Origin of the sequence: Nonomuraea sp. NPDC050328 (assembly GCF_044459405.1) — a bacterium.
Lineage (GTDB): Bacteria > Actinomycetota > Actinomycetes > Streptosporangiales > Streptosporangiaceae > Nonomuraea.
Genome location: NZ_JBITIW010000006.1, coordinates 390978 through 445775, shown reverse-complemented (window position 1 = coordinate 445775; position 54798 = coordinate 390978). Strand labels below are relative to the sequence as shown.

The following is a 54798-nucleotide window of genomic DNA, read 5'->3' as shown; positions in this document are numbered from 1 at the left end:
CGGCGCCTGCTCCATGGCGGTCGGCGAGTACACCTCCGTCGCCTCCCAGACCGAGCTGACCAAGGCCGAGATCGAGAACGAGAAGGCCGAACTGGCCCGCAACCCCGAAGGCGAGCTGGCCGAGCTGACCGCCCTCTACCGCGGGCGCGGCCTCGACGCCGAGACCTCGGAGAAGGTCGCCCGCCAGCTCACCGCCGAGCCCGAGGTCGCCTGGCGGGTGCACGTGCGCGAGGAGCTCGGGGTCGACCCCGACGACCTGCCCTCGCCCTACCTCGCCGCGGGCTCCTCCTTCGCCGCCTTCGCGGCCGGCGCCGCCGTACCCGTGCTGCCCTTCGCGCTCGGCGCCACCGGCCTGCTGGTCGCCGCCCTGGCCAGCGTGCTGGGCCTGCTGCTGGCCGGCGGCATCGTCGCCCGGCTGACCGCGCGGCCGTGGTGGGCCGGGGCGTTGCGCCAGCTCGTGCTCGGCGCCTTCGCCGCCGCGGTCACCTACGGCATCGGCAGCGCGGTGGGAGCGAGCCTGGGATAGGTATTTTTACCTGGAACGAGGCCCGTTCCCCGGCCGATGATCTGGTGTGCTTCTCGGCAACCGGCCCGTCTTCGCGAGCACCGACCTGGACGAGGTCCGCGACGAGGTGGGCAAGATCTTCTGCCCGCACCGCCTGGACCTCACCGGCCAGGCCGACCTGCTCGCGGCGCACTTCAACTCCGTCCAGCTCGGCTCGGTCCGCGTCAGCTACCTCGACTACGGGGCCGACGTGCACATCGAGCCGGGCGACCTGGAGACCTTCTACCTGGTCATGATCCCGCTCGCCGGGCGCAGCCTGATCCGCGCGGGCGACCAGGAGATCGTCTCCACCCCCGCGCTGGCCTCGCTGCCCTCGCCCACCCGGCACCTGGACATGCGCTGGGCGGCCGGCTGCCCGCAGCTCATCGTCAAGTTCGAGCGGCACGCCGTCGAACGCTCGATGGAGCAGCTTCTCGGCGAGCCGCTGGACCGGCCGGTCGTCTTCGACCTCGGCGTGGACCTGACGACCGGCTGGGCCCGGGCCTGGCGGGGCATGGCCGACCTCATCGTGCGCGAGGCCGAGCACGACGACGGGCTGCTGTCGCAGCCGCTGGCCGTCTCGCACCTGGAGAACGCGCTGCTCACCTCGCTGCTGACCGGCCAGCCCTCCACCTACCTCGACCGGCTCACCGCGCCCCGGCCGCCCGCGCTGCCCAAGGTGGTGCGCCGGGCGGTGGAGTTCGTGGAAGGTCACGCGCACCTGCCGCTCAGCACCGACGACATCGCCCGCGCGGTCGCGGTCAGCAGCCGCTCGCTGCAGGAGGGCTTCCGCGCCCACCTCGGCCTCACCCCGATGGCCCACCTCCGGCGCGTACGGCTGGCGCGCGTGCACGAGGAACTGGCGACGGGCGACCCGGCCCGGCTCACGGTGACCACCGTCGCGGCCCGCTGGGGCTTCCTGCACCAGGGCCGCTTCGCCGCCCTCTACCGCGAGGCCTACGGCCGGCCGCCGTCGGAGACCCTGCGCCAGGGCGTCCCGGTCTGAGCCCGCGGCCGGACTCCGCGTCTGGTGGATGAGACCCGCGCTCAGTGGATGGCCCGGCCCGGTGGCCGGGCCGTACCTTCGAGTGCAGGCGCCGCCACCCACCCTCTCACCAGCAAGGAGACCCACCCATGCGTAGCATCCTCGTCGTCGGCGCCGGTCAGGCCGGCCTCCACCTGGCCCTCGGACTGCTCCAGAAGGGCTACGACGTCACCGTCGTCGGCAACCGCACCGCCGAGGGCATCCGCGACGGCCGCGTCATGTCCGGCCAGGCCATGTTCGGCACCGCCCAGGCCTGCGAGCAGGCCCTCGGCCTCGACTGGTGGACCGGCGAGTGCCCGCCGATCGACGGCATCGAGCTGTCGGTGCCCGCACCGGACGGGCGGAGCCGGGCCCTGCACTGGTCGGCCCGCCTGCACGCCCCGGCCCGCTCGGTCGACCAGCGGATCAAGATGCCGGCCTGGATGGCGGAGGTGGAACGGCTCGGCGGCAAGTTCCTGCTGCACGACGCCTCCCCCGCCGACCTGGAGCGGTACGCCGAGCGCCACGACCTCGTGCTGGTCGCGGCCGGGAAGGGGCAGATCGCCTCGCTCTTCGAGCGTGACGCGGCCCGCTCGCCGTACCAGGCGCCGCAGCGGGCGCTGGCGGTCACCTACGTGCACGGCCTGCGCCCGCGCGAGGAGCACTCGGCGGTCTGCTTCAACCTGATCCCGGGCGTGGGCGAGTACTTCGTCTTCCCCGCGCTCACCCGCACCGGCCCCTGCGAGATCATGGTCTTCGAGGGCGTGCCCGGCGGGCCCATGGACTGCTGGGGCGACGTGCGCGGCCCCGCCGAGCACCTGGCGCGCAGCCGCGAGATCCTGGAGCGCTTCCTGCCGTGGGAGGCCGAGCGGTGCGACGGCATCGAGCTGACCGACGCGGGCGGCGTGCTGACCGGGCGGTTCGCGCCGACGGTCCGCCACCCGGTCGCGGTGCTGCCCTCCGGCCGGCCGGTGCTGGGCGTGGCCGACGTGCTGGTGCTCAACGACCCGATCACCGGCCAGGGCAGCAACAACGCCGCCAAGTGCGCCGACGTCTACCTGCGCGCCATCGTGGAGCGCGGCGCGCAGCCGTTCGACGCGGCCTGGATGCGGCAGACCTTCGAGCGCTTCTGGAGCCAGGCTCAGCACGTGACGAGCTGGACCAACACCCTGCTCGCCCCGGCGCAGCCGCACCACCTGGCGCTGCTCGGCGCGGCCGGGCAGGTCCCGGAGATCGCCTCCCGCTTCGTCAACGGCTTCGACGACCCGGCCGACTACGGCGACTGGTTCCTCGACGCCGGCAAGGCCGAGGCCTACCTGAGCCGGGTGGCGGCATGAGAGCGCTCCGTGACGCCTTCGGGCAGTTCGCCACCGGCGTGGCGGTGGTCACCGCGGTCAGCCCCGAAGGCGAGCGGGCCGGGGTCACGGTCAACTCCTTCACCTCGGTCTCGCTCGACCCGCCGCTGGTGCTGTGGTGCCTGGCCGGCCGGGCGCCGAGTGCCCGGGTGTTCCTGCGGGCGGGGCACTTCGCGGTCAACGTGCTGGCCGCCGGGCAGGACGAGCTGTCGCGGCGCTTCGCCACGCCGGCGGCCGACAAGTTCGCCGGGGTCGAGCTGCTGGCCGCGCCGCTGCCCATGCTCGCCGGGGCGCTGGCCACCTTCGCCTGCCGTACCGTGCGGGTGCTGGACGGGGGCGACCACCACATCTTCGTGGGCGAGGTCGAGGACTACCGGCGGTCCGGAGGGGAGCCGCTGGTCTTCCATTCGGGCCGCTACCGGGAGTTCGCGCCGGCCTGCTGATCGTCTGCCCTCGCCGCGGAAAATCCGTCATAGTGGGGACGGTTCGGGGATTCCAGGCGAGGGAGGACCGGCGTGAGCCGCGAGCACGAGATCGACCCGAGCATCCCCAGCGTCGCTCGGATGTACGACTACTACCTCGGCGGCAAGGACCACTTCCCGGCCGACCGGGAGGCCGCCGAGAAGATCGTCGCCCTGGTGCCCAGCGTCCGGCAGATCGCCCACGACAACCGCGCCTTCCTCGGCCGGGCGGTGCGGTTGCTGGCGGCGCGGGGCGTCACCCAGTTCCTCGACATCGGCTCCGGGCTGCCGACCCAGCAGAACACCCACCAGATCGCCCAGTCGGTGGCCCCCGAGGCCCGCGTCGCCTACGTGGACAACGATCCCGTGGTGCTCTCGCACGGGCGCGCGCTGCTGGCCGACCACGTGCACACCATCGTCGTCGACGCGGACATGCGCGCGCCCGACGAGTTGCTGGCCCATCCCGAGATCCGCGGCCTGCTCGACTTCGAGCGGCCGGTCGCCGTGCTGCTGCTGGCCATGCTGCACTTCGTCCCCGGCCGGGAGGAGCCCGCGCAGATCCTCACCGCCCTGCGCAAGGTGCTCGCGCCGGGCAGTTACGTGGTCGTCTCCAACGCCTTCGCGGGTGAGGTGGACCCGGCGCGGTTGCGGGCCGGGGAACGGGTGTACGCCGGGACCAGCGCGGGCGGCGTGCACAGCCGCACCGCCGCCGAGCTCGCGGGCTTGACCGAGGGGTTCGAGCTGCTGGAGCCGGGCATCGTGCCGGTGGACGCCTGGCGGGTGCCGGAGGCGCGGCCCGACTTCACCAAGCCCGGCCTGCTCGGCCTCGTGGCGCGGGTGAACTAGCCGGTTCCTGGGCAGTGGCCCACCCGGCGCCCGGGCCGCTCGACCGGCCCGGGTGCCCCTGGGTCCAGGGGCTCAGCGACGCGCTCGGCGCAGGGACTCGACCGGGTGCGGTCCCTCGGTCTCCAGCCGGTACTCCTCGCCTGACTTGTCGCGGTTGTCGGCGATGACGCGCTCGCTCGGCGGCTCCTCGCCACCGTGGATCTGCTCCTGCAGCCGCTCGAACCGCTCGTGCATGTCACGCACGTAACCGGTGCCGATCGTGGTGAAGTCGATCTGCGTGGCCAGCAGCTCGCGCACGAACTCCTTGTTCGGCTCGAACGTCACCGGCGCGGGCAGCCTCGGCGAGACGACCTCCTGCACGTCCCGGCCGTCGTGCCGCTTGAACAGCTCGACCGCCAGCCGCAGGTGCTCCAGCTCCATGTTGAGATGCAGCTCCCAGACCGCCCTGACCTTGGGGTCGGTCTCGGTCTCCATGAAGGAGTAGTACAGGTAGCACTCGTTGTACTCGTGGTTGACGAGCATCTCCCACCACGTCTCACCCGGGTCGACCAGCGACTCGTAGTGCGTGACGTGCTCCTCCTCGATCAGCCCGATCTCCTGGTAGAGCTGGCGGGCGATGGGCTCCATGTACATGGGGCCCACGTTCATGTAGAAGTTCATGGTCTGCTGCTCGGCGGCCATGATGGTCAGCGCGTGCAGCTTCGAGATCGGGTCCACCGCGCTCTTGTCGTACGGCTGGCGCACGTTGTCCACCGGATGACGGTGATGCAGGATCGTGGGCCGGCCCGGCATGACCTCGGTGAGCTGGGCGACCACGCTCTCCGCCTTGCGGTGCTCGATCATCTCGAACAGGTTGGCGTAGCGGTAGAGATGGTCGAAGTCCTCCAGGACGCCGAACTGGTAGGCCTGCTTGAGGTAGGGATCCGGCTCCATCCGGGCGACCCAGCTCGTCAGGTCCACCGCCACCTGCTCGTAGGCGAGCGTGGTCTCCAGCACCGACGACAGGCCCGGCAGCAGCCAGTTGACCGCCTTCTGCTGCTGCGCCTCCAGGTAGCGGACGTGCGCGAGCTGCTGCTTGATCGCCGAGTCCGGGCAGTGCCGGGCGAGCTGGTGGCTGAACATGATGGCCTCGACCTCGATGCCGTTCATCGCGATGATCCGGCACCGCGTGTACGGATCGGCGTGGTCGGGGTCGATGGGGGTGACGTTCAGCTCCCGCCAGTTGCTTAGTTGCCGGTCGAGCGGGATGCCCCGTTCTTGAAGGGGGTTGAAGGTCATGAGCGATGCTCCTTCGCGTCGGCTCGAACCCTTGGCGCTACCCGGAGGGGCTTGCTCAATCCTCACTTGGGCAGAAGGCCAGCCCCAGCCGTCGTCCGGCGGCCCCCCAAGGTTTCGCGGAGGTTCCCATGACCGTGCGCCGCGCCCTCGCCGTCCTGTCGTGCCTGGCTGTCACCGGGTGCACGGGGCTCACCTACGACCTCGACGACGTCACCCGCTTCCACCGGCCGCAGAACGACGGGGCCAACGTCAGCGTCCGTGACCTGCACGTGCGCAACGTCTTCCTGCTCGGCGGGGAACCCGGCGCGTCCCCGGCGAGCGAGCTGCCGCTGTTCGCGGTGATCGTCAACGGGGGTGTCGAGGCCGACCGGCTGACCGGCGTCGCCACCGAGGGCGGGTCGGTACGGCTGGCCGTACCCGGCGAGCTTCCGCCCGGGCACGTGCTGGGCGCCGGGGAGCGGCCGATCGGCACGGCGTCCGGGCTCGGCGCAGGCGAGCCGGTGGCGATGACCTTCACCTTCGAGCGGGCCGGGCGGGTGCGGGTGCTCGTGCCCCGCAAGGAGCGGGCCGGCCACTTCACCCACCTCACCCCCACCCCGCCCACCGGCGGAACGCCGAGCCCTTCAGCCGGGGAGACGTCCGGCGGGACGCCGAGCCCGGTGCCTTCGCCCTCGGGGCCGGTCGCCTCGGCCAACCCCTCCCCCGGTGGCTGAGCCGCGGCCCCCGGCTCCCGCGGGAATCAAGATCCGGTGAACCGGCGCGCGTGGCCCGTTATTCCGTAGCATCTGGGTAAACCAGGCGGAGGAGGGTCACCAGCCGTGGCGCGTGTGTACCAAGCGGTCCTCAGAGACGGCGCCGCCCGCCTCGGACCCCGCCTGCGCACCGCCTTCACCACCTGGCTCGACGTACCCGACACCGGCGGCGGCGACCTCGACCTGGCCACCGCCGCCGGAGCCCACGTGCGGCTGCACGACACCCCGCACTGCGGCCGGTACGTGGCCGACACCCGCTCCGGCCTGAAGATCGTCGTCACCTGGGCGCACACTCCGCACGACCGCCGCAACTGGGCCACCGTCGTCCTCGACGACCCCGGCGGAGGCTCCCCCGCCGACCTGGTGTCCGGCCCGGAGTTCCTGCCCGGCTTCCTGGCCACCGCCCGCGCCACCGACGGCCTCGTGCCGCTCGACCCGGGCGCCCACGAGATCGACGTCACCAACCTGGACGAGCTGCTCGGCTGGCTCACCGACCCCGCCCGGCGGGTGCCGGTCATCGTCCTGTCCCCCGACTCCCGCGCCGACGTCCCGGCCGGGGCCGCCCGGCTCGCCCGGGCCGCCGCCGGGCTCGCGCTCGTCGCCCACCTGCACGACCAGGCCGCCCAGGACCGGTTCAACGCGGCGCTCGGCGAGAGCCTGGAGGTCTTCGGCGGCGGGCTGCGCACCTACCTGCCCGGACTGCGGCCCGGCCACGAGCCCTACCCGCACCGCCACCCCATCCGGAGCGGCGGCGCGTTACGCGACCACGGGGTGCGGGCGTACGACGTGGTGATCTCCGGGGTCATCCGGGAGTCGGTACGGCATGCGCTGCCCGAGGACATCCGGGCGGCCACGCGCCTCATCCCCGGGATCCTCGCGGGGAAGACCAGTGCCGACGGGCTGTTCGCCGGGCCGTCCACGCAGCCGACCCTCCGCGACCGCCTGGCCGCCCTGTCCGTCGACCCGCGCGTCCTCGCCCGGGGCACCTCGGATCCGCCTGCCGTACGGGTGACTTCAGATTCGCCTGCCGTACGGGCAGCTTCTGATCCGCCTGCCGTACGGGCGCCCGAGCCGGAGAAGCCCGCACCCGCCGTAGCCCCACCGCCCGCGCCGGCCGGCGACGGCCTCCACCCGGCGCCCACGACCCCAGTGGGCGAGCCGCCCACCAGAGGCCGGACCGCCGAACCCGAGGCCCTGGCCGCCATGATCGCCGAACGGGTGGCCGGACAGCTCAGCGCCGAGATCATGGCCGCCCTGGAGATGGTCAGCGGCGACACCTCCTCCGAAACCCTCCGCTCCATCCGCATCATGACCGCCCACGTCGAGGCCCTCCGCCGCGAACTCGACCAGGCCAAGCTCCACCAGCACCACTCCGCCAGCCTCCAGGCCGAGGCCGAGGGCCAGAGCGCCGTCCTGGAGCACGAGCTGACCCGCCTCCGCACCGACCACGACCAGCTCGAACTCGACTACGAGCAACTCGCCGCCGACGAGCGCCGCGCCCGCGAGCGGGTCCGCTGGCTCGAAGGCCGCCTCGCCGCCCTGTCCCAGCCGGTGTACGGCGTGGCCACCCCCGACGAGCTGTGGGAGCCCGAAAGCCTCATGGACGTGCTCCTGCGCGCCCGCGGCTACTTCGCGCACGTCACCCTCGCCGCCCATCTCGACCGCGACGCCGCCGCCCTCGACGTCACCTACCCCCGCCACTGCCGTATCTGGGCCGGCAAGGCCTGGGACGCCCTGCGCGCCCTCGACGCCTACGCCGCCGACCGGGCCGCCGACCGCTTCCAGGGCGGCTTCTACCAGTGGTGCGACCACCCACCCCCGGGCCGCCCGGCCCTGGTCAAGCACCTGGTCACCATGCGGGAGTCGGAGTCGGTCTCCGGCAACAGCGCCTTCCGCGCCGAACGCACCTTCCCCGGCCCGGACGGCCCCGTCTTCATGGAGGCGCACATCAAGCTCCAGCGCGTCGGCTACCCGGCCCCCCGCCTGTACTTCCACGACGACGCGGGCGGCCCCTCGGCCCGCGTCTGGGTCGGCTACCTGGGCAACCACCTGTCCAACACCCGCACCAACTGAGCTCCCGGCCGATTGACAGGGGCGGGGGGAGCGACCACGATCGACTTTCTGCGGATTCGGGAGACATAGCTGTGGACGAAGAGGCGCCGAGCGGGGTCAACCCGCGCATTCCCAACATGGCCCGCATGTACGACTACGCGTTGGGCGGGAAGGACAACTTCGCCGCTGATCGCGAGGCGGTGCAGAAGCTGTTCGCCATGTCGCCGGAGAACCGGTACGTGCCGCTGGCCAATCGGCGGTTCCTGCGGCGGGCCGTACGGTATGCCGTCGAGCAGGGGATCGAGCAGTTCCTCGATCTGGGCGCCGGGTTGCCGAGCCAGGGGAACGTGCACGAGGTGGCGTCCAGGGCGCGCGTGGTCTACGTCGATCACGATCCGGTGGTCGCGGTGCATGCGCGGGCGTTGCTGGCGACCGACGAGTCGCGGGTGAGCCTGGTGCAGGGGGATCTGCGCGAGCCGGAGACGATCCTGAAGCATCCGGAGGTCGTCCGGCTGATCGACTTCTCCCGGCCGGTGGCGGTGCTGTTCGTGTCGGTGCTGCACGGGGTGGCCGATGCGGAGGATCCGGCCGGGCTGGTGCGGGCCTACGCCAGGCCGCTGGCGCCCGGCAGCCATCTGATCCTGTCGCATCTGACCCGCGAGGGGCATCCGGCGGAGCTGGTGCGCCGGAAGGAGGAGGTGTTCGCCAGGTCGAACACCGTCTTCTCCTATCGGGGACGGGCGGAGATCCTGTCGTACTTCGAGGGGTTCGAGCTGGTTGAGCCCGGGTTGACGGCGGTGACCGCCTGGCGGCCCGACGATCCGGTGCCGGATGCCGACCTGGAGGCTGCCGGGTCCTGGTGGCTGGGCGGGGTGGGGCGCCGGGCCGAGGGTCAGTAGATGAGGTCGCGCGACGGCTTGGTGGGGGTGGCCAGGAGGGTCTTCAGGTAGGTGAAGAAGCCTTCGGCGTCGATCTCCTCGATCACCGTGGCGTTCGGCTCCAGGCCGTGCACGCCCCACGACATCGCCGAGTAGCCGCGGGTCAGCTCGCCCGCGGTCTCCACGTCGACATGGTACGGCGAGGCCTGCCGTACCAGCTCGGGGTGGAAGAGCACCGCGGAGGTCAGCGAGTCGGGGTGGGTGGTCCCGTCGATGCCCACGCTCCGGTCGAACTCCAGCGTGGCCGCGCAGACCCGGGTGAAGAAGCGCGCCAGCGGGGTGTCGAGCGCGGCGATGGCGTCGAGCCGCTCCTGGCCGAAGACGGCCTGGCGCAGGGTGAGCGGGTCCCACGGGACGACGGTGACGGCGAACCCGGCGGAGAAGACGGTCTTGGCGGCCTCGGGGTCGACGTAGAAGTTGAACTCCGCGGCGGCGGTGATGTTGCCGCGCCCGTTGTTGGAGCCGCCCATGACGTAGAGCGCCTTGACGTTGCGCGCGAAGGAGGGGTCCTTCACCACGGCCATGGCGATGTTGGTGAGCGGGCCGATGGCCACGACGGACAGCTCGCCGGGGCTCTCGGCGGCCAGCCGGATCAGCGCGTCCACGGCGTGCTCGGTCTCGGGGGCGAGGCCGGACATGTCCATGTCGAGGCCGCCCGCGCCGTCGCCGTGCACGTTCTCGGCGCTGGCCCACTCGCGCACCATGGGGCGGCGGCAGCCCAGGTGGATCGGCACCTCGCCGAGGCGGCCGGTCACGCTGAGCGTCAGGTAGGCGTTGCGCACCTGGCGGTCGAAGCCGACGTTCCCGGCGACCATGGTGATCGCGCGCAGGTCGGCGACCGGGTCGAGCAGGGCGGTGATCAGCGCGACGCAGTCGTCCTGCGCGGTGTCCGTGTCGATGATCAAGGGGACCGTCATGGGCACTCCAGTTTCATGATTTGTCGATATATGTCTACCATATGTCTATGCAGATAGCAGTGGTGGGCAGCTACGGCACCGGGCTGACCATGCGGATCGACCGCATGCCCGAGGCCGGCGAGACGCTGTCCGGCGGCGTCTTCGCCAGCGGCCCAGGCGGCAAGGGCTCCAACCAGGCCATCGGCGCGGCCCGGCTCGGCGCGCGGGTCAGCCTGCTGACCGCGCTCGGCCCCGACGCCTTCGCCGAGGAGGCCAGGCGGCTGTGGGCGGCCGAAGGCGTCGAGGCGACCGTGGTCACCGCGCGGGCGGCCACCATGGCCGGGGTGATCCTGGTCGAGGAGAGCGGCGAGAACCGCATCGTCATCGCCCCCGGCGCGCTCGACGAGCTGCGGCCCGAGCACGTGACCGCCTTCGCGCCCGCCATCGCCGCCGCCGACCTGGTGCTGACCTGCAACGAGATCCCCCAGGACGTGGTCTCGGCGACCCTGCGGACCGCCCGCGAGCACGGCGTGCGCACCCTGCTCAACCCCGCGCCCGCCCGTGACCTGCCCGCCGCCGACCGCCCCCTGGTCGACTACCTGACCCCCAACCTCGGCGAGGCCCGGCTGCTGACCGGCCTCGGCCCGGCCGCCGGGCGGGACGAACTGCTCGATGCGCTGCGCGCGAGCTTCCCCGCCGCGACCGTCGTGCTCACCTGCGGCGCCGACGGCGCGCACGCCGACGACGGCCGCTCGCGCTTCCACCTCCCGGCGGTACGGCCCAGCCGCGTCGTCGACACCACGGGCGCCGGCGACGCGTTCACCGCGGCCCTCGCCACCGCCCTGCACCGGCCCCTGCCCGAAGCGGTCCGGTTCGCGGCCGCCGCCGGGGCCTACGCGGTCTCGCGGTTCGAGGCCATCCCGGGGCTCGGCCGGACGGCCGACCTCGAAGCACTCCTGAAAGGCAACCTGTCGTGAACCTCGCTCCCTACATCCAGCACACCGCCATCGAGGTCGGCCTGACCAGGGACGACATCGTCCGCCACTGCGAGGAAGCGGCCGAGTACGGCTTCAACGCCGCGATGATCCCTGCCTCGTGGGTGCCGCTGGCGGCCGAGGTGCTGCGCGGGACCGGCGTGGCCGTCGCCTCCGCGCTCGACTTCCCGATCGTCGGCGTGATGACGTCGGCCGGCAAGGCCGCCGAGGCGCGGGCCATCGCCGAGGCCGGGGCCGACCAGCTCGACATGGGCGTGCAGGTCGGGTGGCTGCGCAGCGGGATGGAGCGGGAGTTCCGTGACGACATCGCGGGCGTGGTCGCGGCGGGCATTCCGGTCAAGGTGATGCTGGAGCTGCCGCTGCTCACCCCCGAGCAGCGGGAGCGGGCGGTCGAGCTGGCGATGGAGGCGGGGGCGGCCTACCTCAAGAACGCCAGCAGCGGATCGGTGGAGATCGCCTCGCCGGAGAGCGTCTCCTGGCTCGCCGCGCGGGTGCGCGACGGGGTAAAGGTCAAGGCGTCGGGCGGCATCAAGAGCGTCGAGCAGGCCCGCGCGCTGCTCGATGCCGGAGCCTCGCTGCTCGGCACCAGCGCGGGCATCAGCCTGGTCAAGGGCGAGACGGCGGATGCCTCCTACTGACCCCGCCTGGGAGCTGTCCCGCGAGTCGGGCGAACCCCTGCACCTGCAGATCGAGCGGGCCATCCGCGACCGGATCGCCTCCGGCCGCTGGCCCGCCCGCTTCAAGCTGCCCGCCGAGCCGGCGCTGGCCGCCGAGCTGGGCGTCAACCGGGGCACGGTCCGCAAGGCGCTCGCCCTGCTCACCGAGGACGGCCTGCTCTCCTCCACCCGTGGCCGGGGCACCTTCGTGACCGCCGGGGTCGCCGAGCCGGGCATCGCCCAGCGCCTGCGCTCGCTGACCGAGGACTTCCGCGACCAGGGCTACGATCTGACCGCCGAGGTGCTGAGCGCCCGGCTCGAACGGCTGCCCCTGGCCGTCGAGGCGATCCTGGGCGTCTCGGCGAACACCCCGGCCCTGCGCCTGGTCCGCGTCTTCCACTGCGCGCAGGGCCCGCTGGCGTACCTGGTCAACTACGTGCGGGCCGACCTGTGCCCCGGCGTCGAGGGCGTGGACTTCACCGCTGCCTCGCTCTTCGACACCCTCGAACGCCGGTACGGCCTGCGCATCGCCGAGGGGCGGCGGACCTTCAGCGCCGAACCGGCCCGCGACGAGGTGGCCGCCGGGCTGGGTCTGCCGCCGGGCTCACCCGTCCTCTACCTGGAGCAGGTCACCTACACCGACGACGGCCGGGCGGTCGAGTACTCCGACGTGTGGATCAACAGCGTGCACGCCAAGATCACCTCCCACCTGGAGCGCTGACGAACCCCGCCAGGGTCAGCGGGTCGCGCCCGCCGTACTGCCGGATGCTCGGGGTGACCACGAAGAGCGGGTGGTGCCCGGAGCCGATGAACCGGAACAGCGCCCACAGGTGCGACAGGTGCTCGACCGCCACCTCGTCGCGGTAGACCTCCCGCGCGCGGCGTTCCCACTCGCCCGGGTCCAGGTCCTCGTACGGCACGCCGAACGCGGCCGCGATCTGCCCGACGGTGGCCATCTGCCCGTTGACCAGGCAGACCGGTTCGGGGTCCGGGTCGGCGAGCACCAGGCCCGCGCCCACCCGCGCCACGTCCTCGGCGGCGACCAGCGGGATCCAGGTGTCCGGGCCGCCGAGCGGCATGGCCAGCTTCCCGAGCGCGGCCTGGACCGCGAGGTTCTCGAAGAAGACGCCGGCCCGCAGGTGGACGGCGCGATCGCCGAGGGCGTGGGTGAAGACCTGCTCGGCCAGCCAGTGGCGGCGCATGTGCGGGGTGCCCGCGGACGGGCCGGCGTCGAGTTGCGAGACCTCGACGACGCGTTCCAGGCCGGCCTCGCGGGCGGCCATCGCGAAGGCGGCCGAGGCGTCGAGCAGGCCGGCGGTCACCGGGTAGGTGAAGTACGCCCGGGTGACGCCCTTGACGGCCTGCCGTACGGACTGGATCTCGCGCAGGTCGCCGACGAACACCTCCGCGCCGAGCTTGCGCAGCTCCTCGGCCCGGTGGTCGTCGGCGCGGACGAAGGCCCGCACCTGCTGTCCGGCGTCGAGCAGCAGTTCGGTGACGCGGCGTCCGGTGGCGCCCTGCTGCCCGCCGGCCGCTCCGGTGACCAGGATCATCGGCTTGCTCCCTTGCGGAGGGTGAGGTCGAAGAGGCCGAGCGCCTCCAGGTCGCGCAGGAACGGCTCGGCGGGGAAGGCCGTGGCGGGACTGTGCGCGCCGGGCTCGGGGCCCTCGCCGCGGGCCAGCCGTACGGCGGCTTCGACGGAGGCGAGCGCGCTGGCCCGCCACAGGTCGTGGCCGCCGGCCTGCGCGGCGTTGTTGCCGTCGGCGGTGATGGCCTGGACGGCGACGATGAAGCGTGACCGGGCCCGCTCCTCGGGCGGCAGGTCGTCGCTGGTGAAGGCCCCTTCCTCGGCGAAGGTCTCGGCGGTGAGCTGGGCCTCGACCTGCCGGGTCCGGACGTGGCGCGGGATGGTGACCACGTCGGAGGAGGGGATCGGCGCGATCATCGTGCGCGGCCCGAGCGGCGGCGGGAAGGGGAAGACGGCGTTGCGCGGCTCGACGTAGCCCACGTGGTGGGCGCCGTCGGTGTAGGTGATGCGGCGGGTGTCGGCGAAGAGCAGTTCGGCGGTCCGCCGGGCGCCGCCGGTCAGCCGCCAGCCGGAGACCGCGTAGGCGGTCACCACCCGCTCCACCTCGGCGAGCCCGGCCGCAGCGGCGGCGGCGAGCAGGTCGCCCAGGCCGCCGTAGAAGCTCATCGCGGTGATCATGACGAGGTCGCGGCGGCGGGCCGGCTCGTCGAGGGTGTCGAAGAACCACCTGGCGTGGTGTTGTTCGAGGCTGTGGTCGACGTAGTGGCATCCGGCCTCGACGGCGGCGCTCGCCACGGGCCGGCCGGTGGTCTCGAACGGCCCGGCGCAGTGGATCAGCACGCCGGCCCGCCCGGCCAGTTCGCGTAAGGCGCCGGGGTCGTCGAGGCCGGCGGGATGGGTCTCGGCGCCCGGCAGTTCGTCGGCCAGGGCCTTGAGCTTGGGTTCCGACCGTCCGGCGAGGATCACGGCGTGGCCTCGGGCGTGGAGGTCGGTGGCGACCAGGCGGCCGGTGTGGCCGCTCGCGCCGTAGATCGCGATGGGTGGTGCGGACATGGGGCACCTCCGTGTTTCATACTGTGGGTATGTAACTAGGGTCGAAGTTACATACCCGGAGTATGCAAGTCAATGGAGGACCCCGCCCATGCCCCCACGCACCCAGGCCCAGCGCTCGGACGCGACCACCGCCCTGCTGGTCAACGCGGCGCGCGAGCTCTTCGGGACGCGGGGGTTCGCCGCCACCGCCCTGGAGGAGATCGCCGCCGCTACCGGGACCACCAAGGGCGCGATCTACCACCACTTCTCCGGGAAGAACAGCATCTTCCGAGCCGCCCTCACCGCCGAGGCCGCCGCCATCGCCACCACCCTCGAACAGGTCGCCGCCACCGCCCCCAGTGCTTGGGAGGCGCTGCGGCTGGGCTGCCGGACGTTTCTGGAGCACTGCCTCGACCCCGGGTTCCGCCGCATCGTCATCCTCGACGGGCCCGCGGTGCTCGGCTGGGACAGCGTCCGCGAGATCGAGCACGGGACCATGTTGCGGGTGCTCGTGGCCGGTTTCGAAGTCGCCGCCGCCGAAGGGGTGCTCACTCCGGGGGACCCCACGGTCCGGGCTCAGCTCATGTTCGGTGCGTTGTGCGAGGGCGGGATGCTCCTGGCCAGGTCGCAGGACCCTGCCGGTGACCTGGAGCTCATCGCCACCGAGGTGGACGCCCTGCTCTCCGCCTTCCGAGGCCCGCGATGACTCGGGATGGACTGGGTCTCCTGCGGGACCGGAGTACGGCAAGCGCCTGACCCGTCCCCGGGGCGGGACGGGTCAGGCGGGAGGGGGTCTTCGTCACGGGGTCAGCTCACGGCCTGCTTGAGGAGCGCGGCGATGCGGGTCTCCTCGGCGGGGCCGATGGTGGTGAGGGCGTAGGCGCTCGGCCACATGTTGCCGTCGTCGAGGTTGGCGGTGTCGTTGAAGCCGAGGGTGGCGTAGCGGGCCTTGAACTTGGGCGCCGGCTGGAAGAAGCAGACGATCTTCCCGTCCCGGGCGTAGGCCGGCATGCCGTACCAGAGCTTGGAGGTCAGGCTGGGCGCGTGCTCCTTGACGAGGGCGTGGATCCGCTCGGCCAGGATGCGGTCCGGCTCCTCCAGCTCGGCGATCTTGGCGAGCACGTCCACTTCGGGGTCGGCCTTGGCGCCGCGCCGCGCGCTGGCCTTGAGCTCCTCGGCGTGCGCCTTCATCGCCGCGCGCTCCTCGGCCGAGAAGCCTTCGAAGGTCTTGGGGGTGGTGGTGGCGGCCATCTTGGGCTCCTTCTGGGTGGCTGTCCTGCTGACAACCTCAGAGTGCGCCCCCGCGTTGATAGATCAGCGATGCGTCCGCGATGGGCCCGCCATCGCGCGGCGGGGCGGGCCCATCGCGGCGCTAACAGGCCAGGTCGGGGCAGGTCAGGGCCAGGACGAGCCGGTTGCTGCCGTAGATGTTGTCGTAGTCTCCCTTGAACTCGTTGACCAGCCAGAGCTCGCCGCTGCCCGGCCAGTAGGACAGGTTCTGGGCGTTGCCGGGCGCGGTCGTCATGACGTGCACCTCGATCGCCGAGCGGTCCGCGGCGATGCTCACCCGGTGCAGGCAGGACTTGCGGAAGGCCCCGACGACGGACCGGCCGTCCTGGTCGGGCATGTAGCTGACCGGCGGCATGCCCTCGGGGCAGAGCCCTTCGAGCACGCCCCGGCCGCCGGTGAAGGCGCTGCCCTGCATGTCCCAGACCGGGCTGGTCCATCCCTCGGTGGGGCGGACCACCCCGCCGGCGTCCGGCTTGAGCAGGGCGGTGCTCGCGTCGAGCGGCCAGCGCAGGATCTTGCCGCCGGAGGCGCCCTGCCGGTACTCGACGGTGACCAGGTGGTCGGCGCCCGAGCGGTCGAGCGAGACGCCGTGGAAGCAGGGCCGCGCCAGGCTGGAGTCGCACCCGGCGGGGGCGGCGAACCGGTAGAAGCCGATCTGCGGCAGCGCGAACTCCGACCAGGCCGCCGAGCACACCCCGGCCGCGCAGCCGACGTTGCCGGAGGCGGTGGAGTTCATCCGCCATAACTGGGTGAGGTCGAAGACCCTGACCACGCGGTCGGCGCCGGGCAGGCCCGGGGTGTCCCCGCCGCTGAACACGAAGAGCTTGTTGCCGTACCAGGTGAGGCCGTCCGCGTGGCTGGCGATCTCGCGGAAGCCCTCGGCGCTGCCGTCCGGCTCGACCAGCAGCGCGTGCCGGTACGGCGCGCCGGCCGTCCCGGCGGTGACGTCGGCGAAGGTGACCCGGGCCAGCCGGTTGGCGCCGTGCGGGTGCGACGAGCCGCTGCGCCAGCTCACCGCGACGATCTTCCGGCCCGGGCAGCCCGCGCACGGCGGGTAGAGGACCGAGCCGTTCATGCCGTCGCCGCTGCCGGTGATGCCCTGCGGGAACCAGTTGCCGGTGGTGTCGTCGGTGCCGTTCCAGCAGAACCCGCTCACCGGGACGCTGACCCGCAGGTTGGTGGGGTGGCAGATGGCGCGGGTGGCGTGCCCTCCGGCGGCGATGACCGCGCTCAGGTCGGTCCTGCCGACCGGGAAGGCGGCGGCGACCGCGTCGCGTTGGGCCTTGCCGTCGGTGTAGACGAGCGGGTTCACCTGGGCGAGTTGCGCCGCGGTGAGTGCCGGTCCGGTCGCCGCCGAAGCGGGGGCGGGCAGGCCGAGCAGTCCCGCCACGAGCAGGGCGGGGGCGAGCAGGACGGCGGCTAATCGGGTGGCCATGGCCTCTCCTAGGGGTCGATGAGTCGGGCTTTCAGCAAGGTGATCTCGTCCTGGCCGAGTCCCGCCCCGCGCAGGTACGGCTCGGCCCCGCCGTACCGCTCGCGCAGGTAGGCGAGCGTGGCCAGCATGGTGGCCGCGGTGACCTCGGCGAACAGCCGCCTGGACCGGGTGGTCGCGGCGAACTGCGCCTCGTGGCGCAGGGCGCCGGCGGTGAGGGCGTAGTCGGCGGCGATGTCCTCGTCGGCCACCCCGGCCAGGCTGAGCGAGAGGGCGACGATCAGGCCGGTGCGGTCCTTGCCGGAGTGGCAGTGCACCAGCACGCCACCTGCGGGGGCGGTGGCGATGGCGGCCATGGCCTCGGCGACGAGTGGCGCGCCGCGGTCGAGGATGGCGCGGTAGATGGCGGGCAGGGAGTCGGCCATCTCCTCCAGCACGGTGTCCTCCGGCCGCAGGACCGGCAGGTTGCGGTAGGCGGGGTGGGCGGCGAGGGGGCTCGGGTCCGCCCGGCACTCGGCGGCCAGGCGGAGGTCGGCCACGAGGGTGATGCCGTGGCCGAACACCGCCTCGACGCTCACCGGCCGTGGCCGGTCGGAGCGGATCAGCGCGCCGGGCCGGACCCGCCCGCCACCCGCCGCGGGGAGCCCTCCCAGATCCCGGGCATTCGCACACCCCGGCCAGGACAGCGTGCTCATCGGGGTTCTCGCAGGTTGCTGGTCCAGGCGTCGAGCTGGGCCTGCCACTCGACCGGGTCCTCGGGCCGTCCGGGCACGCCGGGCCGGGTCTGCCAGGGCAGCGGCCCGTCCTCGCGGCGGTACTCGACGCCGATGGCGGCGAGCCTCGGCAGGTGCGCGGCCAGCCGCCGCCGGAAGTCGGCCAGGTCCCGCCCGGCCGAGCTCCACACCGTCTCGGCGAAGGCGGAGAGCCGGGGGAAGGTCATGTAGTCGACCCGCCGGTTGGAGTCGATCAGCTCGGTCCAGACCCCGCACTGCGAGCCCACCACCCGGGCCGCGGCCTCCTCCCCGCGCAGCTCCTCGGGGATCGGCTCGAAGGCGTAGACGTCGTCGAGGGTGAGCACGGTCCCGAAGGGCACGGGCTCGTCCTCCCCCGGCCCCTGCCGGTAGTCGAAGTAGACGGCCGTGTTCGGGCAGGTGATCACGTCGTGCCCGGCCTTGGCGGCGGCCACCGCGCCCAGGTCGCCACGCCAGGACGCGACGACCGCGCCGGGCGCGAGGCCCCCCTCCAGGATCTCGTCCCAGCCGACCAGCCGCCGGCCGCGAGCGGTGAGGTAGTCGTCGAACTGGTGGATGAACCAGCTCTGCAACTCGTCCTCGTGGGTCAGCCCCAGCTCGCTCATCCGCCGCTGCGCGGCGGGGCTGGTGCGCCACTGGTCCTTGGGGCACTCGTCGCCGCCGACGCAGACGTAGGGGCTCGGGAACAGCTCCAGCACCTCGTCGAAGACGTTCTGGAAGAACGTGATCGTGCTGTCCTCGACGTTCAGCACGTTGACGCCGATCCCCCAGGTGGTCCGCACCTCCAGCGGCGTGCTCAGGTTGCCGAGCTCGGGGTAGGCGGCGATGGCCGCCTGGGTGTGGCCGGGCAGGTCGATTTCCGGCACGATCATGATGTGCCGGCGCGCGGCGTAGGCCACGATCTCGCGGATGTCGTCCTGGGTGTAGAAGCCGCCGTGCGGGCGGCCGTCCATGGGGCCGTTCCATCCGGTCTGGCTCTCCTTGCGCCAGGAGCCGACCTCGGTCAGCCGGGGGTAGCGCCTGATCTCCAGGCGCCAGCCCTGGTCGTCGGTGAGGTGCAGGTGGAGGACGTTGAGCTTGTGCATCGCCATGAGGTCGATGAACCGCAGCAGGTCATGCTTGGTCATGAAATGTCGGGCGACGTCGAGGATGCAGCCACGCCACCCGAACCGCGGCTCGTCCTCGATGTGGACGGCCGGCACCTCGCAGGACCCGCCGGCCGCCGCCCGCCGGAAGGCCTCCGGCGGAAGCAACTGACGCAACGTCTGCGCGCCGTAGAAGGCCCCCGCCGGGCCGCCCGCGACGATGGCCACGCCGTCCTCGGCCACCGTCAGCCGGTAGGCCTCGGGCGGCAGGTCGCCGAGGCCGATCGTGATCGTTCCCGGGCCTGGGCCGCTCGGGAGCAGCTCACCTCCGGTGAAGGGGCAGAGTTCGGCCCGCAGCCAGGCGGCCACCTCGCCGAGCGCGGGATCGGCGGTCAGCGCCGTCCGGCCGGTGAGGACGAAGGTGCCTGGTCTGGTCTCGGACCGGACGGGCTTGGGAACGATCATCAAGTGTGACCTCCTACTTGCAGGTGATGGTGGCGTCGGCGATGTCGGCGTGATCGGACTGCGCGTTGTCGCCGCCGTTGGTCACGACCAGGCGGACGTGACCGGCGCCCTGGACGTTCGCGGTGACCTTCCTGGCCGGTTGCGCGCCGGTGACGACGCCGGAGTGCGCCACCCGGCCGCCGTCGGCCCAGACCTCGACGTCGACCGAACCCAGGTCGCCGACCTGGTCGTCCACGCCGGCCTGGAACTCGACCACCGAGCAGCGCCCGGCGGTGTAGAACTCGATGTCGGCCGGCGCGTGTGTGCCCAGCCCCTTGGCGTAGCGCACGCCGCCGATGGTGAGCGGCGCGCCGTCGCCCTGGCCCTTGCCGCCCACGCTCTGGTCGCGCTCGACGGGCCCCCAGTAGTTGGCGGCCTTGGTCCAGGTCAGGTCGCTCAGGTAGCTCGTGCCCGGCCCGGGAGCCTGCGCGACCCGGACGACCGCGCCGCCGGCGAGGGTGCCCGCGTCGCCGAGGCGGACGCTGCCGGTCAGGTCGTAGGTCTTCTGCTCGGCGCCGGCCGGTGCGGTGACCGCCCAGGTCGCGGTGAACCTCTCGCCGTCGCGCAGCGCGCCGGTCCTGGCCGGCGTGCGCGGCGTCGCCCTCCACCCCTCCGGTACGGCAAGCGTCACCTCCACGTCGCGAAGCGTCCCGGTGCGGCCGACGTTCGTGACCGTGGCCGAGATCTCCGCCTCCTTGCCGGGTTCGAGGGTGGAGGGCCGGTTGTCGCCGAGGAAGCGCGCCGGGTCGACGTCGAACGAGACCAGCGAAGGGGCCCGCTCCCGGCCGGCGCTCACCCGGTACATGACCGAGGAGTGCGCCGGCACGGCCGCCGACAGGTCGCCCTCGCTCGACCAGACCGCCCCGGTCCACAGGTCCTCGACCCGGTAGCGCCCGGTGTCGGGCAGCTTGAGCCGGCTCGCCTTGACCGAGATGGTGGCCTGCCGGTCGCTCTCGTTGAACAGCACGACCGCCCGGTCGCCGTTCTCCAGCGGCTTGACCAGCACGTGGTACCAGCCGTCAGTCTGGGCGTAGCGGCCCATGAGGCCGAGCCGGTCCTGGTTGACCGCGATGACCTTGGGGTTGGCCACGATCGAGGCGGGCGCCTTGGCCGGGTCGGCCTGGAGGATCAGCGGGGCCGCGCCGATCGCCCAGAGGCTGAACTGGCTGCGGTACTCCGCTTCGCTCATCCCGCCGCGGCCGGCCTGGATCAGGTCGGGGTCGGCCCAGCTTCCCTTGCCCGCGTAGTCGACGCGGAGCATGTTCGTCTCCCAGAGGCCGGCCATGCCGGCGTAGGTGTCGGCGATCGGCCGGTTGTAGACGTTGGTGCGCCAGGTGGTGGCCACCTGCCCGCCCCAGAGCCAGGGGACGCTGTTGCCGTCCTCGTTGTTCATCGCGAAGACGATCGAGTCGCCGAGGGCCTGGCGCATGGGCGGGTAGAGGATCTCGGCGATGTCGCGGGAGGTCTTGCCGGGGAAGTCGGCGACCGGGACGTTGCACCAGTCGTACTTGACGTAGTCGACGCCCCAGCTTCTGACCAGGGCGGCGTCGGCCGCCTCGTTCTTGTAGGAGCCGCGCCCGGCGCCGGCGCAGGCCTTGGTGCCGGCCGACAGGCTCAGGCCGAGCTTCAGCCCCTTGCCGTGCAGGTGGTCGGCCAGCGCCTTGACGCCCGAGGGGAAGCGGGCGGGGTCGGCGTTGCCGTCGGGGCCCTGCCAGCAGCCGTCGATGATCACGTAGGTGTAGCCGGCCTGGGCGAGCGTGGCCATGGCGTCGGCGGCCTGCCGTACCGTCGCCTCCGAGACGGCGCAGCCCAGCGTGCGGCTGCTCCAGCCCATCGGCGGGGTCTCGATCGCGGGCGGCGCGGACGTGGTGGCGTCGGCACTGGCTAAGGGCATGGTGAGGAGGGCCGCCACCGACAGGGCGGCCGTGATCTTGCGCATGGGAGGGTCCCGTCAGGCTGGGTTGAGGCTCGGGTTGCCCGGCTCGATGACGAAGCTGCCGGAGGTGTAGACGGGGGCGTGCGGCTGGGTGACGACCGCGAGCGAGCGGAAGTCGACCTTCATCTCGGTCGGCGAGATGCGGGTCCTGACGTAGCCGCGGCGGCCGTTGAAGAACTTCACGTGCGGGTTCTCGTCCAGCAGGATCTGCGTGTTGGGGTACTCGTCGAAGCCGTTGCCCGCGCTGGTGACCGAGGTGGTGACCAGTTCGACGGCGACCGACTTCGAGGCCGGGTCCTTGTGGTCGCGCTTGAGCTCGCCGGCCCAGTGCGAGTGCACGTCGCCGGTGAGCACGACGCCGTTGCGCTTGTTGTCGTCGAGGGCGGCGGCCAGGCGGTTGCGGGAGGCGACGTAGCCGTCCCAGCCCTCGTTGGAGAAGGACTTGGCCAGGCCGTTGGACCAGTCCATCTCCATCATGAAGACCTGCTGGCCGAGCAGGTCCCAGGTGGCGCCGGAGTTCTTCAGCTCGCCCTCCAGCCAGGCCTCCTGCTCCTTGCCGAGCAGGGTGCGGTTCTGGTCGAAGGCCTCCAGGCAGTCGGGGCCGATGTTGCCCGACCGGCCGGTGCAGGCGTACAGGTCGCGGTACTGCCGGGTGTCGAGCAGGTGCAGGTTGGCCACCGCGCCCCAGCGGATGCTGCGGTACAGGCGCAGCTTCCAGCCGTCCGGCCGCTGGGCGCGGCGCAGCGGCATGTTCTCGTAGTAGGCCTGGAAGGCGGCGGCCCGGCGGGGCAGGAAGGGCGGGTCGGGCTGCTCGGGGATGTCGGCCGCCCAGCCGTTCTCGATGTCGTGGTCGTCCCAGACCACCGCCCACGGCGCGATGGCGTGCGCGGCCTGCAGATCGGGGTCGGCCTTGTGCTGGGCGTGCCGCAGCCGGTAGCCGGCCAGGTCGAAGCACTCGCCGCCGGCCTGGTCGCGCACGGGGTACTTGTAGTCCCCGTACTCGTAGAGGTAGTCGCCGAGGAAGGCGATCAGGTCAGGGTGGTCCTCGGCCATCCGGCGGTAGGCGGTGAACCAGCCGGTCTGGTAGTCGGCGCAGGAGGTGAAGGCGAGGTTGAGCTCGCGGCTCCCGGCGCCGGGGGCGGGCGAGGTCAGCGTGCGGCCGACCGGGGAGATCTCGGTGCCGACGCGGAAGCGGTAGAAGTACTCGGCGCCGGGGGCGAGGCTGTCCAGTTCGATGTGGACGCTGTGCGCCGCCTCGGGCCGGGCCACCTCGACGCCGCCGCGCACGACGTGGCGGAAGTTCTCGTCCTTGGCGACCTGCCACTGGACGGGCACCGGCCGGTCGGGCATGCCGCCGAGACCGTCCGGGGCCAGGGGGTCCATGGCCAGCCGGGTCCAGAGGACCATGCCACGGGGATCGGGCTCGCCGGAGGCGACGCCTAACTGGAAGACATCCGACAGGGGGGCACGCCGGGCCGCCGCGCGCACTGGTGCGGTGTCCAGTGCGGCGACGAGGCCCAGGCTCGCGCCCCCGGCGATGAGTGAACGCCGGGTGATCATGCGGGGGGCTCCTACTTGATGGTCGCGTTGCCCTCGGTGACGGCCTGCTCGACGCCCTGCTGGGCGGTGATCTTGCCGAGGTAGACCTCGTTGAAGATGCCGGTCAGCTTCTGCTCGAAGCCGGTCCAGCCGGTGACGATCGGCATGTTGAAGGTGGTGCCCTTCGACTGCTCCAGGAAGGGGGTGACGTCGACCGGCTTGGCGTTGTTCTTCCAGAAGTCGATGTAGCCCTGGGCCAGGCTGTCGCCCACCAGCGCGGGGAAGATGTAGCCCTGGTCGGCCATCGACTTCTGGGCCTCCTCACCGGCGAGGTACTTGGCCAGCTTCATGGCCTCCTCGGGGTGCTTGCTCTTGGCGTAGACCGACTCGCCGAGGCCGTTGATGTTCACGGCCCGGCCCTTCGGGCCCTCCGGCATCATCGCGACGCCGATGCCGAAGTTGATCTCCGGTGCGACGTAGGGCAGCAGGGCGTTGTTGGCCGGGTACATGGCGACCTGGCCGCCCTTGAACATGTCGGCGGCCTTGCCGGTGGGCGGGTTGGTCTGGGTGGCCGGCGGCGAGACGTGGTGCTTGGTGATCAGGTCGACGCCGAACTGCACCGCCTCGGCGGAGGCCGCGTCGTTGAAGACGTACTTGCCGAAGGGCTTGTCGACCAGCTTGCCGCCGTTGGACTCGATCCAGTTCATCCACTGGGTCTGGGAGTGGTTGGTGGAGGCGAAGCCGTACGTCTTGATCTTGTCGGGGTTGAAGCCGGCCTCGCCGGGGTGCTTGCCGGCCTCGTCCACGGTGAGCTTCTTGGCCAGCTCGACCAGCGTGCCGGAGCCGTCGGGCGCCCAGGTGAGCTTGTCCGGCATCTCGACGCCGGCCTTCTCGAACAGGTCCTTGTTGTAGAGCAGGCCCGGCATGCCCCAGTCCTTGGGCACGCCGTACAGCTTGCCCTCGTAGGTGTTGGAGGCCACGACGTTGGGGTGGTACTTGGCGGGGTCGAGCTTGAGCGGGCTGAGGTCGGCGAGGACGCCCTTGGTGACGAAGGCCGGGAAGTAGCTGACCTGCATCCAGAACACGTCGGGCGCGCTGCCCGCGACGGCGTCGGCGGTGAGCTTGGTCCAGTAGTCGTCGTAGGGCATCACCTCGATCTTGACCTTGATGTTCGGGTTCGCCTTCTCGAAGGCCGCCATGACCTTGTCGTAGCCGACCTTCTGCTGCTCGTCCCAGAGGCGGTAGGTCAGCGTCACCGGGCCGGCGCTCTCCGAGGAGCCGCCGCCGGAGCCGCAGGCGGCGAGGGGCAGGGCCAGCAGGGCCGCGAGGGTGAGGCGTATGCGGGGGGATTTCATACTCGTGCCTTTCACTTCAGACCGGTCAGGACGACCGACCGGACGATGTAGCGCTGGAAGAAGATGAAGATCACGACAGTCGGCACCAGGGCGATCAGCCCGCCGGACATGATCGCGGTGTAGTCGACGCCGATGCCGACCTTGAGCGCGGCCAGCGCGACCGTGATGACCTTCGTCTCGTCGCCGCTGGTGATGATCAGCGGCCACATGAAGCTGTTCCACGAGGAGATCACCGTGATGATCGCCAGCGTGCCGAGCGCGGGCTTGCACAGCGGCAGGAGCACCCGCACCAGGATGGTCATCGGGCCCGCGCCGTCGATCCGCGCGGCCTCTTCGAGGCCCGCGGGCAGGCCGCGGAAGAACTGCCGCATCAGGAAGATCCCGTACGGCGAGCCGAGGAGGTACGGCACCAGCAGCCCGCCCCAGGTGTTGATGAGGTCGAGCTCCTTCATGATGAGGAACAACGGGATCACCGTCACCGCGACCGGCACCATCATCGTCGCCACGAACAGCCAGAACAGCACCTCGCGGCCACGGAACCTGAGCCGGGCGAAGGCGTAGGCGGCGAAGGTGGTGAAGACGAGCTGCCCGACCGTCAGCGCGGCGGTCATCAGCGCCGTGTTGAGGATGTACTGCGGGAACTCCCCGCCGAGCAGCTTGGTGAGGTTGTCGGTGGTCGGCGGCACCCCCGGCAGCCACGGCGCGGTCGTGTGCAACTGCTCCTGCGACTTGAACGCCGTCAGCACCACGAGGATGTAGGGGAAGACGGTGATCACCGAGCCGACGATGAGCGTGGCGTAGAGCAGAAAACGCTTCATGGGTCCCTCAGCTCATGTCGTAGGTGGTGCGCTTGCTGAAGAACCTGATCTGGACCGAGGTCACCAGCAGGATGATCAGGAAGAGCACGATGGACACGGTCGCGGCGTAGCCGAAGTCGAACTCCCTGAACGCCAGGTGGAAGATCTTGAAGTTGATCACCGTCGTGGACTCGCTGGGCCCGCCCGCGGTCATCGAGTAGATGGTGTCGAACGCCTGGAAGGCGCCGATCATGTTGGTCACCGTGACGAAGAACATCGTGGGGTTGAGCAGCGGCAGCGTCACCCGGAAGAAGCGCTGGACCGGCGTCGCCCCGTCGCAGGCGGCCGCGTCGTACAGCTCCTGCGGGATGCCCTGCAGCCCGGCCAGGAAGAACAGCATGTTGTAGCCGGTGTGCTGCCACACGCTCACCAGCGCGACGGCCGGCAGGGCCAGCGACGACTCCGACAGCCAGGCGGGCCCGGTGATGCCGAACACGTCGAGCAACTGGTTGATCGCGCCGTCCTTCGGATCGAAGATCCAGCTCCAGACCAGGCCGAGCACCATCGGCGTGGCCATCCAGGGGATCACGAACAGCGCGCGGAAGAACTTCACGCCCTTGACCCGCTGGTTCAGCATCATCGCCAGGAGCAGGGCCAGGACCGTCTGGAGCGGGATGGCCAGCAGGACGTAGACGATCGTCGTGCCGAGCGAGCTCCAGACCGATCCGTCGGCGGCCAGCTTGCGGTAGTTGTCCAGGCCGACGAAGGTCGGGTCGGACAGCAGTTCCCAGTCGAAGAGGCTGAGGACGAAGACGATGACGACGGGCAGCAGCAGGAAGGCGACGACGCCGAAGAGGCTGGGCCCGATGAACAGGTACGGGTACCACCGGCCTGGCCTGCGGCGCTTGGCGGCGGGCCGTACCGGTGTCCGGACCGGTGGCGGCGCCGTCCCGACCGTCACGACGGATCCGTCCTGGTCGGGACCATCAGCCGTCTGGTGGTGGCCAGGCCCCAGTCGTCCAGGGCGGCGATCGGGTCGCTGGAGCCGCGCAGGCCGCCGGTGGCGTCGATGTGCGCCGCCCACTCCTCGCGGGCCTCCACCTCGGGGCGGGCCATGATGCAGTCGGGGTCGTTGACCCACCAGCGCGCGTGCAGGAACTCGCGGGCGGCGCCGGTCAGCCGGGCGCCGAGCTGCGAGGGCTGGCTGATGTCGCCCGACCTGGGCAGGAGCGTCGGGGCGATGTCGGGGCTGACCCGCATGATGTCGACCAGGCCGAGGCTCGGCAGCATCGGGGCGCCGCAGCCGTGGATGGTGGCCGCGGGGCCGGCGCCCTGCCTGATGAGCTCGAGCCCGCGCCGGTAGGCGGCGATCGGGGTGAGGTCCTCGTGGCGGCGGCCGGGGAGCGCTCCGGCGTAGAGGTAGTCGAGCTTGAAGTGCGTCAGGCCGATGGCCGACAGGGTCTCGAAGACGTGCACGAGATGCGCGGCGGCGTCGGGGTGGGTGACGTCGAGAACGGCGAGGTCCTGGTCCCACATCCGGCCCGCGTCGGCGCCGCCGACCAGCCAGTCGGGGTGCTCGCGGAAGATCCGGCTGCGGTGGCCGACCAGGAAGGGCGCCAGCCAGATGCCGCCGCGCTTGCCGGCCTCGCGGACGGTGCCGACCGCGCGTTCCAGCGAGCCGAACTCGGGGCGCAACTCCAGCCAGTCGCCGATCTCGGCCTCGTAGCCGTCGTCGATCAGGAACATGTCGGCCTCGACGCCGTGCTGCTCGGCCAGCCGCAGGTTGTCGAGGATGTCCTGGTCGGTGACCTTGTCCCAGTAGCCGTACCAGGAGCACCACATCGGGGGGACGGCCGGGAAGCTCGGCGGGGCCACGCCCTCGGCCATCGTCTCGGCCCAGGTGCGCAGGGCCGCGTCGAGCGGGCCGTCGACCTGCGTGTGCCGGACCGGGCCGTCGGCGGAGACGACCAGGCGGCCGCCCTCCTCGCGGACCCGGATGGACGGGACGTCCAGATGGCTGGCCGCCGACCAGAGCGAGACGGGCGCGCCGTCCCCGGGATCGACCGCGATCAGGCCCTCGCCCTGGAACGCTCCGGGCGGGATCGGGGTCTCGGGGCGGTAGCAGAGCGTCTGGATGGTCTCGCTCGCCGGCCTCGGCGGGCTATCGCCGACGCGGTAGGCGCCCGTGGGACTCCACGACTGCCAGCCGTGCTCGAAGATCAGCGCCTGCTGGGGGTGGCCGGTGATTTCGCCGACATCAGCGAACGGCATCAGGCTTCTCCTTTCGGAGAGTTTCGAAGGAGCGCTTCATTAGTAGCATCGGCGAGCAAAGCTCGGCAATGCCTAATTTCGCGCCATATCGCACCTGGCTTCGTCAATCTCGACATCTATGATCATTGGCAGCCCGCGAGTTAAAGAGGAAACCTTCCAATGCCGCACCCTCCGCCCACCGGTGGCGACCTGTCCCGGCTGCGCCGGCTCAACTCGCTGTCGGCCGTCAACGCCCTGCGCGGAGCCGGAGCCGTCACGTTGTCCGCCCTGGCCGAGCGCACCGGCCTGTCGCGGCCCTCGACCAAGGAGGTCCTCGGCGAGCTGATCGACCTGGGCTGGGTCGCCGAGGTCTCGCCATCGGCGGGCGGCATGGGCCGGCCCGCCCGCCGCTACCGCTTCCGCGCCGACCGCGGGCACCTGATCGGCCTCGACATCGGAGGGCACAACGTCCGTGCCGCCCTGGCCGACCTCGACGGCGAGATCCTGGCCGAGACCAGGCAGCCCGTCCTGCCGCTCGCCCCGCGCGAGGAGCGCCTGGCGGCGATCGAGCGGGCGGTGGCCGGCTGCCTGGCCCTGGCCGGCAAGCAGCTCTGCGACCTGTGGGCGGTGGCGGTCGGCACCACCGGCATCGTCACCCCCGACGGCCGGGTCGCCTACTCCGCCACCATCCCCTCCTGGACCGGCCTCGACCTGGCCGGACGGCTGCGCGAGCTGTTCGGCTGCCCGGTGCTCGTCGACAACGACAGCCGCCTCGCCGCCCTGGCCGAGAACCGGCGCGGAGCCGCCCGTGGCGCGCAGGACGTGGTGTTCCTGCACGTCGCCAGACGGATGGGGGCCGGCCTGATCATCGACGGCAAGCTCCACCGCGGCTTCGGCGCGGCCGCGGGCGAGCTCGTGATGCTGCCCGAGGTCCGCTGGTTGCGCGCGACGGGACACCTGAACGAGTGCGAGATCGTCCCCGAGGGCACCTCGCCGGAGGACGCCGCCGGGTACACCCTGGCCGCCGCCCGGCGAGGCGAGCCCCTGGCCATGGCGGCGGTCGACCGCTACCTCGACGACCTGGCCGTCGGCGCCGCCGCCATGGCCCTGCTGCTCGACCCGGAGGTCGTGATCCTCGGTGGCGGCTTCTCCCGCTCGGCCGACGTGCTGCTCGAACCGCTGCGCGCCCGGCTCGAACGCTCCTGCATGCGCCCGCCCGAGGTCCGCGCCTCCACCCTCGGCGAGGAGTGCGTGGTGCTCGGCGCGATCGACTACGCCGTCGATCACGTCGACCGGCACTACTTCACCACCGAGGCCGGACCGGTGCAGGCCCTGCCGCCGGCGACCGGCCCCTGAGCGGGGGCGGCGCCGATCACCGGTCGCCGGGCTCGGCCGGGCAGGGGTCGCCGATGTGCACCCGCGGGACCGGGTAGAGGACGTTGCGCCGCTGCTCGGTCAGGTCCTTGAGCCAGGCGTCGTCGTAGACGTAGCCGTACCGGCTGCCCGCCCACACCGGGCCGTAGCGGTAGATGACCACGCGGCGCTCGCCGGGGTTGGTGCGGGTGGAGCCGCCGTGCATCAGCCCGTCCACGAACAGCAGCGCGTCGCCCTTCTCCAGGTAGGCCGGGATCGCGCCGGGCAGGGTGTCCATCCGGTCGCCCTTGGCGTAGTCGCCGGCCAGCGGGTGCTTGAAGTTCGACTTGTGCGAGCCGGGCACGACCATCGTGGCGCCGTCGCCCTCGCCGATGTCGGTCAGCGCCAGGATGATGTTGACCTGGCCGCAGCGGAAGACGCCGTGGTCGTAGCGGTAGCCGCAGCGCAGCGCGGTGCGGTAACCGCCCGAGTGCACCGGGTGGTGGCCGCCGGACTCGCGGATCGAGGCGATCGTCTCGTCGACGAAGACGCCGGGGATGTAGCTGTCCTCCTCCCCCGCGTAGTGCTTGACCAGGTCAAACCAGCTCGGGTGGTCGATCAGCTCCTCGAAGGGCCGGCCGGCGGCCACCGCCTGGTGCAGCTCGAAGCCGGTCTCGGGGGTGTAGTCGCGGCGCTGGGCGCCCCGGTACCAGTCCCCCCTGGCCAGGTCACGCGGGAAGGCGTCGAACTCCGCGTTCAGGCGCTGGAGCAGATCGGCGTCGACGGCGTTCTTGAGGATCAGGTAGCCGTTGAGGTCGAACATGAAGTCATCGAGCTCGGACATGTCAGGAAACCTCCGTGATGTGGCGAGACGGGGTGTGGTGGGACTGGGATGTGGTGGGACCGGGATGTGGTGGGTCGCCGCCACTCTCCCCCGGCCGCCTCGCCCCGGTCATCCACCCGAACTCGCCGACCTGTCGCATATCCTCAAGGCGTGTCCTCCCTCGTGCAGGTCGTCGGCCTGCAGGCGTTCCACGAGACGGCGGGCTCCATGCCCCGCGCCCACATCCACCCCGAGCTGGAGTTCAACCTCGTCCTGTCCGGCACCGCCCGGTACGCGACGGTCAGCGGCGAGGTGGACCTGCCTCGCGGCCGGCTCGCCGTCTTCTGGGGCGGCTACCCGCACCGGCTCCTCACCGCCGAGCGCGTCGACTTCCTGTGGGCCACCGTCCCGCTGAGCGCCGTCATCGGCCACGACCCGCTGCGCGGCGCCGTCGAGCGGGCGCTGTCCGGCGAGTTCCTGTACGGCACGGCCGCCGAGGGCGAGCACGACCGCTTCCTGATGAGCCGCTGGGACCACGAACTGCGCCACGAGCCGCCCCGCCCGGTGGCCGAGGTGTGCCTGATGGAGATGCACGCCCGGCTGGCCCGGCTCGGCGGCGATCCGGGCGAGAGGTCGGGCCCCGGCGCGGCGGCGGCCGGCTCGGCCGAGCGCATGCTCGCCGTCGTCGCCCGCCGCTACACCGACAAGCTCTCCGTCGAGGAGATCGCCGAAGCCGCCGGCGTGCACCCGACCTACGCCGCCCTGGCCTTCAAGCAGGCCCTCGGCATGCCCGTCTGGCAGTACGTCACCCGGCTGCGCGTCGCCCACGCGTGCCGGCTGCTGCAGGCCACCGACTGGGGCATCGACCGGGTCGCGCACGCCAGCGGGTTCCAGACCCGGTCGAGCTTCTACCGGGCCTTCGCCGGCTCGCTCGGCCAGACGCCCACGGAGTTCCGGCAGCGGGGGGTCACCGGCGTGGGGTACTTCCCGTGACCCGCGCCCGGTAGTCCCGGGGCGGCAGGCCGTACTCGCGGCTGAAGGACCGGCTGAAGTGGAAGGGGCTGACGAAGCCGGAGGCCGCCGCGATCCGGCCGATGTCCAGGTCGGTCAGCTCCAGGAGGCGGGCGGCGTGCCTGAGCCTGGCTTCCCGTACGGCCTGCATGGGCGTGCGGCCGGTCTGGGCGGAGAACAGGTGGGCGAACCGCGACGGCGACAACGCCACCGCCCTGGCCAGCGAGTCCACCGTGTGCGGGGCGCCCGGCTCGGCGGCGATGAGCGACTGCGCCTGCCGTACTCGCAGGTCGGCGCTCTCGTCCTGCGGCCTGGCGGTCGAGGCGGCCAGAACCAGCACCTCCTCGACGGCGCCCAGCACCAGCTCGCGGGCCGCGGGCGCCTCGGCGACCGCCGGCCGGTCGGCGGCGTCTTCGTCGGGCAGGGGCGGCAGCGGGCCGTGGCCCGGCCAGCGGGCGTCGGCGTGCGCCCGGCGGAAGGCCTGGTCCACGCGCTCGCGCACCGCCTCGGGCAGGGACGGCAGGAACGAGCACCTCCCGCCGACCGCGTACGGGGCCAGCCAGGTGTGCCAGGCGGGCCGGGGCTGGAAGTGGATCCACCAGAACCGCCACCCGTCCGCGCCGGGCGCCACCCGGTAGTGCTGGGCCACCTTCGACCCGAGAACGACCAGGTCACCGGGCCCCGTGGTGTGCGACCACTCCCCCTGCTCGACGTAGCCCGCCCCGGCCTCGGTCCACATCAGCAGCCAGCTCGGCGACCCCTCCGCGCGGCGCACCGAGTAGCCGGGCGCCTTGTCGTAGTGGCAGAGCAGCACCAGCTCGGTAGCAGGAACAGACATGTCGTCAGCCGTCGCAGACATACCGTCCACCCGATCACGTCCCTACCGTTGAGGTCATGAGCGAAGCTACCGCGACCATCGATCTCGCCGCCTTCCACGAGCACGGCTACCTCGTCGTCCCCGGGCTGCTCGGCCCGGCCGAGGTGGAGGAGCTGCGCGAGGAGTTCACCGCTCTGCACGCCGGCGGGCCGATCCCCGGCCACTTCACGCCGAGGCCGCAGGACGAGTCGGGCCCCTACGACCCGCTGCGCGACTACCCACGCGTCATGCACCCGCACCAGGTCAGCGGCGTCGCCCTGCGCTACCTGCTGGACGCCCGCTTCGGCGCGATCGTCGGCCGGCTGCTCGGCGAGGAGCCCGTAGCAGCCCAGAGCATGTTCTACTTCAAGCCGCCCGGCGCCAAGGGGCAGGCGTTGCACCAGGACAACTTCTACCTCAAGGTGGAGCCCGGCACCTGCATCGCCGCCTGGGTCGCGCTCGACGTCGTCGACCGGGCCAACGGCGGCCTCGAAGTGGTGCCCGGCACGCACCTGATGGACCTGTTCTGCCCGGACGAGGCCGACGACGACCGCTCCTTCACCCGCGAGTACGTCCCGCCGCCGCCCGGCCTGGAGCGCGTCCCGGTCGACATGCAGCCGGGCGACGTGCTCTTCTTCAACGGCAGCCTGGTGCACGGCTCGGAGCCGAACACCACCGCCGACCGCTTCCGCCGCAGCTTCATCTGCCACTACGCCGGCCGCTCCACCGAACGCATCTCCGCCTGGTACCCCACCCTCACCATGAACGGCCGGGAGATCCACTTCGACGAGGCCGAGGGCGGCGGCCCCTGCGGCACCGAAACCACCGCCGGCCCGCACTAGCCCGGGTCTCGCTCGGTCCAGGCGCCGGAGTTCCGCGGCCGCCTCGGCGCCGAGTTCGGCGTCACCGCTCCCGCCGGGGCAGGTAGGTGAAGGTCGGCCCCGCGGCGCAACCCTCCTCGTCGGTGAGCCGCATGAGCGCCTGCGCCTCGGCCTTCAGCTCGAACATGACGCCGGTCGCCTCGCCGAGCCGGCCGGGCTCGCCGTTGAACGTCTGCTCCAGGATCCGCAGCAACTCGCAGTAGGTCTCGTCGAACCGGTCCTGCGCCGCTCTGACCTCGCTTCCGGGCTCGGCCGGCCGCGGGTTGCGAGCCAGGGGACGGATGCCGTCCGGATCGACGGCGACCTTCTCCCCGGTGGGGCCCGACCGCGGCGTGTCACCGCGCCGGTAGCGCCGGCCGAGCTTGAGCTCCTCGAAGCGGTAGTAGTGGGCCAGCTCGTCCCGCTCGGGGTGGAAGACGCTCCGGTCGCCGTCCCAGACCGAACCGTGCGAGGCGCCCTCGCCCTGGTCCACGATCTCCTTGAGCGCGCCGAGCGCGGAGTCCAGGTCCTCGACGGCGAACACCTCGCCGGCGGTGTGGCGGAACCGGGCTCCGCTGAGCTGCCGGGCCGGGTCGCCGCTGAAGACGGCCCGCTCGCCGTACCGCTCGCAGAGATGACGCAGGCCGGTTTCGACCGCGGCGTAGAACTGGCCGATGGTTTCGTACCGGTCGCTCTGGGCGGGCGCGTCCGCCGGGGCCGGCTGCTCCAGGCGCAGGAACATCTCCAGCGCCTCCGGCCCGAAGGGCAGCAGCGAGAGCTCCAGGGAGGGGTCACCGTGCGGCAACGTCCTGGGGTACGGCGGCAGCATGCCGGGCTTGTCCAGCTCCGGCCGCCCGCCGACGGCGTTGAGCAGGTTCGCCGCGAGCGCCAGGTGCAGCATCTCCTCGATGAAGACGCCCTCGACGGCTTCGGCGGCCTCCGGGTTGCGCTCGGCGTCGAGGGAGTAGAGCGCGACCAGGTAGGGCGGAAGGGTGGCGTGCTCCAGTTCGACCGCCCACTGCAGATGCTCGCGCAGGCCGGCGAGCGTGGTGATGGGCTCGCGGCTCATCCGCCCCGCACCTCGGCCTTCCGCCGCAGCTCGTCCTCGCCGACGAGGACGAACATCGGCTGCCCCGGCGGGCAGAGCATCGTCACGGTGAACCGCAGCGGCACGTCGTCCCGGTTGTTGCCGTCGCGGTAGTGGATGAGGTCGCCGCCCGGCTCCCAGAACGCCTCGCCGGCGCGGATCACGCGAGGGGGCTCGCCTTCGAGCTCCATCAGCATCTCGCCGTCGAGCACGACGCCGAAGGCGGGGCCCGGGTGCCGGTGCGGCGGTGCGCCGGGGTCGCCGGCGGGGTATTCGACGAGCACGGTCATCACGTGCGCGCCGTCGGGGATGAACGGCGGCTGCGCTTCCTGGAGCACGGTGAGCGCGGTCTGCCAGGCCGTCGATCGCGACTTGGACGGATGGGGGTTCATGTCCGGCTCCCCCTACTTCCCGGCGCCGCTGTCGAGCCACTCCCGGTAGGTGATCTTGGCGAGCTGGGCGCCCTCGCCCGGCACCAGGGTGCGGTCGCCGGGCACGCTGCCGAAGTAACGCGCCTGCGGGTCGGTCACCACCTCGCGCGGATCGCCCCAGGCAGCCAGCGCCTTGCGGAAGAACTCGTCCATCCGGTACTCGATCGGTCCCCCGACCTCCAGCCGTCCGTTCAGCGGGGACCCGGCGGCCGTGCGGCCGACCGCCTGCGCGACCTCCTCGCCCGCCATCGGCTGGAAGGCGACCGGCGCGATCCGCACCTGGCCGTCCACCGCGGCCTCGTCGGCGATGCGCCGGGCGAACTCGAAGAACTGCGTGGCGTGGACGAGCGAGAACGGGATGCCCGAGTCCTGGATCAGCCGCTCCTGAGCGATCTTCGCCGCGAAGTAGGCGTTCTCCGGCATCTTCTCGGTGCCGACGACGGACAGGGCGACGTGGTGGCCGACGCCGGCCCGCTTCTCCGCCTCGAGCAGGTTGCCGGTCGAGGTGGTGAAGAAGTTCATCACGTCGGCGGGGGTGAAGGAGGGCGAGTTCGACACGTCGATCACGACGCCGGCGCCTTCCATGACCTCGGCCAAGCCCTGCCCGGTGAGCGCGTTGACGCCGGTGTCCGGGGAGGCGGCGACCGCCTCGTGGCCGTGCTCGCCGAGCTTGCGCACCAGCTTCGACCCGATCAGACCCGTTCCACCGATGACCACGACTTTCATGCGAACCTCCTGTGGACCGCCGGGCAGCCCCTGCTGCCCGGTCGCTGCTTAGACCGGACGGCAGTCCGCGTTCGTGACAACGGGCGGGAAAATCTCCGGCTCGTCCGCCGCTCGCCGGGCGCTCACGCTTTCGTGCGATGTCGGCGCGGGCCGCCGGCCGCACAGTCGAGGCATGCACAACGATCTCCAAGCCCTCTGCTCCCACGTGTACGGCTCGCGCCCGGCCGTGCCGGCCGGCCACGCCGACGTCTGCGAGGAGTGCTCGACCTCCGGCGGCCGGTGGGTGGAACTACGCGAATGCCTCACCTGCGGGTACGTGGGCTGCTGCGACACCTCGCCGGGCCGGCACGCCGCCGCCCACTGGGCCGCCACGGCGCACCCGGCGACCGCCTCGCTGGAGCCGGGCGACCGCGGCGGCTGGTGCTACGCCGACCGCAGCCCGTTGCGGTCGGTACGGCGAAGCCGCCGGATCACCGTGTAGGGACGTCGTGGTCGAGCACGAGCCGGGTCAGCTCCACCCGGGAGCTGATCCCGAGCTTGGTGAAGGCGTGCCACAGGTGGGTGCTGACCGTGTGCGGGGACAGGTGGAGTTGCTCGGCCACCTGCCTGTTGGTCGCCCCACCGGCCACGAGCCGGACGATCTGCAGCTCGGAGGCGGTGAGGCTGTCCCATCCCTCGGTGGGACGGCTCGCCACCGTGCGGGCGCGACGCTCGCCCAGGGACCGCAGCCGCTCGCGCACCCTTGCCGCGTCGCGCACGGCCTCGGCCTGCTCGTAGAGGCTCAGCGCGTCGTCGAGGCAATCGATCGTGCCGGTGTCCTCCAGGGCGGCGGCGAGCACGAGCGGGCGGGGGAGGTCGCGGTAGAGCTGGACCGAGCGGGCGAGGAGCGCGCGGTCGCCGGCCAGCAGGGCGCGGGCGTGGAGGGCGGTCGCGGTGAAGATCGGGATGCCGGGGTTGGCCCGGTGCCGGGTCTCGGCGAACTCGGTGGCCCCGATCGCGCCGGCCCGGTCACCGGCGCGCAGAGCCCTGCGCACGAGCACCACCTCGTCCACCGGGTCGCCGGGATGCAGCAACAACGACACACCCCGGCCGCCCCCACCGGCCTCCGCCCCCAGAACCGCCCGGCCCTGTCCGGCCTCGGCTGCCAGAAGGACCCCGGCGGGTGCCCGGCCCTGGTCCGGCTCTTCTGGGTGGCCGGTGTGGAGGGCGATCCGGGCGAGCACGTGCCGGACGGCGGCCTCGTCGAAGCTGCCGGGGCCGAGCTCGCGCGCCATCGCCAGGACCGCTTCCGCCTCGGCCCGGGCGTCGCCGAGCCGGCCCGCGTCCAGGAAGATCCGGCAGCGGGCCATCCCCCAGGGCAGCAGCCCGGTCTGCCCGAGGTGCCGCGCCCTGCGCACCCCGTCGTCCGCCTCGGCCAGCGCCTGCTCCACCTGCCCCAGCGCGCTCAGCAGCAGCGACTTCCAGACCCGCGGCAGCCACGGCGCCTCACCCTGCGGCAGGTCCCCCGCCACGGACACCGCCTGGTCGGCGAGGTCGAGCGCACGATGGACCTCCAGCCGGTGCTCGGCGATGATCGAGCCGACGCCGAGCAACGTCGCCCGCGAGGCCTGGTCGGCCGCCTGGGTCGCGGCCACCAGAGCCTCCGGCAGCAGCCGGCCCGCCTCGGCGATCCCGTCCTCGTCGAGGAGCGCGAGGTTGACGACCAGGGTGGCCAGGAGCTGGGTGCGGGTCCTGGCCGGGAGCCCCGGCAGCGCGAGGCCGGCCCGGCTCTGCCGTACCGCTTCAGAAACGGAGCGCTGGTCGGCCACCAGGGCCAGCCCGAGCCTGATGTTCGCCTCGACCTCGACCGGGAGCGGACGGGCGAGCGCGCTCTCGGCGAGCGCGTACGCCTCACCGGCCTGGCCGGTCTGGGAGAACAGCGGCAGCGCCTCGGCGATCAGGGCGGCCTGGCGCAGCGGATCGGGCGCGGACAGCTCGATCGCCCGGCGGCTCATCTCGACCGCCGCCGACGGTGTCATGCTCGCGAGCTCCCGGGCGGCCTGCCTGAGCAGCGCGACCGCGCTGTGGTCCCCCGGCTCGGCGATCTCGGCGAGGTCGGCGGCCACCCGCACGACCGGCACGCCCTGCGCCAGCCGCAAGTCGACGGCCTCGCGGCGCAGCGCCCTGCGCAGCGTGGCCGGCAACGCCGCCCGGACGGCCTCGCGGATGAGGTCGTGGCTGAACACGAGGCTGCCACCGGTCTCCGTCAGGAGGTCGGCCTGCAGCAGTTCCTCCAGCGCGTCCAGCAGGGTGGCCGCCGGCTCCCCGGTGAGCTCGGCGAGCTGGTCGACCGCGACGGCGCGGCCCAGGACGGCCGCGATCTGCGCCGCCTTGCGCGCGGGCGGCGACACCTGCTCCAGGCGGTGCTGGACCGAGGCGTGGAACCGCAGCGGCAGCCGCCGCCTGGTCAGCCGGGCGACGCCGCCGGCGACGGCGACCGCGCCTTCGTCGAGCACGCCGTTGATCAGCTCGTTGAGCAGCAGCGGCTGGCCCTGAGCGCGTTGCGCCAGCTCCAGCAGGGCGTCGTCGGGGGTGGCGGCGAGCAGGTCGCCGGTCATCGCCGCGACCGCCCGGCTCCCCAGCGGCGCGAGGGTGAGCAGGTGCGCGCCGGACAGGTCGAGCGCGGAGAGCGTGGCGCGCACGTCCGGCGCGAGAGGCCCGGTGCGGGTGGCCAGGATCCAGGCGACGGGGTGCATCGCGAGCCGCCGCGGCAGGGTGCGCAGCGCGAGCAGGGTCCCCTCGTCGCACCACTGGAGGTCGTCGAGGACGATCACCACCGGGGCGGCGAGGGCGGCGCGCTCCAGGTGCTCGTGGACCTCCTGCAGCAGCCAGTACCGGCTCGCCGAGGTCTCGGGCGGGTCCTGGACCGCGTCCGGGGGCAGGATGTGGTGCGGCGCCGAGTGCAGCGCGCCGAGCAGTGCGCCGAACGGGATCGTCTGGCTGTCGGGGTCCCCGCCGCCGTGGATGACGCGCAGGCCCGTCTCCTCGGCCATCTGCCGGGCCTCGGCGAGCAGCCTGGTCTTGCCGAGGCCGGGGCTGCCCTGGACGAGCACGGTGGTGCCCCGGCCCTGGGACAACGAGGCGAGGTGGGCGCGCAGGCCGGCCACCTCGTGCTGTCTTCCGCGCAGCCGATGGCGGCCGTGCTCAGCCGCGGCGCCTGCCTTCGACTGACGTGCGTTCAAGCTGCCCTCCGATCAACGGCGGCACCGCTCGATGCGGTGCGTGCGGGTGGGGTGTGTGCGGGTGGGGTATGTGCGGGTCCGGGTGTCGGGCGCCGGGTGGCCGGTCATCGGACCGATGGCGGCCGGTGGCCGTTCCAGCCGTTCTGACCGTTCCAGCCGTTCTGGTCGCTCTGGCTGTTCTGGGTGGGTGGCTCGTGGGGGGCGTCCGTGCTGAGCGACACCGGCCGCCACGCGTCGAGGTCCTGCGCCACCCGTTCGAGCTTGGCCTCGACGGCCGCGACCGCGTCCGCCCCGAGGTGCAGCCGCATCGGCGGGTCCTCCGCCTCCAGCAGGTCGACGATCGCCGCACCCCCCTTGACCGGGTCACCCCCCTTGCCCCGGTCCGAGGGAAGAGCCCTGAGGCGGCCCAGTTCCACGACGGTGACGCGGATCCCTGCCTCGGCGAGCTCGGCACGGAGGGCCTCGCTCACCGCCTCGACCGCCGCCATCGACGCGCCGTACCAGCCCGCGCCGGCCGGGGTGGAGAACCCCGCCACGGACCCGACCACGACAAGGCGGCCGGTCCGCTGCGCGGCGAGCACGGGCAGGACCGCCCGCACCACCGCGAGCAGCCCGAACACGTTCACGTCGAACAGCGCACGAGCCTGCGCCTCCGTCATCTCGGCGAACGGCGCGCGAACGGTGCGGACGGCGTCATGGACGAGCACGTCGATCCGCCCGAACCGGCGCATCGAGCGCTCCACGGCCGCCGCGGGCGCCTCCGGACGGCGCACGTCGAGCCCCAGTGGGAGCACCTCCCCGGCCAGACCGGCGAAGGCCGCCGTCACCGCCGTGCGGTCACGGCCCGTCGCGACCACCCGGTGCCCACGCCGCAGCGCTTCGCGGGCGACCTGATGGCCGATGCCCCGCGCGGCCCCCGTGACGAACCAGACCGCCATACGTCCTGCCCGATGTCGGCCTCCCCCGGCGGGAGGCGGTGCCGTCCACCGTGCCATCGGAACGCGAGGCGGCACATCGCACGAACGTGCGATGTTCACCGGTTCACGCCGCCAGCTCCTCCAGCTCGACGAGGATCGCGTCGGCCCGCTGGACGTCACCCGAGAGCCTGAACTGCCGGGCCGCCTCGGCGAACGCCGCGCGGGCCTCGCCGGCCCGGCCGACGTGCCACAGCGCGCGAGCCAGGTTGAGCCGGGAGCGGCCGAACGCCAGGCCGATCGGATGCGCCTGGAGTTCGATCAACGCCTGCTCGTAGGAGTCGATCGCCTCGGCCCAGCGCCCGAGCTCGGCGTAGTTGTCGCCGAGGTGGTCCAGGGCGGTCCCGAGGCTGAACGCGACGATCGCCGGCGAACCGCCGTACTCCGGGTCGCGCAGGGTGGCCACCAGCGCCAGGTTCCGCTCCAGCGACTCCTCGCGCCGGCCCAGCCTGCGCAGGACGGAGATGTGCCCGGTCTCGGCCTGGGGATAGCCCTCGAGGTCGCCGGCCTGGCGGAGCAGTTCGCCGGCCCGGGAGATGTAGTCCAGCTCGCGGGCCCAGTTGGCCGGGTCGTCGTCGATCGCCCAGGTCGCGTAGACCAGCGCCCAGCCCTGCTGGCGGAGGTCGCCGATCTCCTCGGCCAGGGCCATGGCCCGCAGCGCGGCGGCCTCGGCCTCGGCCGCCCGGCCTTCGCAGATCCGCAACGCCCAGGACAGGTAGTTGAGGTGGACCGCCTCCTGCAGCTTGTCGCCCATGGCACGGGCCGCGGTCGAGGACAGCTCGAAGATCTCCCGCCAGTTCCCCCAGGCGATCCACTGGTCGGAGAACCAGTGCATCGACTCGGCCACCTCGACCACCGTGGCGTGCTCGCCCCGGCGGGCGGCCGAGCGCAGGGCCTCCAGCCAGGCCGTGCCCTCGGTCTGCAGCCAGTCGCCCGCCTCCTCCCGGCTGCCGAGGCTGACCAGGGAACGCCAGCCGGGGGGCGGCGCGCCGTACTCGGGCTCGAACCAGCGGCCGGCCACCACCGCGGTCTCCAGCAGCCATGCCTCCATCCTCCGGCGGCCCCGCTCGCGCACCTCCTCGGTCTCCTCCGCCGCGAGCCGGGCGCGGCTGTAGAGGCGGACCAGGTCGTGGAAGCGGTACCTGGCCGGGTACGGCGACTGCAGCAGGCCGAGCTCGGTCAGCTCCTCCAGCGCGTCCTCGGCGTCGTCCAGGTCGAGCTTGGTCAGCACCGCGGCCAGGGGCACGCCGAAGGTGGGCGCGGCGGTCTCGGCCAGCCAGCGGAACGCCTGCCGGGCCGTGGGGCTGAGCTGCTCGTAGGAGAGGGCGAAGGCCGCGGCGACGTGCAGGTCTCCGGCGGTGAGATGGTCGAGGCGGCGCTCCTCGTCGCCCAGCCGCGCGGAGAGCTGCTTGATCGTCCAGCCGGGACGGCTCTGCAGCCGGTTGCCCGCGATGCGCAGCGCGAGGGGCAGGTGCCCGCAGAGGCGGGCCACTTCCTCGACGGCGTCGGGCTCGGCGGCCGCCCGGTTCTCCCCGACGATGGACAGCAGCAGGGCGGCCGCGTCGTCCGCGCCGAGCTGGGCGAGCGGGATCCGGTGCACGCCTTCGAGGCCGCCGAGCGGACGGCGGCTGGTGACGATGGTCATGCTGGGGCCGTCCGAGACCAGGAAGGGACGGACCTGTGCCTCGTCGGCGGCGTTGTCGAGCACGATGAGGCAGCGCCGGCCGGCGAGCTGGGCGCGGTACAGCCCGGCGCGCTCGTCCTCGTCGGCGGGGATGCGCCGCTCGGGTGTGCCGAGCGCCTTCAGCAGCCGCGCCAGGCCGCTCGAACTGTCCAGCGGAACCGCGTCCATGCCGCGCAGGTCGAGGAAGAAGCGGCCGTCGGGGAACAGGTCGGCGAGCTGCCCGGCGGCGTGGACGGCGAGCGCGCTCTTGCCCATGCCCGCCACGCCCCAGACGGCCACCGCCACGGCGTCGCCGGAATCGCGTGGGACCAGGCCGCGCAGCAGGCCGAGTTCGTGCTCGCGGCCGGTGAAGTCCCCGATGCGGCGGGGCAGCTCGCACAGGCCGGTGCCGGCGGGAGCCGGCCGGGGACGTCCTTCCCTGGCCGCGTCGAGGAGCGCGTCGTGATCGTCGGGCGAGAGCTGCAGCACCTCGGCGAGCGCGGCGACGGTGCGGCGCTGCGGGCCGCGGCTGACCCCGCGCTCCATGTCGCCGATGGCACGCACGCTCACCCCCGAGGCGTGCGACAGCTCCTCGATCGTCAGTCCGGCCGCCTGACGATGCGTTCTGAGCAGCGCACCGAAACCCGTCACCTCATGCCTCCCGGTTCAGGCAGAGGGCGGACCGCCTACTTCTGCCTGTCGTTCCGCCTCGTCGCAAACCACCACGGTTGCTTCCATTGTCCTACGCGACTTCTCCCGGAACGGACGTGCACATGAGCCGCACCAGCCTGGCGACAGCGGGCTTCGCCCCTTCCGAGCCCACCCCGTCCAGCCCCGCCGGCGCCGCCCCGGCGCTGCCGCTGCGTGGGCGGGAGGCGGAGCTGCGCGTACTACGCGACCGGCTGCACGCCCTGCGCCGGGGGTCGGGCGGCGCCGTCCTCATCGAGGGGCCCCAGGGCGCGGGCAAGTCCAGGCTGCTCGCCGAGGTCGCCGAGCTGGCCACGAGCCAGGGCCTGAGCGTCCACGCCGGGGCCGGTACGAGGGAGGGCCACGCCGTCCCGTTCGCTCCGCTGCTGGACGCGCTGCTGGCAGGCCGCGAACCGCTGGTGGCGCGGCGGCGGCTCCTGGCGCTCAGCGCGGCGGTGGACCAGCGGTTCTGGCTGCTGCGCGAGCTGCAGCACGAGCTGGAGCGCGCCGCTTCCGAGGCGCCGCTGGTGATCGTCATGGACGATCTGCAGTGGTGCGACGCGGCCACGCGAAGCGCGTTGCGCGCGTTGCCGTCCCGGCTGGCCGGCTGCCCCATCCTGTGGGTTCTGGCCACCCGTGAGCACCAGCAGCCGGGCGCCTCGCGGGCCTGGCCGGCGGAGCGGCTGGTGTTGCGGCCGCTGTCGGCGGAGGCCGTGGCGCTCCTGGCCCACGACCTCCTGCGGGCCGTGGCCGAGCCGGCCCTGCTGGAGCTCGCCCGCAAGGCCGACGGTCGCCCGATGCTCCTGGTCGAGCTGCTCAACGGCATCCGTGAGGAAGGCGCGATCACCGTCGCGGACGGGATCGCCCGGCTGCGCGAGGCCGGGCGGATGCCGCTCCGCTTCCGCTCGTCGGTCCGGCACCGGCTCGACCAGCTCTCGCCGCTGGCCCGGGACAGCGTGCGCTTCGCCGCGATGCTCGGTCCCGACGTGGACGTCGAGGTCCTGGCCGAGTTGCTGCGCTGCTCGGCGGTCGACCTCATCGGCCCGCTGCAGGAGGCCCTGCGCGCCGACCTGCTGACCGACCGGCACGGACGGCTCGCGCTCAGGAACGACCTGGTCCGTGAGGCGGTCCGGGTCGGCGTGCCGGCGGCGTTCCAGGATCTCGTGCGCCGCCAGGCCGTCGATGTCCGGCTGCGCCGGGGCGCGGCGGTCATGGAGGTCGCCGGCGACCTCGCCGCGGTCGCGCGGCCCGGCGACCACGAGGCCGTCTCGCTGCTGCGCCGGGCCGCCACCGACCTCGCGGGCCACTCCCCCGCCACGGCCCTGGACCTCAGCGTCCGCGCCACCGGCCTGGCCCCCGCCGACCACCCCGACCGCCCGGCGCTGATCGCCGAGACCGTCGTCCTGCTGTGGCTGGCCGGCCGCGAGGCGGACGCGCTGGCCATGGCCGAGGACACGCTCGCCGGCCCGCTCGCCCCCGAGTCCGAAGCCCTCGTACGGCTCAGCCTCGCCCGGGTGTCCGGCGGGCGTTCGCCCCGCGAGGCGCTCCGGCAGTGCGACCTGGCCCTGGCCCTGACCGGCCCGTCGCCCGCGACCCGGGCCCAGCTGCTCGCGTTGCGGGCGCTCCTGCTCGCCCTGGCCGGCGAGGGCGAGGACCTCGGCCGGGGCGCCGAGTCGGCGGTCTGGACACTCGACTCCCGCGGCAACCACGCCGTCGAGGCCACCGCGATCGCCCTCGGCGCCCTCGACGCCGTCCAGCGCATGGACTGGGGGCGGGCCTTCGACCGCCAGGACGAGGCGGTACGGCTCGCCACCGGCGTCGGCGTCCTGCACTCGCTGTGGCTGCCCGACCCGTCGTGGAAGAGCCTGCTCTGGGGATCGACCGGCCGGCCGGAACGCGGGCTGGAGGAGGCCGACGCCGGGCTGCGCCAGGCCCGCGAGCACGGACGCGCCGCCGCGGCGGCCACCTGGTCGATGTACCGGGCGCGCCTCCTGCTCGACGCCGGACGGCTGGCCGAGGCCCGCGCCGAGGCGCAGTCGGTCCTGGCCGGCGGGGAGCGCGGCGCCCTCGCCGACCTCACCGCCGGGTACGCGCTCGGCCGGGCCGCGATCCACGCCGGCGACCAGCAGGGCGTGGCCACGTTCGCCGCGGAGGCCCGGCGCATGACGGAGGAGGGGACGGCGTTCACCGCGCGGGCCGGATCCTGGCTGCTCGCCCTGGCCGCCGACGCCGGCGACGATCCTGGCTCGGCCCTGGCCCACGCGCACGCCGCCGTCACCACCCCGGGCGGCGAGCTCACGGCGACGCCCCTGGACCCCGCCGACGACGTGGTCTTCGTGCGCATCGCCCTCCAGGCCGGGGACCGCGAGTCGGCGGCCCGGATGGTCCGGTTGACCGAGGAGCGGGCCGCCCGCAACCCGGAGTTCCCCTTCTTCGCCGCACTCGCCGCGCACGCCCGCGGCCTGCTCGACGGGGACGCCGCCCGGCTCGCCCGCGCCGGCGAGGAGCTCGGCGGCTTCGCCAGGCCGCTCGTGCGGGCCTCGGCCCTGGAGGATGCCGGCCGTACGCTGGGAGCGAGCGATCCGAAGGCGGCCGTCCGGCACCTGACCGCGGCGCTCGACCTGTACGAGGCGGCCGGCGCCCAGCGCGACGCGGCGCGGCTGCGGCGCAGGCTGCGCGAGGCCGGGATCCGCCGCCGCGGCCGGGCGTCCGGCGCGACCCACGGCTGGGGCGCGCTGACCGCCGCCGAGCTGCAGGTCGTCCGGCTGGTCGCGCAGGGAGCCACCAACCGCCAGGTCGCCGAGCGGCTGTTCCTCTCGCCGCACACGGTCAACACCCACCTGCGCCATGCCTACACGAAGCTCGACGTCAACTCGCGCGTCGAGCTCACCAGGGTGGTCGTCGAACACGACGGCTGACCGCGACATCGGAAAGGAGGCGGCGGCCTCATGGCTCACCTGCCAGGCGGCGCCACCCGTGGCCGTACCCCGGCCGACCTCTGCTACGAGGACTACGGTGACGGCCGTCCCGTCCTCATGCTGCACGACTGGCCGCTGTCCAGGCACATGTGGGCGGCGCAACTGCCGGCGCTGGTGGAGGCGGGGTACCGGGCGATCACCTACGACCGGCGAGGGTTCGGCGACTCCGGGCGGCCGTGGGACGGCTACGACTACGACAGCCTGGCCGGCGACCTGCGCCACGTGATCGAGCGGCTGGACCTGGGCGAGGTGACCCTGGTCGGGGCCGGGATGGGCGCGGCGGAGATCGTCCGCTACCTCACCCGGTACGGCCCGGCGGGGATCAGGGGCGTGGTGCTGGCGGGGGCGGCGCTGCCGTACCTCTACCGCTCCTACGACAACCCGCGCGGCCCCTGGTCGCCGGAGCTGTTCGACCGGATGCGGACCCGGCTGGGCGCCGACCGGTTCGCCGAGCTCGACGCCTACACCTCGAAGATGTTCGAGGCGGACGGCCGGGTGCTGCTGAGCGACGCCCACCGCGGCCACTACCGGACGCTGGGCACGAGCGCGGCCCCGCACGCGCTCGACGCCGCGCTGGCCACGCTGGCCCGCAGCGACCTGCGCCACGAGCTGGCGCTCCCGGTGCCCGCGCTGGTCGTGCACGGGGAGCACGACGAGATCGCCCCCTTCGAGGCGACCGGCGCGCTGGTCGGGGCCGGCACGGTCGAAGTCATCCAGGGCGCGCCGCACGGCTGCCAGACGACCCATCCGCTGCGGTTCAACCGCGCCCTCCTGCAGTTCCTGGCGCAGGGCCGATGACGCCGGCCGCCTGCCTCAGCGTGCCTTCCTGACCGGGAGCGCGGCGGCCAGCAGTTCCTCCAGCGGGGCCAGCTCACCGTCCTGGGCGGCGGCGGAGAAGGCACGCACCAGCCGGCGGTGGGCGACGCCGTCCACCCGCTGGCGGCGCCCGCCGCCGAGGCGCTCGCCGGCGCGGCGGACGAGCTGGCGGGCGTGGTCGGCGCCGAGCTGGAGCACCTCCGCGATCTGCCGGTAGGGGTAGTCGAAGGCCTTGCGCAGCAGGTAGGCGCCCCGCTCGGCGGGCGTCAGGCGCTCCATCAGCAGGCGGACCGCCGCCTCGATCGCCTCGTGCCGTTCCGCCACCGTGTCCAGGCCGTCGGCCGGGTCGGGCGGTTCGGGCAGACAGGGACCCGCCGCGCTCTCCCGGCGCTTCCACGCGGACTGGGTCACGTTGATCGCCAGCCGGGTGGTCGTCAACGCGAGGAACGCCGGCGGATTGTGCACGGCCGAGCGGTCGGTGCGTTCCCAGCGCAGCCAGGCCTCCTGCACCACGTCCTCGGCCTCGGCGGCGTCGCCGAGGAACTGCCTGGCGATGGCGTGGAGGCGGGGCCGGGCGGAGGTGAAGACGGCGGCGTCGGCGTCGCGGGGGCAGTCCAGGACGGTCAGGGCGCGGGCGCGGAAGTCGGGCATGGGCGGTCTCCAGTCGAGAGGTCGGCGCCGGTCGGTGGGCCCAGGAAACGCCGCACCGGATCGGCCGACATCGCACGGATGCGTGACCCCGCACGCGGGCGCCAAGGCGGATCTGGAGCACGGGCCGGGGCCTCGCCCCCGATCGGGGCGGGCGCACGGCCGCTGAAGAGCGGCAGAGCGACCTCAAGTCTTCGTGCGATGTCGCGCGGGGCGGCGGCTGGAACGGTGGGACACAGGCCGGCGGCGACACCCGAGCCGCCGGAACTCCCCGCCAGAACCCCTGAGAAAGGTGTTGTCATGCTTCGACGATCGACTGCCCTGCGAGCCGCGGCCCTGGCCGTCGGCCTGGCCTCCGTCACGCTCTCCACCACCCCCGCCCTGGCCGGCGAGGAGGCGCGCAAGCTGCCCACGGTGGTGCTCGTCCACGGCGCCTTCGCCGACGCGAGCAGCTGGAACGGCGTGGTGTCCCGGCTGCAGGAGCGCGGCTATCCGGTGATCGCCGCCGCCAACCCGCTGCGCAGCCTGTCCGGCGACGCCGAGTACATCGCGAGCGTCGTCAAGAACGTCGAGGGCGGCGTCATCCTCGTCGGCCACTCCTACGGCGGCACGGTCATCACCAACGCCGCCCGCAACGCGCCCAACGTCAAGGCGCTCGTGTACGTCGCGGCCTACCTTCCGGAGGAGGGCGAGAGCACGCAGACCGCGCTCGACCCCGCGAAGTTCCCCGGCAGCCTGCTCGGCCCGGCCACGCTGGACCAGCGCCCCTACCGTGACACCGCGGGTGAGGGCGTCGACCTGTTCATCAAGCAGGCCAGCTTCCGCGAGGTCTTCGCCGCCGACCTGCCCGTCGCGCAGAGCCGGGTCATGGGCGCCACGCAGCGGCCGTTCGCCGTCGCCGCCTACACCGGCGTCTCCGCCGCGCCCGCCTGGAAGACGGTTCCGAGCTGGGCGCTCGTCGCCACCCAGGACCGGGCGATCGACCCGGACGGGCAGCGCTGGATGGCCGCCCGTGCCAAGGCCCACACCGTCGAGGTGAAGTCCTCGCACGCGGTCTCGGTCAGCCACCCGGGCGCGGTCACCGACGTCATCGTCGCCGCGGCTCGCCGTACTCGCTGAGCCCGGGCGGACCGGCCCGCGAGGGGGCGGGCCGGCCTCTGCGCGACAACACGATCCGGCTCCACGTGGGCGGGCCGGATCACCTTCCCACCGGCACCGACCACCGGACGGCGACCATGATCATCGATCGGCGGCACGAGGCCGCCTCCGGCTCCACGCCGAGCCTGGGCTGGACGGCCCACGCGGCGTGCAGCACCAGCGATCCCGACCTGTTCTTCCCGCTCACCTGGGAGGGACTGCCGGCTGGGCGCAGCGACACCGCCCGGCTCATCTGCCTGGGCTGCCCGGTCCGGCTGCCCTGCCTGACCTGGGCGGTCGAGACCGGCGAGCCCGACGGCATGTGGGGCGGCACCACCCCGGCGGAGCGCCGCCGGCTCCGCCTCCGGCTCGAACGCGCGGGCGTGTGACCACACCCCGTTCCCACCTCCAGAGATAGGACTGACATGCCCTTCATCAAGGTCGGCCAGGAGAACTCCCGGCCCGTCGAGCTGCACTACGAGGACCACGGCAGCGGCCGTCCGGTCGTGCTCATCCACGGGTATCCGCTGAACGGCGACTCGTGGGAGAAGCAGGAACGCGCGCTGCTGGAGACCGGCCACCGGGTGATCACCTATGACCGCCGCGGCTTCGGCCGGTCGAGCCGGCCCGTCGGCGGCTACGACTACGACACCTTCGCCGCCGATCTCAACGCCCTGCTGGAGCGGCTCGACCTGCTCGAGGTCACCCTCGTCGGGTTCTCCATGGGCAGCGGCGAGGTGACCCGTTACCTCGGCGCCTACGGATCCGGCCGGGTGAGCAAGGCGGTGCTGATCGCCCCGCTGCAGCCGTACCTGCTGAGGACCGAGGACAACCCGGCCGGTCTGGACGCCTCGGTCTTCGAGAACACCATGAAGGCCGCGGAGGCCGACCGGTTCGCCTTCCTGAAGTCGTTCCTCGACGACTTCTACAACATGGACGTGCTGGGCGGCACCCTGGTCAGCGAGCAGGCGTGGCAGGCCAGCTTCCAGGTCGCGGCGGCCGCCTCGGCCACCGCGACGGTCAAGTCCGTCCCGACCTGGGCCACCGACTTCCGGGGCGACCTGGCGGCGTTCGATGTGCCCACGCTGGTCATCCAGGGCGACCAGGACCGCATCCTGCCGATCGACGCCACCGGCAACCGGCTGGAGGGCCTGATCGAGGACCTGCGGTACGTGGTCGTCGAGGGCGGCCCGCACGCCATCGGCTGGACCCACGCCGACCAGGTCAACGCGGCCCTGCTCGACTTCCTGAAGTAACACCCGAGACGCCGCCGGCGCCGTCCCTGTCCCGGGGGCGGCGCCTTCGGCATGTGAGCAGACGATCCCGCGGGCTCAGCGGCCCGTCCGGGTGCGCGAGCGCTCGAAGGTCTCGATCTTGTCGGGGCTGACCACCCACAGGAGCTGGTGGATGCCCTCCGGCGAGGCGTCGATGGTCAGCAGTGCCCGGCCGTGGCGGCCGCGCGGGACGAGGACGGCGGGCCGGCCGTTCAGCTCCACCCAGTCCGGCTCGACGCCCTGCCAGAAACGCGGCGCGAACGCCGCCATGAACCGCGCCACCCGGTTGCGGCCCGGCACGGGGAAGCGGGCCGCGCCCCTCAGGCCGTTGCCATCGGAGGTGCTGACCACGTCCGCGGCGAAGAGCGCTTCGAGCCCGGCCACGTCGCCGTTCCTGGCGGCGTCGAGGAAGGCCGCCAGCAGGCGCCGGTGCTCGGCCCGGTCGACCGGCTCGTGCCGGACGGCGGTGAGGTGCTTCCGCGCCCGGCTGACGAGCTGGCGGACGTTGGCCGTGCTGAGCCGCAGGATCTCGGCGATCTGCGGGTAGGGGTAGTCGAAGGCCTCACGCAGGACGTAGGCCGCGCGCTGGGCGGGGGTGAGCCGTTCGAGCAGCAGCAGGAAGGCCAGTTCGAGGGCTTCGCCGCGTTCGGCGCCGACGGTCGGGTCGAGGCTGGTGTCGATCGGGTCGGGCAGCCAAGGCCCGACGTAGGCCTCCCGGCGGACCGGCGCCGACCGGGCGAGGTTGATGGACAGCCGGGTGGCGATCAGGGCGAGGAAGGCGGGCGGGTTCTCCACCACCGACCGGTCGGTGGCCTGCCAGCGCAGCCACACCTCCTGGACGACGTCCTCCGCCTCGGTCGCGCTGCCCAGCATGCGGTAGGCGATGCCGAACAGCCGAGGCCGCAGCTCGACGAAGGCCGAGGCCGCCGCTTCGAGGTCGTCCGCCTCCGCCGGGAGCCCGATCTGCATCTCGGCCCGCGCCTCCACCTCGTCGTCAGCCCGCCACGCGCTCCAGGCGTCGAGGCACCACGAGGGAATCGTACGGCGCGCCGCGGCGTCTCCCGCACGGAGACGCCGCCCGCCACGTGTCAGACGAGGTCGTCGCGCCGGTGGCCCTCCTCCAGCGCCTCGACCGCGTCGTGCAGGCCGCGCAGGCCGATCTCCTCGCGCTCGACGTCGGCCGGGTCGAACCTCCACTCGGTGATCGGGAGAGCCATCTCCTCCTCGGGCCGGCTCGACTCGGCGATGGTCAGTTCGACCTCGACCTCGACCCTGAGCTCGACCAACGCCTCGTTCTCGTGCATCTCTTCCTCCAGGTGCGAGTGATCAGGCATTACGGTCGAGCCAGCCGCGGTAGGTGGTCGTGCCGAGCGTCGCACCGTCGTCCGGCACGAGCGTGCGCTCGCCCGGCACGCTGCCGAAGTAGCGGGCGCGCGGGTCGGTGACCACCTCGCGCTCGTCGCCCCAGGCAGCCAGCGCCTTGCGGAAGAACTCGTCCATCCGGTCCTGCTGCGGGCCGCCGACCTCGACGCGGCCGTTCAGCGGGGCGCCGAGCGCCACCCGGCCGACGGCCTCCGCCACGTCGTCGCCCGCCACGGGCTGGAAGCGCACGGGCGCGATGCGCACCTCGCCGTCCACGGTCGCCTCGTCGGCGATGCTCCGCACGAACTCGAAGAACTGCGTCGCGTGCACCAGCGAGTACGGCACGCCGGAGTTCTCGATCAGCCGCTCCTGGGCGATCTTCGCCGCGAAGTACCCGTTCTCCGGCATGCGCTCGGTGCCCACGACGGACAGGGCGACGTGGTGTCCGACCCCCGCGGCCACCTCCGCCGCCAGCAGGTTCCGCGTCGAGGTGACGAAGAAGTCCATGACCGCCGATGGCTCGAAGGAGGGCGAGTTCGACACGTCGACCACCACCCGCGCCCCGGCCAGGACCTCGCCGAGCCCCTCCCCGGTCAGGGTGTTCACGCCCGTGCCCGGCGAGGCCGCCACCGCCTCGTGGCCCTGCTCGCCGAGCTGTTTCACCAGTTTCGATCCGATCAGCCCGGTACCGCCGATCACCACGATCTTCACTGCCGACCCCCTTCTGGCTGCCGGGGCGCACCACGCGGCACCCGGTCACCAGCTAAGACAAGGCAGCTCCCGAAGCTGTGACACCGGCCGGGCGGTCTTCGCTACTCGACGAGCTTGCCGTCGGCGGAGACCTCCGCCATGAGCGTCGCGATCTCGGCGGGCACGGGCGCGATCGCCTCGCGCTCGACGGCTCCCGGCCCCGACCAGACGAGGTTGACGCGCAGCGCGGGGTCCGCCTCGGGGTAGTCGGAGCGGTTGTGGCAGCCTCGCGTCTCCCGGCGTTCGAGGGCGGTCTCGACGGTGGCCCGGGCGGCCAGCAGTGACGACTTGAGGTCGAAGGCGTGCGCGAGATCCTGGAATCCGGCGAGGTCGGGGTGCACGCCCAGCCCGTCCAGCCGGGCCTCGACCTCGTCGAGCTCGGCCAGTCCCTTGCGCAGGCCGGCATCGTCGCGGACGACGCCGGCGTGCTCGGTCATGGTGTCGCGCAGCGTGCGTTGCAGGACGCGCACGTTCTCCGGCCCGTCGGCGGCGAGCAGGCCGTCCACCTCGGCGCGGGCCTCGGCCAGGGCTTCGGCCGAGCGGCGCTGGGCGGTCAGCCCCGCCGAATGGGCGGCGGCGGCTTGGCCGGCGAGCCTGCCGTACACCAGCAGTTCGATGAGCGAGTTGCCACCGAGCCGGTTGGCGCCGTGCAGGCCGCTGGCCGCCTCGCCGATCGCGTACAGGCCGTCGACGTCCGTGCGATGGTCGGCTGGGCGGACCCACACACCGCCCATCGAGTAGTGCGCGGTGGGCGCGACCTCGATCGGCTCCTTGGTGATGTCGCGCATCTGCAGTTCCAGCAGCGTCTGGTAGACGCGCGGCAGCCGATTCATGATCGTCTCTCTGGGCAGGTGCGAGACGTCCAGCCACACCCCGCCGTCCGGGGTGCCGCGCCCCTCCTTGATCTCGGTGTAGGCGGCCAGCGCCACCCGGTCACGGGTGGACAGCTCCATGCGCTCGGCGTCGTATCGCCCCATGAACCGCTCGCCGAGCGCGTTGCGCAGGATCCCGCCCTCGCCGCGCGCCGCCTCCGAGACCAGCGTGCCGGCCACGTCCTCCGGCGCGATCAACCCGGACGGGTGGAACTGCACCAGTTCGGGATCGCGGAGGCGGCAGCCCGCCAGGACCGCCAGGCGGAAGGAGTCGCCGGTGTTCTCGTCCCGCCGGGAGGAGGTGCGCCGCCAGATCCTGGTGTGCCCGCCCGCGGCCAGGATGACCGCGTCGGCGTGGATGACGTAGCGGCTGCCGTCGGCCGGGTCGAACCCGTAGGCGCCGAAGACCGCCTGGTCGCGGACGAGCAGGCGGGTGATGTAGACCGAGTCGAGGATCGGGACGCCGAGCCGGGTGGCCCGGCCGACGAGGGTGCGCTGGATCTCCAGGCCGGTGTAGTCGCCGGCGAAGGCGGTGCGCCGGTGGGTGTGGGCGCCGAAGAAGCGCTGGGAGATGCGGCCGTCGGCCTCCCGGGCGAAGGGCATGCCGTACCGTTCGAGGTCCGCGATGCCGCGGGCGGCGTTCTCGGTGACGATCCGCACGATCTCGGGATGGGCCAGGTGGTAGCCCTCCTGGATCGTGTCGGCGGCGTGCTGCTGCCAGGTGTCCTCGGGGTCCATCGTGGCGAGCGCGGCGTTGATGCCGCCGGCGGCGAGCGCGGTGTGCGCGTCGGCCTTGAGCCGCTTGCCGACCGCGAGCACGTCGACCCGGCGTTCGGCCAGCTCGATCGCGGCCCGCAGTCCTGCTCCCCCGGTTCCTATCACCAGGACGGACGTGGCGATCCTGTGCTCGGTCATGGCTGTTCCTCCGGCGCGCGACGAGAGCGGTCGGCATCAAGACCGGACGGCGGCGCGTTCCGTGACAACCGCCCGCGAAACGGACCACAGCGTGGCGGCCAGGAGGGCCACGCAGGCCAGCGCGACGAGCACGACCACGGCGGCGACACCGGCCCATGCCGCCGTGAGCGGCAGCAGCAGGAGCGCGGCCAGGCAGAGCAGCAGGGCCGGCGCCCGCACGACCGGCGCGCCGGCGGCCAGCGCGTGGACCGCCCAGAGCGAGGCGAGGTAGCCGGCGGCGGGGATCGCGACGGCGTAGCCGATCGCCTGCGGCGAGGCCGCCACGTGGTGCCCGCTCTGCTCCACCGCGACCTCCAGCCCGGCGCCGAGGGCGGCCAGGGCGGCGAACACGCCGAAGTGCCCGTAGCCCACCAATAGGACCGGTGCCGCCGGTCGCTCAGCCATTGACCCGCCTCCACCAGGAAGTACAGCCACCAGAGCGTGAACAGCAGGATCAGCCCGGCCCCGGCGATCACGACGAACCGCCAGCCGACCTCGCCCGCCGCGAGCGCCCCTTCCACGCCCCTGCTGGCGGCCAGCACGCTCTCGCCGAGCAGGATGATCGTGAACAGGCCGTAGCGTTCGGCGATGTGGTGCGGGTGCCAGGTCGTGGGCCGCGCTCGTTCCGCCCACCACGGCACCGCCAGCTCCAGCGCGGCCAGCGTGAGGAAGAGCGGCAGGAGGGCGGAGCCGGGGAGCACGCCGCTGTCCGCCAGCGCCAGCCGGAGCAGCCAGCCCACCTGGGCGAGGCCGATGCCGAGGGCGTACCGCAACCCGGTGCGGCGGCCCTCAGGGTCCTCCAGCGCCGCCCGCACCCACTGCGCGATCAGCCCGGCGCGCATGACCAGGTAGCCCACCGTGATGATCGCCAGATCGCCGTCCTCGACCGCCGCGGGCACCCCGGCGGCCAGGACAAGCACCCCGGCCATCTGCGTCATCGTCAGCACCCGGTAAAGGACGTCGTCGGTGTCGTACGACGAGGCGAACCAGGTGAAGTTCATCCACGCCCACCAGATCGCGAAGAACACCTGGAGGAACGGCACCAGCCCGCCGAGCGCGTGCCCCTCGGCGACGGCGTGTGCGAACTGGGCGACCGCGGCGGCGACCGCCACCACGAAGGTGAGGTCGAACAGCAGCTCGAGCTGGCTCGACACCCGGTGCGGCTCGTCGATGGGCCGCGAGCTCATCCGCAGCCGGATCCGGACGGAGATGATGGGGGCAGGCACGGTGGAGCTCCTGTCGCTGTGCATGGGCCGGTCCGACACATGGACAAGACAGCAGGAGGATTTGTGACAAGCGGGGCGACGCGCTTGAGGCGCCGACACGAGAAAACCCCAGCTCAGTTCTGAGCTGGGGTTTTCCGTCTGTGCGCCGCCAGGGACTCGAACCCCGGACCCGCTGATTAAGAGTCAGCTGCTCTAACCAACTGAGCTAGCGGCGCTTGCGACGAGAAGAACTCTACCAGCCCTCAGCCACCACTCGCACATCACCCAAGCCGTTCGGCCAGCCTTTCGTAGGAGGCGATCAGCAGCTCCCAGAACCCGCCGACGTCCAGCCCGGTGGCCACCAGGGCGTTGCCGCCGTCGGCGGTGAAGCGGGTGACGGTCATGCCGGAGCTGAAGCGGCCGGCGGTCTCGACGTCGACCTGGGCCGGGGTGAGGTGGACGAGGCCGGGGTCGAGGGCGTAGGCGACGGCGACGGCATCGTGCAGGGCCGGGCCGCCGTCGGTGGTGACCTGGCCGTAGAACTGGCAGCAGGGCACGACGAGGTCGGCGAGCCGGCCCAGAGGGCGCATGCGGTCGAGGACGGCGGTGGTGACCAGGGCGGTGAGGGTGACGTCCAGGGTGATCTGGGTGACCTTCCAGCCGGCGCCGAAGACGATGGCCGCGGCCTCGGGGTCGGTGAGGATGTTGAACTCGGCGGCCGGGTTGGTGTTGCCGCGGGTGAAGGTGCCGCCCATGACGACCAGCTCGCGAGCCCATTCGACGATGCGGGGCTCCAGGCGTACGGCGAGCGCGATGTTGGTGAGCGGGCCGACGGCGACGAGGGTGATCTCGCCGGGGCGGGCGCGCAGGGAGGAGATGATGAAGTCCACCGCGTGCCCCGGGTCGGCGCCGCGGGCGGGGGCGGGGAGGTCGACGCCGGCCAGGCCGTTGTCGCCGTGCACGTGCGCGGCGTGGATCTGGTCGCGGAGCAGGGCGCGGCCGGCCCCGGCGTGCACCGGGACGTCGCCGAGCGCCAGGAACTCCCGCAGGGCCAGGGCGTTGGCGGTGGTCCGGTCGAGCCCGACGTTCCCGGCGACCGTGGTCACACCGACCAGTTCCACCGAGGGGGAGCCGGCGAGCAGCGCCAGGGCCAGCGCGTCGTCGATGCCGGGGTCACAGTCGAGGATCAGAGCAGTCATAGGACAAAAGTAGAGGCCGGGCGGCCTCCCCCAAGAACCGCCCGGCCGGTACAAAAGCGGAGGCCGGGTGGTCTCCCCCAAGAACCACCCGGCCTCCCAGATGCGGTCCAGGCCGGTACTTTCCCCCAAAGCACCGGCGGCCCCGCAAAGCAGACAGCGGTCCCCCTCCGCGTCCGCATCGGCAAAAGTCTGCAAGTCAGTCGCAGCACCCTTGACCTGCTACCACGCTACCGAGCGGAACGTCACGGACGGTTCATAACCCGGCATAAACGCCCCTAAGGAAGCTCCAGGTTCACCTTGGTCCCCTCTTGCAGGGAGCGGCTCACGGTGCAGTACTTCTCGTGCACCCGCTCTGCCACCGCGCGGTAGACCTGGTCGGCCGCCTCGGAGGGCAGCTCGACGTCGTAGGTGACGGTGACCGGCCCGAGCAGGTTCGGCTCGACCTTCTCCGACTCGACGGTCATGGCCAGCCGTACGAGCTGGTGTCCCCGCTTGGCGGTCAGCGGCTCGACGGTGACGATGTTGCACCCGCCGACCGCGGCCAGCAGGAGCTCGACCGGGGAGAAGACGCCCTCCTCGTCGCCGGCGCCGATGCGCACCTCGGCGCCTCGGGC

51 protein-coding genes, 1 tRNA gene and 1 pseudogene (2 of these 53 running past the window's edge) are annotated in these 54798 nt (G+C 72.8%); 21 read left to right on the top strand and 32 right to left on the bottom strand.

The window, feature by feature from the left end; all coding sequences use genetic code 11:
- The 5 genes from ACIBG7_RS24730 to ACIBG7_RS24710 all read left to right on the top strand — a co-directional run.
- On the top strand, positions 1 to 526 hold the 3' portion of the coding sequence (locus ACIBG7_RS24730) for a VIT1/CCC1 transporter family protein (protein ID WP_357927671.1). 164 nt of this gene lie to the left of the window's left edge; the window shows 526 of its 690 coding nt (coding positions 165–690); the start codon falls outside the window, past its left edge; it ends in the stop codon at positions 524 to 526.
- A gap of 46 nt (positions 527 to 572) precedes the next feature.
- Positions 573 to 1550 carry an AraC family transcriptional regulator gene (locus ACIBG7_RS24725; protein WP_357927672.1) on the top strand — a complete coding sequence of 326 codons (978 nt, stop codon included), beginning with the start codon at positions 573 to 575 and terminating at the stop codon, positions 1548 to 1550.
- A 128-nt stretch (positions 1551 to 1678) separates the two neighbouring features.
- Positions 1679 to 2905 carry a styrene monooxygenase/indole monooxygenase family protein gene (locus tag ACIBG7_RS24720; RefSeq protein WP_397337707.1) on the top strand — a complete coding sequence of 409 codons (1227 nt, stop codon included), beginning with the start codon at positions 1679 to 1681 and terminating at the stop codon, positions 2903 to 2905.
- Positions 2902 to 3366 (top strand): flavin reductase family protein, encoded by a 465-nt coding sequence (locus tag ACIBG7_RS24715; protein ID WP_357927675.1) that lies wholly within the window; start codon positions 2902 to 2904, stop codon positions 3364 to 3366. Before ACIBG7_RS24720 ends, ACIBG7_RS24715 begins: the two co-directional genes overlap by 4 nt.
- A 72-nt stretch (positions 3367 to 3438) precedes the next feature.
- Positions 3439 to 4230 (top strand): SAM-dependent methyltransferase, encoded by a 792-nt coding sequence (locus ACIBG7_RS24710; protein ID WP_397337706.1) that lies wholly within the window; start codon positions 3439 to 3441, stop codon positions 4228 to 4230.
- Between the two features lie 72 nt (positions 4231 to 4302).
- On the opposite strand, the gene ACIBG7_RS24705 is transcribed toward ACIBG7_RS24710, so the two are convergent.
- Positions 4303 to 5508, bottom strand: coding sequence for a hypothetical protein (locus tag ACIBG7_RS24705; RefSeq protein ID WP_397337705.1), 1206 nt, complete (start codon positions 5506 to 5508; stop codon positions 4303 to 4305).
- Positions 5509 to 5636: 128 nt separating this feature from the next.
- Between ACIBG7_RS24705 and ACIBG7_RS24700 the strand changes: the two genes are divergently transcribed.
- From ACIBG7_RS24700 to ACIBG7_RS24690, 3 genes are all read left to right on the top strand, one after another.
- Positions 5637 to 6221 carry a hypothetical protein gene (locus tag ACIBG7_RS24700; RefSeq protein WP_397337704.1) on the top strand — a complete coding sequence of 195 codons (585 nt, stop codon included), beginning with the start codon at positions 5637 to 5639 and terminating at the stop codon, positions 6219 to 6221.
- 105 nt (positions 6222 to 6326) lie between these two features.
- Positions 6327 to 8333, top strand: a complete 2007-nt coding sequence (locus tag ACIBG7_RS24695; RefSeq protein WP_397337703.1) for a hypothetical protein — start codon at positions 6327 to 6329, stop codon at positions 8331 to 8333.
- A gap of 71 nt (positions 8334 to 8404) precedes the next feature.
- On the top strand, positions 8405 to 9211 hold the full coding sequence (locus tag ACIBG7_RS24690; RefSeq protein ID WP_397337702.1) for an SAM-dependent methyltransferase: 807 nt from the start codon (positions 8405 to 8407) through the stop codon (positions 9209 to 9211).
- Here ACIBG7_RS24690 and ACIBG7_RS24685 read toward each other — a convergent pair.
- Complete coding sequence (locus ACIBG7_RS24685; protein WP_397337701.1) at positions 9205 to 10167, bottom strand: nucleoside hydrolase; 963 nt, start codon at positions 10165 to 10167, stop codon at positions 9205 to 9207. The two genes, ACIBG7_RS24690 and ACIBG7_RS24685, sit on opposite strands and share 7 nt — an antisense overlap.
- Positions 10168 to 10214: 47 nt before the next feature.
- On the opposite strand from ACIBG7_RS24685, the gene ACIBG7_RS24680 reads away from it, so the two are divergent.
- From ACIBG7_RS24680 to ACIBG7_RS24670, 3 genes are read left to right on the top strand one after another with little or no spacing between them, the layout of a single operon-like run.
- Entirely contained in the window at positions 10215 to 11123 is a 909-nt protein-coding gene (locus ACIBG7_RS24680) for a ribokinase (protein WP_397337700.1), read from the top strand.
- A complete protein-coding gene (gene deoC / locus ACIBG7_RS24675; protein ID WP_397337699.1) occupies positions 11120 to 11779 on the top strand; it encodes a deoxyribose-phosphate aldolase in 660 nt (219 codons plus the stop codon). Before ACIBG7_RS24680 ends, deoC begins: the two co-directional genes overlap by 4 nt.
- The gene (locus ACIBG7_RS24670; RefSeq protein WP_397337698.1) at positions 11766 to 12518 is read left to right on the top strand and encodes a GntR family transcriptional regulator; all 753 of its coding nucleotides are present in this window, start codon (positions 11766 to 11768) and stop codon (positions 12516 to 12518) included. The genes deoC and ACIBG7_RS24670 overlap by 14 nt, the downstream gene beginning before the upstream one ends.
- Here the strand turns inward: ACIBG7_RS24670 and ACIBG7_RS24665 are convergent.
- Together ACIBG7_RS24665 and ACIBG7_RS24660 are read right to left on the bottom strand one after the other, a co-directional pair.
- Entirely contained in the window at positions 12496 to 13350 is an 855-nt protein-coding gene (locus ACIBG7_RS24665) for an NAD(P)H-binding protein (RefSeq protein WP_397337697.1), read from the bottom strand. The two genes, ACIBG7_RS24670 and ACIBG7_RS24665, sit on opposite strands and share 23 nt — an antisense overlap.
- Positions 13347 to 14378: a saccharopine dehydrogenase NADP-binding domain-containing protein gene (locus tag ACIBG7_RS24660; protein ID WP_397337696.1), complete on the bottom strand. Its 1032-nt coding sequence runs from the start codon at positions 14376 to 14378 to the stop codon at positions 13347 to 13349. Before ACIBG7_RS24660 ends, ACIBG7_RS24665 begins: the two co-directional genes overlap by 4 nt.
- Before the next feature lie 88 nt (positions 14379 to 14466).
- Here ACIBG7_RS24660 and ACIBG7_RS24655 point away from each other — a divergent pair, with 88 nt between their 5' ends.
- The gene (locus tag ACIBG7_RS24655; RefSeq protein WP_397337695.1) at positions 14467 to 15063 is read left to right on the top strand and encodes a TetR/AcrR family transcriptional regulator; all 597 of its coding nucleotides are present in this window, start codon (positions 14467 to 14469) and stop codon (positions 15061 to 15063) included.
- A 101-nt stretch (positions 15064 to 15164) separates the two neighbouring features.
- Here the strand turns inward: ACIBG7_RS24655 and ACIBG7_RS24650 are convergent, their stop codons facing one another.
- The 10 genes from ACIBG7_RS24650 to ACIBG7_RS24605 all read right to left on the bottom strand — a co-directional run bounded on the left by ACIBG7_RS24650 (position 15165) and on the right by ACIBG7_RS24605 (position 27318).
- A complete protein-coding gene (locus tag ACIBG7_RS24650; protein ID WP_397337694.1) occupies positions 15165 to 15608 on the bottom strand; it encodes an iron chaperone in 444 nt (147 codons plus the stop codon).
- 121 nt (positions 15609 to 15729) lie between these two features.
- Positions 15730 to 17082 carry a hypothetical protein gene (locus ACIBG7_RS24645; RefSeq protein WP_357927678.1) on the bottom strand — a complete coding sequence of 451 codons (1353 nt, stop codon included), beginning with the start codon at positions 17080 to 17082 and terminating at the stop codon, positions 15730 to 15732.
- Between the two features lie 8 nt (positions 17083 to 17090).
- Entirely contained in the window at positions 17091 to 17774 is a 684-nt protein-coding gene (locus ACIBG7_RS24640) for a tyrosine-protein phosphatase (RefSeq protein ID WP_397337693.1), read from the bottom strand.
- The gene (locus ACIBG7_RS24635) at positions 17771 to 19381 is read right to left on the bottom strand and encodes a beta-N-acetylhexosaminidase (protein ID WP_397337692.1); all 1611 of its coding nucleotides are present in this window, start codon (positions 19379 to 19381) and stop codon (positions 17771 to 17773) included. Before ACIBG7_RS24635 ends, ACIBG7_RS24640 begins: the two co-directional genes overlap by 4 nt.
- A gap of 13 nt (positions 19382 to 19394) precedes the next feature.
- Positions 19395 to 21359, bottom strand: coding sequence for an NPCBM/NEW2 domain-containing protein (locus ACIBG7_RS24630; RefSeq protein WP_357927683.1), 1965 nt, complete (start codon positions 21357 to 21359; stop codon positions 19395 to 19397).
- A gap of 12 nt (positions 21360 to 21371) precedes the next feature.
- Positions 21372 to 22916: an alkaline phosphatase D family protein gene (locus ACIBG7_RS24625; protein ID WP_357927685.1), complete on the bottom strand. Its 1545-nt coding sequence runs from the start codon at positions 22914 to 22916 to the stop codon at positions 21372 to 21374.
- Between the two features lie 11 nt (positions 22917 to 22927).
- Positions 22928 to 24250: a sugar ABC transporter substrate-binding protein gene (locus ACIBG7_RS24620; RefSeq protein WP_357927686.1), complete on the bottom strand. Its 1323-nt coding sequence runs from the start codon at positions 24248 to 24250 to the stop codon at positions 22928 to 22930.
- Between the two features lie 11 nt (positions 24251 to 24261).
- The gene (locus tag ACIBG7_RS24615) at positions 24262 to 25068 is read right to left on the bottom strand and encodes a carbohydrate ABC transporter permease (RefSeq protein WP_357927688.1); all 807 of its coding nucleotides are present in this window, start codon (positions 25066 to 25068) and stop codon (positions 24262 to 24264) included.
- Positions 25069 to 25075: 7 nt separating this feature from the next.
- Entirely contained in the window at positions 25076 to 26008 is a 933-nt protein-coding gene (locus ACIBG7_RS24610) for a carbohydrate ABC transporter permease (RefSeq protein WP_397337691.1), read from the bottom strand.
- On the bottom strand, positions 26005 to 27318 hold the full coding sequence (locus ACIBG7_RS24605) for a glycoside hydrolase family 36 protein (protein WP_397337690.1): 1314 nt from the start codon (positions 27316 to 27318) through the stop codon (positions 26005 to 26007). The genes ACIBG7_RS24610 and ACIBG7_RS24605 overlap by 4 nt, the downstream gene beginning before the upstream one ends.
- A 159-nt stretch (positions 27319 to 27477) precedes the next feature.
- Here ACIBG7_RS24605 and ACIBG7_RS24600 point away from each other — a divergent pair, with 159 nt between their 5' ends.
- On the top strand, positions 27478 to 28653 hold the full coding sequence (locus ACIBG7_RS24600; RefSeq protein ID WP_357927692.1) for an ROK family protein: 1176 nt from the start codon (positions 27478 to 27480) through the stop codon (positions 28651 to 28653).
- Positions 28654 to 28669: 16 nt separating this feature from the next.
- Here ACIBG7_RS24600 and ACIBG7_RS24595 read toward each other — a convergent pair whose 3' ends face one another.
- Positions 28670 to 29494, bottom strand: coding sequence for a phytanoyl-CoA dioxygenase family protein (locus ACIBG7_RS24595; protein WP_357927693.1), 825 nt, complete (start codon positions 29492 to 29494; stop codon positions 28670 to 28672).
- 150 nt (positions 29495 to 29644) lie between these two features.
- On the opposite strand from ACIBG7_RS24595, the gene ACIBG7_RS24590 reads away from it, so the two are divergent.
- Entirely contained in the window at positions 29645 to 30466 is an 822-nt protein-coding gene (locus ACIBG7_RS24590) for a helix-turn-helix domain-containing protein (protein WP_397337689.1), read from the top strand.
- Here ACIBG7_RS24590 and ACIBG7_RS24585 read toward each other — a convergent pair.
- Positions 30441 to 31322, bottom strand: coding sequence for a helix-turn-helix domain-containing protein (locus ACIBG7_RS24585; RefSeq protein ID WP_357927696.1), 882 nt, complete (start codon positions 31320 to 31322; stop codon positions 30441 to 30443). The two genes, ACIBG7_RS24590 and ACIBG7_RS24585, sit on opposite strands and share 26 nt — an antisense overlap.
- A 56-nt stretch (positions 31323 to 31378) precedes the next feature.
- On the opposite strand from ACIBG7_RS24585, the gene ACIBG7_RS24580 reads away from it, so the two are divergent.
- Complete coding sequence (locus tag ACIBG7_RS24580; protein ID WP_357927697.1) at positions 31379 to 32182, top strand: phytanoyl-CoA dioxygenase family protein; 804 nt, start codon at positions 31379 to 31381, stop codon at positions 32180 to 32182.
- 61 nt (positions 32183 to 32243) lie between these two features.
- Here ACIBG7_RS24580 and ACIBG7_RS24575 read toward each other — a convergent pair whose 3' ends face one another.
- Genes ACIBG7_RS24575 through ACIBG7_RS24565 form a run of 3 tightly spaced genes read right to left on the bottom strand, consistent with a single transcriptional unit; the run spans position 32244 to position 34444 of the window.
- Positions 32244 to 33269, bottom strand: a complete 1026-nt coding sequence (locus tag ACIBG7_RS24575) for a ferritin-like protein (RefSeq protein ID WP_357927699.1) — start codon at positions 33267 to 33269, stop codon at positions 32244 to 32246.
- Positions 33266 to 33679, bottom strand: coding sequence for a cupin domain-containing protein (locus ACIBG7_RS24570; RefSeq protein WP_397337688.1), 414 nt, complete (start codon positions 33677 to 33679; stop codon positions 33266 to 33268). The genes ACIBG7_RS24575 and ACIBG7_RS24570 overlap by 4 nt, the downstream gene beginning before the upstream one ends.
- Positions 33680 to 33691: 12 nt before the next feature.
- Positions 33692 to 34444 (bottom strand): SDR family oxidoreductase, encoded by a 753-nt coding sequence (locus ACIBG7_RS24565; RefSeq protein ID WP_397337687.1) that lies wholly within the window; start codon positions 34442 to 34444, stop codon positions 33692 to 33694.
- Positions 34445 to 34616: 172 nt separating this feature from the next.
- Between ACIBG7_RS24565 and ACIBG7_RS24560 the strand changes: the two genes are divergently transcribed.
- Positions 34617 to 34925: a UBP-type zinc finger domain-containing protein gene (locus ACIBG7_RS24560; RefSeq protein WP_357927705.1), complete on the top strand. Its 309-nt coding sequence runs from the start codon at positions 34617 to 34619 to the stop codon at positions 34923 to 34925.
- Here ACIBG7_RS24560 and ACIBG7_RS24555 read toward each other — a convergent pair.
- The 3 genes from ACIBG7_RS24555 to ACIBG7_RS24545 all read right to left on the bottom strand — a co-directional run bounded on the left by ACIBG7_RS24555 (position 34915) and on the right by ACIBG7_RS24545 (position 40953).
- Positions 34915 to 37665 carry an ATP-binding protein gene (locus ACIBG7_RS24555; protein WP_397337686.1) on the bottom strand — a complete coding sequence of 917 codons (2751 nt, stop codon included), beginning with the start codon at positions 37663 to 37665 and terminating at the stop codon, positions 34915 to 34917. The two genes, ACIBG7_RS24560 and ACIBG7_RS24555, sit on opposite strands and share 11 nt — an antisense overlap.
- A 104-nt stretch (positions 37666 to 37769) precedes the next feature.
- Entirely contained in the window at positions 37770 to 38603 is an 834-nt protein-coding gene (locus ACIBG7_RS24550; protein WP_357927708.1) for an SDR family NAD(P)-dependent oxidoreductase, read from the bottom strand.
- A gap of 103 nt (positions 38604 to 38706) precedes the next feature.
- Complete coding sequence (locus tag ACIBG7_RS24545) at positions 38707 to 40953, bottom strand: helix-turn-helix domain-containing protein (protein ID WP_357927710.1); 2247 nt, start codon at positions 40951 to 40953, stop codon at positions 38707 to 38709.
- A gap of 122 nt (positions 40954 to 41075) precedes the next feature.
- Between ACIBG7_RS24545 and ACIBG7_RS24540 the strand changes: the two genes are divergently transcribed.
- Together ACIBG7_RS24540 and ACIBG7_RS24535 are read left to right on the top strand one after the other, a co-directional pair.
- Positions 41076 to 43907 (top strand): helix-turn-helix transcriptional regulator, encoded by a 2832-nt coding sequence (locus ACIBG7_RS24540; protein ID WP_397337685.1) that lies wholly within the window; start codon positions 41076 to 41078, stop codon positions 43905 to 43907.
- Between the two features lie 30 nt (positions 43908 to 43937).
- On the top strand, positions 43938 to 44765 hold the full coding sequence (locus tag ACIBG7_RS24535) for an alpha/beta hydrolase (RefSeq protein WP_357927714.1): 828 nt from the start codon (positions 43938 to 43940) through the stop codon (positions 44763 to 44765).
- A 15-nt stretch (positions 44766 to 44780) separates the two neighbouring features.
- On the opposite strand, the gene ACIBG7_RS24530 is transcribed toward ACIBG7_RS24535, so the two are convergent.
- Complete coding sequence (locus ACIBG7_RS24530) at positions 44781 to 45434, bottom strand: sigma-70 family RNA polymerase sigma factor (RefSeq protein WP_397337684.1); 654 nt, start codon at positions 45432 to 45434, stop codon at positions 44781 to 44783.
- Between the two features lie 297 nt (positions 45435 to 45731).
- Here ACIBG7_RS24530 and ACIBG7_RS24525 point away from each other — a divergent pair, with 297 nt between their 5' ends.
- From ACIBG7_RS24525 to ACIBG7_RS24515, 3 genes are all read left to right on the top strand, one after another.
- Positions 45732 to 46550 carry an alpha/beta fold hydrolase gene (locus tag ACIBG7_RS24525; protein ID WP_397337683.1) on the top strand — a complete coding sequence of 273 codons (819 nt, stop codon included), beginning with the start codon at positions 45732 to 45734 and terminating at the stop codon, positions 46548 to 46550.
- A 116-nt stretch (positions 46551 to 46666) separates the two neighbouring features.
- A complete protein-coding gene (locus ACIBG7_RS24520) occupies positions 46667 to 46957 on the top strand; it encodes a WhiB family transcriptional regulator (RefSeq protein ID WP_397337682.1) in 291 nt (96 codons plus the stop codon).
- Between the two features lie 36 nt (positions 46958 to 46993).
- On the top strand, positions 46994 to 47824 hold the full coding sequence (locus tag ACIBG7_RS24515) for an alpha/beta hydrolase (RefSeq protein WP_357927721.1): 831 nt from the start codon (positions 46994 to 46996) through the stop codon (positions 47822 to 47824).
- Positions 47825 to 47899: 75 nt separating this feature from the next.
- On the opposite strand, the gene ACIBG7_RS24510 is transcribed toward ACIBG7_RS24515, so the two are convergent.
- The 9 genes and pseudogenes from ACIBG7_RS24510 to ACIBG7_RS24470 all read right to left on the bottom strand — a co-directional run.
- The gene (locus ACIBG7_RS24510) at positions 47900 to 48811 is read right to left on the bottom strand and encodes a sigma-70 family RNA polymerase sigma factor (protein WP_357927723.1); all 912 of its coding nucleotides are present in this window, start codon (positions 48809 to 48811) and stop codon (positions 47900 to 47902) included.
- Between the two features lie 119 nt (positions 48812 to 48930).
- Entirely contained in the window at positions 48931 to 49146 is a 216-nt protein-coding gene (locus ACIBG7_RS24505) for a hypothetical protein (protein ID WP_357927725.1), read from the bottom strand.
- Between the two features lie 22 nt (positions 49147 to 49168).
- The gene (locus ACIBG7_RS24500; RefSeq protein WP_357927727.1) at positions 49169 to 49915 is read right to left on the bottom strand and encodes an SDR family oxidoreductase; all 747 of its coding nucleotides are present in this window, start codon (positions 49913 to 49915) and stop codon (positions 49169 to 49171) included.
- A gap of 101 nt (positions 49916 to 50016) precedes the next feature.
- Positions 50017 to 51741 carry an L-aspartate oxidase gene (locus tag ACIBG7_RS24495; protein ID WP_397337681.1) on the bottom strand — a complete coding sequence of 575 codons (1725 nt, stop codon included), beginning with the start codon at positions 51739 to 51741 and terminating at the stop codon, positions 50017 to 50019.
- Between the two features lie 36 nt (positions 51742 to 51777).
- Positions 51778 to 52185, bottom strand: a complete 408-nt coding sequence (locus ACIBG7_RS24490; protein ID WP_397337779.1) for a low temperature requirement protein A — start codon at positions 52183 to 52185, stop codon at positions 51778 to 51780.
- A 53-nt stretch (positions 52186 to 52238) separates the two neighbouring features.
- Positions 52239 to 52967: pseudogene (locus ACIBG7_RS24485) on the bottom strand (low temperature requirement protein A); the annotation flags it as partial.
- 180 nt (positions 52968 to 53147) lie between these two features.
- A tRNA-Lys gene (locus tag ACIBG7_RS24480) sits at positions 53148 to 53221 on the bottom strand.
- A gap of 45 nt (positions 53222 to 53266) precedes the next feature.
- Entirely contained in the window at positions 53267 to 54184 is a 918-nt protein-coding gene (locus ACIBG7_RS24475) for a nucleoside hydrolase (RefSeq protein WP_357927732.1), read from the bottom strand.
- Positions 54185 to 54459: 275 nt separating this feature from the next.
- Positions 54460 to 54798, bottom strand: partial view of an OsmC family protein gene (locus ACIBG7_RS24470; protein ID WP_357927733.1) — the 3' portion only. 54 nt of this gene lie beyond the right edge of the window; only the last 339 of its 393 coding nucleotides appear in the window; its start codon lies beyond the right edge, outside the window — the gene reads right to left on this strand; its stop codon occupies positions 54460 to 54462.

What these genes read in the sequence shown, in the direction of transcription:
- ACIBG7_RS24520 (WP_397337682.1), top strand. Translation starts at nt 46,667, where the DNA reads ATGATCATCGATCGGCGGCACGAGGCCGCCTCCGGCTCCACGCCGAGC.
- ACIBG7_RS24585 (WP_357927696.1), bottom strand. Translation starts at nt 31,322, where the DNA reads ATGTCTGTTCCTGCTACCGAGCTGGTGCTGCTCTGCCACTACGACAAG.
- ACIBG7_RS24630 (WP_357927683.1), bottom strand. Translation starts at nt 21,359, where the DNA reads ATGCGCAAGATCACGGCCGCCCTGTCGGTGGCGGCCCTCCTCACCATG.
- ACIBG7_RS24650 (WP_397337694.1), bottom strand. Translation starts at nt 15,608, where the DNA reads ATGGCCGCCACCACCACCCCCAAGACCTTCGAAGGCTTCTCGGCCGAG.
- ACIBG7_RS24505 (WP_357927725.1), bottom strand. Translation starts at nt 49,146, where the DNA reads ATGCACGAGAACGAGGCGTTGGTCGAGCTCAGGGTCGAGGTCGAGGTC.
- ACIBG7_RS24715 (WP_357927675.1), top strand. Translation starts at nt 2,902, where the DNA reads ATGAGAGCGCTCCGTGACGCCTTCGGGCAGTTCGCCACCGGCGTGGCG.
- ACIBG7_RS24600 (WP_357927692.1), top strand. Translation starts at nt 27,478, where the DNA reads ATGCCGCACCCTCCGCCCACCGGTGGCGACCTGTCCCGGCTGCGCCGG.
- ACIBG7_RS24670 (WP_397337698.1), top strand. Translation starts at nt 11,766, where the DNA reads ATGCCTCCTACTGACCCCGCCTGGGAGCTGTCCCGCGAGTCGGGCGAA.
- ACIBG7_RS24615 (WP_357927688.1), bottom strand. Translation starts at nt 25,068, where the DNA reads ATGAAGCGTTTTCTGCTCTACGCCACGCTCATCGTCGGCTCGGTGATC.
- ACIBG7_RS24685 (WP_397337701.1), bottom strand. Translation starts at nt 10,167, where the DNA reads ATGACGGTCCCCTTGATCATCGACACGGACACCGCGCAGGACGACTGC.
- ACIBG7_RS24575 (WP_357927699.1), bottom strand. Translation starts at nt 33,269, where the DNA reads ATGAGCCGCGAGCCCATCACCACGCTCGCCGGCCTGCGCGAGCATCTG.
- ACIBG7_RS24625 (WP_357927685.1), bottom strand. Translation starts at nt 22,916, where the DNA reads ATGATCACCCGGCGTTCACTCATCGCCGGGGGCGCGAGCCTGGGCCTC.
- ACIBG7_RS24720 (WP_397337707.1), top strand. Translation starts at nt 1,679, where the DNA reads ATGCGTAGCATCCTCGTCGTCGGCGCCGGTCAGGCCGGCCTCCACCTG.
- ACIBG7_RS24665 (WP_397337697.1), bottom strand. Translation starts at nt 13,350, where the DNA reads ATGATCCTGGTCACCGGAGCGGCCGGCGGGCAGCAGGGCGCCACCGGA.
- ACIBG7_RS24660 (WP_397337696.1), bottom strand. Translation starts at nt 14,378, where the DNA reads ATGTCCGCACCACCCATCGCGATCTACGGCGCGAGCGGCCACACCGGC.
- ACIBG7_RS24540 (WP_397337685.1), top strand. Translation starts at nt 41,076, where the DNA reads ATGAGCCGCACCAGCCTGGCGACAGCGGGCTTCGCCCCTTCCGAGCCC.
- ACIBG7_RS24620 (WP_357927686.1), bottom strand. Translation starts at nt 24,250, where the DNA reads ATGAAATCCCCCCGCATACGCCTCACCCTCGCGGCCCTGCTGGCCCTG.
- ACIBG7_RS24700 (WP_397337704.1), top strand. Translation starts at nt 5,637, where the DNA reads ATGACCGTGCGCCGCGCCCTCGCCGTCCTGTCGTGCCTGGCTGTCACC.
- ACIBG7_RS24705 (WP_397337705.1), bottom strand. Translation starts at nt 5,508, where the DNA reads ATGACCTTCAACCCCCTTCAAGAACGGGGCATCCCGCTCGACCGGCAA.
- ACIBG7_RS24550 (WP_357927708.1), bottom strand. Translation starts at nt 38,603, where the DNA reads ATGGCGGTCTGGTTCGTCACGGGGGCCGCGCGGGGCATCGGCCATCAG.
- ACIBG7_RS24560 (WP_357927705.1), top strand. Translation starts at nt 34,617, where the DNA reads ATGCACAACGATCTCCAAGCCCTCTGCTCCCACGTGTACGGCTCGCGC.
- ACIBG7_RS24640 (WP_397337693.1), bottom strand. Translation starts at nt 17,774, where the DNA reads ATGAGCACGCTGTCCTGGCCGGGGTGTGCGAATGCCCGGGATCTGGGA.
- ACIBG7_RS24580 (WP_357927697.1), top strand. Translation starts at nt 31,379, where the DNA reads ATGAGCGAAGCTACCGCGACCATCGATCTCGCCGCCTTCCACGAGCAC.
- ACIBG7_RS24605 (WP_397337690.1), bottom strand. Translation starts at nt 27,318, where the DNA reads ATGCCGTTCGCTGATGTCGGCGAAATCACCGGCCACCCCCAGCAGGCG.
- ACIBG7_RS24680 (WP_397337700.1), top strand. Translation starts at nt 10,215, where the DNA reads ATGCAGATAGCAGTGGTGGGCAGCTACGGCACCGGGCTGACCATGCGG.
- ACIBG7_RS24535 (WP_357927714.1), top strand. Translation starts at nt 43,938, where the DNA reads ATGGCTCACCTGCCAGGCGGCGCCACCCGTGGCCGTACCCCGGCCGAC.
- ACIBG7_RS24645 (WP_357927678.1), bottom strand. Translation starts at nt 17,082, where the DNA reads ATGGCCACCCGATTAGCCGCCGTCCTGCTCGCCCCCGCCCTGCTCGTG.
- ACIBG7_RS24635 (WP_397337692.1), bottom strand. Translation starts at nt 19,381, where the DNA reads ATGATCGTTCCCAAGCCCGTCCGGTCCGAGACCAGACCAGGCACCTTC.
- ACIBG7_RS24515 (WP_357927721.1), top strand. Translation starts at nt 46,994, where the DNA reads ATGCCCTTCATCAAGGTCGGCCAGGAGAACTCCCGGCCCGTCGAGCTG.
- ACIBG7_RS24490 (WP_397337779.1), bottom strand. Translation starts at nt 52,185, where the DNA reads ATGGCTGAGCGACCGGCGGCACCGGTCCTATTGGTGGGCTACGGGCAC.
- ACIBG7_RS24565 (WP_397337687.1), bottom strand. Translation starts at nt 34,444, where the DNA reads ATGAAAGTCGTGGTCATCGGTGGAACGGGTCTGATCGGGTCGAAGCTG.
- ACIBG7_RS24525 (WP_397337683.1), top strand. Translation starts at nt 45,732, where the DNA reads ATGCTTCGACGATCGACTGCCCTGCGAGCCGCGGCCCTGGCCGTCGGC.
- ACIBG7_RS24530 (WP_397337684.1), bottom strand. Translation starts at nt 45,434, where the DNA reads ATGCCCGACTTCCGCGCCCGCGCCCTGACCGTCCTGGACTGCCCCCGC.
- ACIBG7_RS24495 (WP_397337681.1), bottom strand. Translation starts at nt 51,741, where the DNA reads ATGACCGAGCACAGGATCGCCACGTCCGTCCTGGTGATAGGAACCGGG.
- ACIBG7_RS24475 (WP_357927732.1), bottom strand. Translation starts at nt 54,184, where the DNA reads ATGACTGCTCTGATCCTCGACTGTGACCCCGGCATCGACGACGCGCTG.
- ACIBG7_RS24655 (WP_397337695.1), top strand. Translation starts at nt 14,467, where the DNA reads ATGCCCCCACGCACCCAGGCCCAGCGCTCGGACGCGACCACCGCCCTG.
- ACIBG7_RS24570 (WP_397337688.1), bottom strand. Translation starts at nt 33,679, where the DNA reads ATGAACCCCCATCCGTCCAAGTCGCGATCGACGGCCTGGCAGACCGCG.
- ACIBG7_RS24510 (WP_357927723.1), bottom strand. Translation starts at nt 48,811, where the DNA reads ATGCAGATCGGGCTCCCGGCGGAGGCGGACGACCTCGAAGCGGCGGCC.
- ACIBG7_RS24595 (WP_357927693.1), bottom strand. Translation starts at nt 29,494, where the DNA reads ATGTCCGAGCTCGATGACTTCATGTTCGACCTCAACGGCTACCTGATC.